This is a genomic window from Flavobacterium arabinosi, assembly GCF_048158725.1.
Taxonomy (GTDB): Bacteria; Bacteroidota; Bacteroidia; order Flavobacteriales; family Flavobacteriaceae; genus Flavobacterium; species Flavobacterium arabinosi.
Genome location: NZ_JBLNKX010000005.1, coordinates 173,015 through 230,685, shown reverse-complemented (window position 1 = coordinate 230,685; position 57,671 = coordinate 173,015). Strand labels below are relative to the sequence as shown.

53 protein-coding genes (2 of these 53 running past the window's edge) are annotated in these 57,671 nt (G+C 33.1%); 34 read left to right on the top strand and 19 right to left on the bottom strand.

The genetic code is table 11. The features are described 5' to 3' along the window. From ACM55K_RS12135 to ACM55K_RS12105, 7 genes are all read left to right on the top strand, one after another. Window positions 1-1,533, top strand: partial view of an AMP-dependent synthetase/ligase gene (locus ACM55K_RS12135; protein WP_416850514.1) — the 3' portion only. The gene continues 243 nt to the left of window position 1, outside the view; the window shows 1,533 of its 1,776 coding nt (coding positions 244-1,776); its start codon lies beyond the left edge, outside the window; the stop codon is at window positions 1,531-1,533. A gap of 24 nt (window positions 1,534-1,557) precedes the next feature. Beyond that, on the top strand, window positions 1,558-2,610 hold the full coding sequence (locus ACM55K_RS12130; protein WP_416850513.1) for a proline iminopeptidase-family hydrolase: 1,053 nt from the start codon (window positions 1,558-1,560) through the stop codon (window positions 2,608-2,610). A gap of 400 nt (window positions 2,611-3,010) precedes the next feature. Further along, window positions 3,011-3,403: a hypothetical protein gene (locus ACM55K_RS12125; protein ID WP_416850512.1), complete on the top strand. Its 393-nt coding sequence runs from the start codon at window positions 3,011-3,013 to the stop codon at window positions 3,401-3,403. A gap of 135 nt (window positions 3,404-3,538) precedes the next feature. Continuing rightward, a complete protein-coding gene (locus ACM55K_RS12120) occupies window positions 3,539-4,051 on the top strand; it encodes a MarR family winged helix-turn-helix transcriptional regulator (RefSeq protein ID WP_416850511.1) in 513 nt (170 codons plus the stop codon). A gap of 49 nt (window positions 4,052-4,100) precedes the next feature. Then, the gene (locus tag ACM55K_RS12115) at window positions 4,101-6,491 is read left to right on the top strand and encodes a 3-hydroxyacyl-CoA dehydrogenase/enoyl-CoA hydratase family protein (protein ID WP_416850510.1); all 2,391 of its coding nucleotides are present in this window, start codon (window positions 4,101-4,103) and stop codon (window positions 6,489-6,491) included. An 80-nt stretch (window positions 6,492-6,571) separates the two neighbouring features. Beyond that, window positions 6,572-7,756: an acetyl-CoA C-acyltransferase gene (locus tag ACM55K_RS12110; protein ID WP_416850509.1), complete on the top strand. Its 1,185-nt coding sequence runs from the start codon at window positions 6,572-6,574 to the stop codon at window positions 7,754-7,756. A gap of 53 nt (window positions 7,757-7,809) precedes the next feature. Further along, on the top strand, window positions 7,810-9,615 hold the full coding sequence (locus tag ACM55K_RS12105; RefSeq protein ID WP_416850508.1) for an acyl-CoA dehydrogenase family protein: 1,806 nt from the start codon (window positions 7,810-7,812) through the stop codon (window positions 9,613-9,615). Between the two features lie 92 nt (window positions 9,616-9,707). Here ACM55K_RS12105 and ACM55K_RS12100 read toward each other — a convergent pair whose 3' ends face one another. The 3 genes from ACM55K_RS12100 to ACM55K_RS12090 all read right to left on the bottom strand — a co-directional run bounded on the left by ACM55K_RS12100 (window position 9,708) and on the right by ACM55K_RS12090 (window position 11,774). Continuing rightward, entirely contained in the window at window positions 9,708-10,232 is a 525-nt protein-coding gene (locus tag ACM55K_RS12100; protein ID WP_416850506.1) for a DUF4251 domain-containing protein, read from the bottom strand. A gap of 55 nt (window positions 10,233-10,287) precedes the next feature. Next, window positions 10,288-10,716 (bottom strand): META domain-containing protein, encoded by a 429-nt coding sequence (locus tag ACM55K_RS12095; protein ID WP_416850505.1) that lies wholly within the window; start codon window positions 10,714-10,716, stop codon window positions 10,288-10,290. A 143-nt stretch (window positions 10,717-10,859) separates the two neighbouring features. After that, window positions 10,860-11,774, bottom strand: coding sequence for a YihY/virulence factor BrkB family protein (locus ACM55K_RS12090; protein WP_416850504.1), 915 nt, complete (start codon window positions 11,772-11,774; stop codon window positions 10,860-10,862). Between the two features lie 235 nt (window positions 11,775-12,009). On the opposite strand from ACM55K_RS12090, the gene ACM55K_RS12085 reads away from it, so the two are divergent. The 3 genes from ACM55K_RS12085 (at window position 12,010) to ACM55K_RS12075 (ending at window position 14,415) form a co-directional block, all read left to right on the top strand. Continuing rightward, window positions 12,010-12,537: a superoxide dismutase family protein gene (locus ACM55K_RS12085; protein WP_416850503.1), complete on the top strand. Its 528-nt coding sequence runs from the start codon at window positions 12,010-12,012 to the stop codon at window positions 12,535-12,537. 19 nt (window positions 12,538-12,556) lie between these two features. Beyond that, on the top strand, window positions 12,557-13,126 hold the full coding sequence (locus ACM55K_RS12080) for a YdeI/OmpD-associated family protein (RefSeq protein WP_416850502.1): 570 nt from the start codon (window positions 12,557-12,559) through the stop codon (window positions 13,124-13,126). Window positions 13,127-13,212: 86 nt separating this feature from the next. After that, entirely contained in the window at window positions 13,213-14,415 is a 1,203-nt protein-coding gene (locus ACM55K_RS12075; RefSeq protein WP_416850501.1) for an LETM1-related biofilm-associated protein, read from the top strand. 27 nt (window positions 14,416-14,442) lie between these two features. On the opposite strand, the gene can is transcribed toward ACM55K_RS12075, so the two are convergent. Together can and ACM55K_RS12065 are read right to left on the bottom strand one after the other, a co-directional pair. Next, a complete protein-coding gene (gene can, locus ACM55K_RS12070; RefSeq protein WP_416850500.1) occupies window positions 14,443-15,078 on the bottom strand; it encodes a carbonate dehydratase in 636 nt (211 codons plus the stop codon). Window positions 15,079-15,189: 111 nt separating this feature from the next. Then, window positions 15,190-15,669: a Dps family protein gene (locus ACM55K_RS12065; RefSeq protein ID WP_416850615.1), complete on the bottom strand. Its 480-nt coding sequence runs from the start codon at window positions 15,667-15,669 to the stop codon at window positions 15,190-15,192. A gap of 97 nt (window positions 15,670-15,766) precedes the next feature. On the opposite strand from ACM55K_RS12065, the gene ACM55K_RS12060 reads away from it, so the two are divergent. After that, window positions 15,767-16,708, top strand: a complete 942-nt coding sequence (locus tag ACM55K_RS12060; protein ID WP_416850499.1) for a LysR substrate-binding domain-containing protein — start codon at window positions 15,767-15,769, stop codon at window positions 16,706-16,708. Between the two features lie 32 nt (window positions 16,709-16,740). Here the strand turns inward: ACM55K_RS12060 and ACM55K_RS12055 are convergent, their stop codons facing one another. Both ACM55K_RS12055 and mnmC2 read right to left on the bottom strand, forming a co-directional pair. Next, window positions 16,741-16,938 carry a hypothetical protein gene (locus tag ACM55K_RS12055; protein WP_143388061.1) on the bottom strand — a complete coding sequence of 66 codons (198 nt, stop codon included), beginning with the start codon at window positions 16,936-16,938 and terminating at the stop codon, window positions 16,741-16,743. A 149-nt stretch (window positions 16,939-17,087) separates the two neighbouring features. Beyond that, window positions 17,088-17,750, bottom strand: a complete 663-nt coding sequence (gene mnmC2, locus ACM55K_RS12050; protein WP_416850498.1) for a tRNA (5-methylaminomethyl-2-thiouridine)(34)-methyltransferase MnmC2 — start codon at window positions 17,748-17,750, stop codon at window positions 17,088-17,090. A 306-nt stretch (window positions 17,751-18,056) separates the two neighbouring features. Here mnmC2 and ACM55K_RS12045 point away from each other — a divergent pair, with 306 nt between their 5' ends. Beyond that, window positions 18,057-19,124, top strand: coding sequence for a branched-chain amino acid aminotransferase (locus ACM55K_RS12045; RefSeq protein WP_416850497.1), 1,068 nt, complete (start codon window positions 18,057-18,059; stop codon window positions 19,122-19,124). 90 nt (window positions 19,125-19,214) lie between these two features. Here ACM55K_RS12045 and ACM55K_RS12040 read toward each other — a convergent pair whose 3' ends face one another. After that, window positions 19,215-19,604: a pyrophosphohydrolase domain-containing protein gene (locus tag ACM55K_RS12040; RefSeq protein WP_416850496.1), complete on the bottom strand. Its 390-nt coding sequence runs from the start codon at window positions 19,602-19,604 to the stop codon at window positions 19,215-19,217. 341 nt (window positions 19,605-19,945) lie between these two features. Further along, window positions 19,946-21,982 carry a dipeptidyl-peptidase 3 family protein gene (locus ACM55K_RS12035; protein ID WP_416850495.1) on the bottom strand — a complete coding sequence of 679 codons (2,037 nt, stop codon included), beginning with the start codon at window positions 21,980-21,982 and terminating at the stop codon, window positions 19,946-19,948. Window positions 21,983-22,273: 291 nt separating this feature from the next. On the opposite strand from ACM55K_RS12035, the gene ACM55K_RS12030 reads away from it, so the two are divergent. From ACM55K_RS12030 to ACM55K_RS12015, 4 genes are all read left to right on the top strand, one after another. After that, window positions 22,274-23,518, top strand: a complete 1,245-nt coding sequence (locus tag ACM55K_RS12030; RefSeq protein WP_416850493.1) for an SRPBCC family protein — start codon at window positions 22,274-22,276, stop codon at window positions 23,516-23,518. 63 nt (window positions 23,519-23,581) lie between these two features. Then, window positions 23,582-24,124 carry an RNA polymerase sigma factor gene (locus ACM55K_RS12025; protein WP_416850492.1) on the top strand — a complete coding sequence of 181 codons (543 nt, stop codon included), beginning with the start codon at window positions 23,582-23,584 and terminating at the stop codon, window positions 24,122-24,124. Between the two features lie 33 nt (window positions 24,125-24,157). Next, complete coding sequence (locus tag ACM55K_RS12020) at window positions 24,158-24,571, top strand: hypothetical protein (RefSeq protein WP_416850491.1); 414 nt, start codon at window positions 24,158-24,160, stop codon at window positions 24,569-24,571. A gap of 44 nt (window positions 24,572-24,615) precedes the next feature. Then, window positions 24,616-25,074: a sensor of ECF-type sigma factor gene (locus tag ACM55K_RS12015; protein WP_416850490.1), complete on the top strand. Its 459-nt coding sequence runs from the start codon at window positions 24,616-24,618 to the stop codon at window positions 25,072-25,074. Between the two features lie 63 nt (window positions 25,075-25,137). On the opposite strand, the gene ACM55K_RS12010 is transcribed toward ACM55K_RS12015, so the two are convergent. Further along, a complete protein-coding gene (locus ACM55K_RS12010) occupies window positions 25,138-26,202 on the bottom strand; it encodes a WD40/YVTN/BNR-like repeat-containing protein (protein WP_416850489.1) in 1,065 nt (354 codons plus the stop codon). A gap of 115 nt (window positions 26,203-26,317) precedes the next feature. Here ACM55K_RS12010 and ACM55K_RS12005 point away from each other — a divergent pair, with 115 nt between their 5' ends. The 3 genes from ACM55K_RS12005 (at window position 26,318) to ACM55K_RS11995 (ending at window position 31,422) form a co-directional block, all read left to right on the top strand. Next, window positions 26,318-27,937, top strand: a complete 1,620-nt coding sequence (locus ACM55K_RS12005; RefSeq protein WP_416850488.1) for a hypothetical protein — start codon at window positions 26,318-26,320, stop codon at window positions 27,935-27,937. Window positions 27,938-28,060: 123 nt separating this feature from the next. Further along, window positions 28,061-30,022, top strand: a complete 1,962-nt coding sequence (locus ACM55K_RS12000; protein ID WP_416850487.1) for a KUP/HAK/KT family potassium transporter — start codon at window positions 28,061-28,063, stop codon at window positions 30,020-30,022. A 143-nt stretch (window positions 30,023-30,165) separates the two neighbouring features. Then, complete coding sequence (locus ACM55K_RS11995) at window positions 30,166-31,422, top strand: RsmB/NOP family class I SAM-dependent RNA methyltransferase (protein ID WP_416850486.1); 1,257 nt, start codon at window positions 30,166-30,168, stop codon at window positions 31,420-31,422. 100 nt (window positions 31,423-31,522) lie between these two features. On the opposite strand, the gene rho is transcribed toward ACM55K_RS11995, so the two are convergent. Further along, window positions 31,523-33,319, bottom strand: a complete 1,797-nt coding sequence (gene rho, locus ACM55K_RS11990; RefSeq protein ID WP_416850485.1) for a transcription termination factor Rho — start codon at window positions 33,317-33,319, stop codon at window positions 31,523-31,525. Between the two features lie 181 nt (window positions 33,320-33,500). Between rho and ACM55K_RS11985 the strand changes: the two genes are divergently transcribed. From ACM55K_RS11985 to ACM55K_RS11975, 3 genes are all read left to right on the top strand, one after another. Continuing rightward, complete coding sequence (locus tag ACM55K_RS11985) at window positions 33,501-33,914, top strand: DUF4293 family protein (RefSeq protein WP_416850483.1); 414 nt, start codon at window positions 33,501-33,503, stop codon at window positions 33,912-33,914. A 134-nt stretch (window positions 33,915-34,048) separates the two neighbouring features. Then, window positions 34,049-34,711 (top strand): response regulator, encoded by a 663-nt coding sequence (locus ACM55K_RS11980; protein ID WP_416850482.1) that lies wholly within the window; start codon window positions 34,049-34,051, stop codon window positions 34,709-34,711. 23 nt (window positions 34,712-34,734) lie between these two features. Further along, on the top strand, window positions 34,735-36,429 hold the full coding sequence (locus ACM55K_RS11975) for a tetratricopeptide repeat-containing sensor histidine kinase (protein ID WP_416850481.1): 1,695 nt from the start codon (window positions 34,735-34,737) through the stop codon (window positions 36,427-36,429). Window positions 36,430-36,432: 3 nt separating this feature from the next. Here ACM55K_RS11975 and ACM55K_RS11970 read toward each other — a convergent pair whose 3' ends face one another. Continuing rightward, complete coding sequence (locus ACM55K_RS11970) at window positions 36,433-36,930, bottom strand: metallophosphoesterase family protein (RefSeq protein WP_416850480.1); 498 nt, start codon at window positions 36,928-36,930, stop codon at window positions 36,433-36,435. Between the two features lie 415 nt (window positions 36,931-37,345). Between ACM55K_RS11970 and truA the strand changes: the two genes are divergently transcribed. The 11 genes from truA (at window position 37,346) to ACM55K_RS11915 (ending at window position 50,681) form a co-directional block, all read left to right on the top strand. Continuing rightward, complete coding sequence (gene truA, locus ACM55K_RS11965; RefSeq protein ID WP_416850479.1) at window positions 37,346-38,086, top strand: tRNA pseudouridine(38-40) synthase TruA; 741 nt, start codon at window positions 37,346-37,348, stop codon at window positions 38,084-38,086. A gap of 111 nt (window positions 38,087-38,197) precedes the next feature. Next, window positions 38,198-39,952, top strand: coding sequence for an ABC transporter ATP-binding protein (locus ACM55K_RS11960; RefSeq protein WP_416850478.1), 1,755 nt, complete (start codon window positions 38,198-38,200; stop codon window positions 39,950-39,952). Between the two features lie 359 nt (window positions 39,953-40,311). Further along, window positions 40,312-41,700 carry a dihydrolipoyl dehydrogenase gene (lpdA, locus tag ACM55K_RS11955; protein WP_416850477.1) on the top strand — a complete coding sequence of 463 codons (1,389 nt, stop codon included), beginning with the start codon at window positions 40,312-40,314 and terminating at the stop codon, window positions 41,698-41,700. A gap of 398 nt (window positions 41,701-42,098) precedes the next feature. Next, window positions 42,099-42,884, top strand: a complete 786-nt coding sequence (locus tag ACM55K_RS11950) for a hypothetical protein (RefSeq protein ID WP_416850476.1) — start codon at window positions 42,099-42,101, stop codon at window positions 42,882-42,884. 260 nt (window positions 42,885-43,144) lie between these two features. Then, the gene (locus ACM55K_RS11945) at window positions 43,145-43,633 is read left to right on the top strand and encodes a hypothetical protein (protein WP_416850475.1); all 489 of its coding nucleotides are present in this window, start codon (window positions 43,145-43,147) and stop codon (window positions 43,631-43,633) included. 676 nt (window positions 43,634-44,309) lie between these two features. Then, on the top strand, window positions 44,310-44,705 hold the full coding sequence (locus tag ACM55K_RS11940; protein WP_416850474.1) for a cupin domain-containing protein: 396 nt from the start codon (window positions 44,310-44,312) through the stop codon (window positions 44,703-44,705). Between the two features lie 611 nt (window positions 44,706-45,316). Then, complete coding sequence (locus tag ACM55K_RS11935; protein ID WP_416850473.1) at window positions 45,317-47,323, top strand: S9 family peptidase; 2,007 nt, start codon at window positions 45,317-45,319, stop codon at window positions 47,321-47,323. A gap of 562 nt (window positions 47,324-47,885) precedes the next feature. Then, entirely contained in the window at window positions 47,886-48,479 is a 594-nt protein-coding gene (locus tag ACM55K_RS11930) for a dihydrofolate reductase family protein (RefSeq protein WP_416850472.1), read from the top strand. Window positions 48,480-48,769: 290 nt separating this feature from the next. Further along, the gene (locus ACM55K_RS11925) at window positions 48,770-49,204 is read left to right on the top strand and encodes a DUF1801 domain-containing protein (RefSeq protein WP_416850471.1); all 435 of its coding nucleotides are present in this window, start codon (window positions 48,770-48,772) and stop codon (window positions 49,202-49,204) included. A 108-nt stretch (window positions 49,205-49,312) separates the two neighbouring features. After that, the gene (locus ACM55K_RS11920) at window positions 49,313-50,383 is read left to right on the top strand and encodes a serine hydrolase domain-containing protein (RefSeq protein ID WP_416850470.1); all 1,071 of its coding nucleotides are present in this window, start codon (window positions 49,313-49,315) and stop codon (window positions 50,381-50,383) included. A gap of 13 nt (window positions 50,384-50,396) precedes the next feature. Beyond that, window positions 50,397-50,681, top strand: coding sequence for a hypothetical protein (locus ACM55K_RS11915; RefSeq protein WP_416850469.1), 285 nt, complete (start codon window positions 50,397-50,399; stop codon window positions 50,679-50,681). A gap of 108 nt (window positions 50,682-50,789) precedes the next feature. Here ACM55K_RS11915 and ACM55K_RS11910 read toward each other — a convergent pair whose 3' ends face one another. After that, complete coding sequence (locus ACM55K_RS11910) at window positions 50,790-51,401, bottom strand: hypothetical protein (protein WP_416850468.1); 612 nt, start codon at window positions 51,399-51,401, stop codon at window positions 50,790-50,792. A 472-nt stretch (window positions 51,402-51,873) separates the two neighbouring features. Here ACM55K_RS11910 and ACM55K_RS11905 point away from each other — a divergent pair, with 472 nt between their 5' ends. Then, entirely contained in the window at window positions 51,874-52,320 is a 447-nt protein-coding gene (locus tag ACM55K_RS11905) for an endo-arabinase (protein ID WP_416850466.1), read from the top strand. A 104-nt stretch (window positions 52,321-52,424) separates the two neighbouring features. Here the strand turns inward: ACM55K_RS11905 and ACM55K_RS11900 are convergent, their stop codons facing one another. The 6 genes from ACM55K_RS11900 to ACM55K_RS11875 form a co-directional block, all read right to left on the bottom strand. Continuing rightward, on the bottom strand, window positions 52,425-52,784 hold the full coding sequence (locus tag ACM55K_RS11900) for a response regulator transcription factor (protein WP_416850465.1): 360 nt from the start codon (window positions 52,782-52,784) through the stop codon (window positions 52,425-52,427). A gap of 233 nt (window positions 52,785-53,017) precedes the next feature. Next, window positions 53,018-55,372, bottom strand: a complete 2,355-nt coding sequence (locus tag ACM55K_RS11895; RefSeq protein ID WP_416850464.1) for a response regulator — start codon at window positions 55,370-55,372, stop codon at window positions 53,018-53,020. 6 nt (window positions 55,373-55,378) lie between these two features. Next, complete coding sequence (locus tag ACM55K_RS11890; RefSeq protein WP_416850463.1) at window positions 55,379-55,804, bottom strand: response regulator; 426 nt, start codon at window positions 55,802-55,804, stop codon at window positions 55,379-55,381. A gap of 22 nt (window positions 55,805-55,826) precedes the next feature. After that, window positions 55,827-56,237 carry a response regulator gene (locus tag ACM55K_RS11885; protein WP_416850462.1) on the bottom strand — a complete coding sequence of 137 codons (411 nt, stop codon included), beginning with the start codon at window positions 56,235-56,237 and terminating at the stop codon, window positions 55,827-55,829. 18 nt (window positions 56,238-56,255) lie between these two features. Then, a complete protein-coding gene (locus ACM55K_RS11880) occupies window positions 56,256-56,969 on the bottom strand; it encodes a sensor histidine kinase (protein ID WP_416850461.1) in 714 nt (237 codons plus the stop codon). Window positions 56,970-56,975: 6 nt separating this feature from the next. Continuing rightward, window positions 56,976-57,671, bottom strand: the 3' portion of a protein-coding gene (locus tag ACM55K_RS11875) for a PAS domain S-box protein (RefSeq protein WP_416850460.1). It continues 2,055 nt past the right edge of the window; the window shows 696 of its 2,751 coding nt (coding positions 2,056-2,751); its start codon lies off the right edge, out of view — the gene reads right to left on this strand; the stop codon is at window positions 56,976-56,978.

Sequence of the window (57,671 nt, the reverse complement as noted above, 5' to 3'; positions counted from 1 at the left end):
CTGCAAACTGGAGCGCAAACAGTTCCTATTTACCCAACCATTTCTGAAGATGATTATGAATATATCTTAAATCATTCTGGTGCCATGTATTGTTTTGTATCGGATGCAGAGGTGCTTCGAAAAGTAAATTTGATTAAAGAAAAAGTACCAACGCTTAAAGAAGTCTATTCATTCAACGAAATTGAAGGATGTAAAAACTGGAATGAATTATTGATTCTTGGCAATGACCCAAGCAACCAAAATGAAGTTGAAGCTAGAAAAAACAACGTAAAAACGGAAGATTTAGCAACTATTATTTATACTTCCGGGACAACAGGAAAACCAAAAGGTGTTATGCTTTCGCACAAAAATATTGTCTCAAATGTTTTAGACAGTGCTTCCAGAATTCCTTTTGAAGCTGGAAAAAGCCGTGCGTTAAGCTTCCTTCCTATTTGTCATATTTTTGAAAGAATGATTTTGTATTTATACCAATATTATGGTGTTTCCATCTATTTTGGAGAATCAATAGATAAAATCAGTGACAATCTCAAAGAAGTAAAACCTACAGTTATTACGGCCGTTCCCAGACTTCTTGAGAAAGTATATGATAAAATCTATGCTAAAGGTACCGAGCTGACTGGCATTAAAAAGAAACTATTCTTTTGGGCAATTGATTTGGGATTAATCTACGAACCATATGGAAAAAATGGTTTATGGTACGAATTACAACTCAAAATTGCACGTAAATTAATTTTTAGTAAATGGAAAGAAGGTTTGGGTGGAAATCTGGATTTAATGGTTTCCGGAAGCGCCGCATTGCAACCCAGATTAGCCAGAGTTTTTGCTGCTGCAGAAATCCCGGTAATGGAAGGTTACGGTCTAACTGAAACTTCTCCTGTTATTTCCGTTAACGACATGAGAAATCGTGGTTTCAAAGTGGGAACTGTAGGTAAAATAATCGATAATGTAGAAGTCATAATTGCCGAAGATGGCGAAATCCTTTGTAAAGGTCCTAACGTAATGATGGGCTATTACAAAGATGAAAAACTAACCAGCGAAGTCATTACAAACGGTTATTTCCACACGGGAGACATTGGAATATTTGATGAAGATGGATTTTTGAAAATTACCGATCGTAAAAAAGAAATGTTCAAAACATCCGGAGGAAAATATATTGCCCCTCAATTAATTGAAAACACGATGAAACAATCCCGTTTCATTGAACAAATAATGGTGATTGGTGACGGACAAAAAATGCCGGCAGCAATTATCCAACCAAGTTTTGATTTCATTAAAGAATGGGCTGTGATTCATGGAATAGATGTTGGAAAAAGCAATGAAGCAATTATCTCGAACGAAAAAGTAATCGAACGAATTCAGACCGAGATTGATACCCTAAATGAAAAATTTGGGAATTGGGAGAAAATCAAACGATTTGAATTGACTCCGGACGTTTGGTCCATTGAAGGCGGACAATTGACCCCTACGCTAAAACTGAAACGAAAAATCGTAATGGATAAATACATTGATTTATTTCATAAAATCTACGGTTAACATTTGATAAAACCCATACAAAACATGAAACTAAAAGCTCTAATTTGTTCCGTTATAAGTCTGTTCTTTTTTTCTAATTGCCAAGAAAAACAAAAAGAAGATACCATAAAAGCAAATTATTTAGATTTCTCAAAAAGGGACGACCAAGGTACTGGCGGTATCAAAATGATTCCGATAAAAACGCCTAAAGGGACTTTTAAAGTCTGGACAAAAACCGTTGGTAATAATCCTAAAATAAAAGTATTGCTCCTTCACGGCGGCCCTGGATTGACACACGAACTGTATGAATGTTTTGACGGGTATTTTCCTAACGAAAGCATCGAATATATTTATTACGATCAATTGGGTTCCTATTACAGCGACCAACCCAAAGACAATAGTTTATGGACCAATGAACGCTTTGTAGAGGAAGTCGAGCAAGTGCGCATTGCATTAGGCTTAGACAATTCCAATTTTTACCTGATGGGACAATCTTGGGGCGGAATACTGGCGATGGAATATGCGTTGAAATACCAAAAGAACTTAAAAGGCTTGATTATCTCCAACATGATGGCGAGTGCTAAGGAATATAACGCTTACGCAAAAGACGTTCTGGCGCCTCAAATGGATCCTAAAATCCTAAAGCAATTACAGGATATCGAGAAGAACAATGATTTTGATAATCCAAAATACAGCGAATTACTTTTCAAATACTACTATACGGAACACATTTTAAGAAAACCACTGGACCAATGGCCGGAATCCATCAACAGGTGTTTCAAACACATCAATCCTGATGTGTATGTGTTTATGCAAGGTCACAGTGAATTTGGTATCACCGGAAATGCTTCCTTGAAAAATTGGGATGTCAAAGCCAGACTAAAAACCCTTAAGGTTCCTACACTGACAATTGGTTCTAAATACGACACTATGGATCCCGAACACATGAAATGGATTGCCCACGAAGTACAAAACGGACGCTTCTTGTTTTGTCCTAACGGAAGCCACCTTTCGCAATACGATGATCCTAAAAATTATTTTACTGGCGTGATCAAGTTCTTGAAAGATGTGGATAATGGGGAGTTTAAGAAAGGGTAAAACAAAAATTTTCAACAAATCATCGTTTCTTTTACTAGTAAATTTGATATCAGTATAGAAATTCATTATTCAATCCAAAGGATTTATTTCCCGATATAACTTCAAAGAGGAATAAACCACTTACAATTACGAAAACCCGTAATTCCACCAATTAAACCAAAAACTCAATTATTCTCCAGCACCTTCTTTCGCGTGAGGGATAGAAGTGGCATCCTTTTATGGAACGACAGCGCAATAAAAGATACAACGTACAGCCCGACACCCAGGGGCACGCCCAAAAAACAGCATTCAACTCGTTTAGCCTCACAACTATTTCATATTTAATTGTTATTTAACAGTTTAGCTATTATTTTGTTATTTTTCAATACCTTTATTGTGTTAACCCATAAAACCAAACATTATGAATGTGAAAAACTTTTTAGTTTCAGGTATTGTAGGCGGTATAATCTACTTCCTTTATGGATGGTTGTTTTACGGGATTCTATTTAAAGAAGCATTTCCGTCCAATGGGAATGAAAATTATGTAATGATATTTTTAGGGTGTCTTACATTTGGATTATTTACAGCCTATATTTTTACAAAATGGGCAGGGATTTCAAATTGGATAACAGGTTTTGGTGCTGGTGCTATACTTGGATTATTTATGGCTTTTTATATGAATTTCTTTGCCAATTCAATGAAATTAACACCAGACATTGACTTTCAGATTATGGCATTGGATATTGCAATCACTGTTGTAATGTCAGCATTGACCGGTGCCGTTATCGCACTTGTTAATGGAAAACTAAAATAAATGAAAATTCTTACTAAAAAACTCTTCATTTTATGGGGAGTTTTTTAGTTTTGACAAAAAATTAAAAAAATAATTAAACTTATTATGCGTGCATAGTATTTTTTTATTATATTTGAAAACGATATAGTTAGAGATATGAAAGATAAAACAATAGATTATATTTTAAGAGCGACTTGGCAGGCAGTCTCCAGAATGTACAATGAAGAAGCCTCTAAATACGGTGCAACTATGGCTACAGGTTTTGCCCTGCTGAGTATGGATAAAGAAAAAGGAACGCCCTCTACCGCTTTAGGCCCAAAAATGGGTATGGAAGCAACGAGTCTTACCAGAACCTTGAAATCAATGGAAGATAAAGGCTTAATCTTAAGAAAGAAAAATCCTTATGATGGTCGTGGCGTTTTGATTTACCTGACAGAATTTGGTAAAGAGAAGAGAGAATTGTCAAAAAACACCGTTTTAAAATTCAATGAAACCGTGCGAAAACATATATCAGAGGAAAAATTGCAACATTTTATTGAAGTGGCAGAAACCATCAATGAATTAATTCATGATAAAAATATATTTAACCCCACGAGCGTCGGCGAACTGGCGGAGCAAACTGAAAAACCAGAAAATGACATTGCCACGATTCAAAAAAACAATCAATAATTAGAAATGGCGCTAACATATTCCTATAAAAAACAAATAATAACTACGTATGAAACGCACAATTAAAAAAGTCGCAGTAATTGGATCCGGAATTATGGGTTCCGGAATTGCTTGCCATTTTGCCAACATTGGAGTTGAAGTTTTACTTTTGGACATTGTTCCACAAGAACTCACCGAAGCTGAAGCTAAAAAAGGGCTTACTTTAGATAGCAAAATTGTCAGAAACCGATTAGTGAATGAGCATTTGGCTAATTCCCTAAAATCGAAACCCTCCCCTATTTATAATCCGAAATTTGCCAGTAGAATTACTACGGGAAACACAATGGATGACATGGCGAAAATCACTGCTGTTGATTGGATTATTGAAGTGGTGGTGGAACGTTTAGACATCAAAAAGTTAGTTTTTGAACAAATTGAAAAATTCAGAAAACCGGGAACTTTAGTTACTTCAAATACATCGGGAATTCCAATTCACTTTATGAGTGAAGGAAGAAGTGACGATTTTCAAAAACATTTTTGTGGTACACACTTTTTCAACCCTGCGCGTTATTTAAAATTATTCGAAATCATACCTGGTCCACAAACAGCAACGGAAGTTTTGGATTTCCTTACTGGTTATGGTTCAAAATTCTTAGGAAAAACTTCGGTCGTTGCCAAAGATACTCCGGCATTCATTGGAAACCGAATTGGAATTTACGGGATTCAGAGTTTGTTTCATTTGGTAAAAGAAATGGGATTAACGATTGAAGAAGTGGATAAATTGACTGGTCCCGTTATCGGAAGACCTAAATCAGCCACTTTCAGAACGGTTGACGTCGTTGGATTGGATACTTTGGTACATGTTGCCAACGGGATCTACGAAAACTGCCCGAATGATGAACAACACGATTTGTTCAAATTGCCAGATTTCGTCAACAAAATGATGGAAAAAAAATGGTTTGGAAGCAAAACAGGTCAAGGTTTCTATAAAAAAGTCGATAAAGATATTTTGTCTTTGGATTTAGACACTTTAGAATACCGTCCGGCCAAAAGAGCTTCTTTTCCAACTTTAGAATTGACAAAAACGATTGATAAACCAATTGATCGTTTTAAAGTTCTGGTAAAAGGAACAGATAAAGCCGGAGAATTCTACCGAAAAAGTTTTGCTGGAATGTTTGCTTACGTTTCGAACAGAATTCCTGAAATCTCAGATGAATTATACAAGATTGATGATGCGATGAAAGCCGGTTTTGGATGGGAAAATGGTCCTTTCGAAATTTGGGATGCCATTGGTGTCGAAAAAGGAATCGAAATCATGAAAGCCGAAGGTTTAGCACCAGCTGCTTGGGTAAACGAGATGTTGGCTTCCGGAAGTTCCAGTTTTTATACTGTAAAAGAAGGCGCTAGTTTTTTCTACAATATTCCAACAAAATCTCAAACTAAAGTTCCGGGTCAGGATGCATTCATCATCTTGAACAACATTCGCGAAAGCAAAAAAGTGTGGAGCAATAGTGGAGCAATTATACAAGATTTAGGAGACGGAATTTTGAATTTAGAATTCCAGTCAAAAATGAATACGATTGGCGGAGATGTTTTGGCAGCCATCAATAAAGCAATCGACTTATCTGAAAAGGAATATCAAGGACTAGTTATTGGAAATCAAGCGGCAAATTTCTCTGTTGGTGCCAATATCGGAATGATATTTATGATGGCAGTCGAGCAAGAATACGACGAGTTGAACATGGCGATCAAAATGTTTCAAGACACGATGATGCGCGTACGTTACTCCGGAATCCCTATTGTGGTTGCACCACACGGAATGACTTTTGGTGGTGGTTGCGAAATGAGTTTGCATGCAGACAAAGTAGTTGCTGCAGCCGAAACTTATATGGGATTAGTAGAATTTGGTGTTGGCGTAATTCCTGGCGGTGGCGGATCGAAAGAAATGACCTTGCGTGCGGCTGATTTATTCCATAAAAATGATGTGGAATTAAACGTACTACAAGAATATTTCTTGACTATTGCTATGGCAAAAGTATCCACTTCTGGTTACGAGGCTTTTGATACCGGACTTTTACAACATGGAAAAGACATCATTGTGGTGAACAAAGACCGTCAAATAGCTGAAGCGAAGAAACACGCTTTACTAATGGCAGAAGCGGGTTACACACAACCGATTCGTAGAAATGATGTGAAAGTATTAGGAAAGCAAGCCTTAGGAATGTTCCTTGTTGGAACTGACCAAATGGTTGCCGGAAAATACATATCGGAACACGACAAAAAAATTGCAAATAAACTGGCGTATGTTATGGCCGGTGGTGATTTATCAGAACCAACATTCGTAACGGAACAATATTTATTGGATTTAGAACGTGAAGCTTTCTTGAGTTTGTGTACGGAAAGAAAAACATTGGAAAGAATTCAGTTTATGCTAACCAAAGGGAAACCGTTGAGAAATTAATTTTTAATTATAAATTATGAATTATAAATTATGAATGAGCTTCATTTAAAATTTAAAATTCAAAATTCAAAATAATAGTCATGAAAACAGCCTATATAGTAAAAGCATACAGAACAGCCGTTGGTAAAGCACCAAAAGGAGTTTTTAGATTTAAAAGACCCGATGAATTGGCAGCAGAAACAATTGAATTTATGATGAATGAGTTGCCTGATTTTGACAAAAAACGTATTGACGACGTTATGGTAGGAAATGCCATGCCAGAAGCAGAACAAGGATTGAACGTGGGACGATTAATCTCTTTGATGGGATTAAAAATCGAAGATGTTCCCGGTGTAACCATAAATAGATATTGTGCCTCCGGATTAGAAACAATCGGGATGGCAACAGCCAAAATCCAGTCAGGAATGGCTGATTGTATTATTGCCGGTGGTGCCGAAAGCATGAGTTTTATTCCAATGGGTGGGTACAAACCGACTCCGGATTATGCTGTTGCAAAAGCAGGAAACGAAGACTATTATTGGGGAATGGGACTAACTGCAGAAGCGGTTGCTAAACAATTCAATGTATCGCGTGCGGACCAAGATGAATTTGCGTACCAATCGCATATCAAAGCCTTGAAAGCACAAGCTGAAGGTAGATTCGATAAACAAATTGTTCCTATTACTATTGAGCAAACGTTCATCAACGAAAACGGTAAAAAAGAAACCAAATCGTATATCGTAAATAAAGACGAAGGTCCAAGAGCAGGAACTTCTGTAGAAGCTTTGGCTGGTTTAAGACCTGTATTTGAAGCGAACGGAAGCGTAACTGCGGGAAATTCATCCCAAATGAGTGATGGAGCCGCTTTTGTTCTAATCATGAGTGAAGAAATGGTAAAAGAATTGAACCTTACTCCTATCGCCCGTTTGGTCAACTTTGCTTCGGCAGGAGTCGAACCAAGAATCATGGGAATTGGACCTGTAAAAGCAATTCCAAAAGCATTGAAACAAGCGGGTCTAACCTTGAATGATATTGATTTAATTGAGTTAAACGAAGCTTTTGCATCACAAGCATTAGCAGTAACGAGAGAACTAAACCTAAATCCTGATATCATCAATGTCAATGGTGGAGCGATTGCATTAGGCCACCCACTGGGTTGTACAGGTGCTAAACTTTCTGTTCAATTATTCGACGAAATGAAACGCAGAGGAAGCAAATACGGAATTGTTTCTATGTGTGTAGGAACTGGACAAGGTTCAGCAGGAATTTACGAACTTTTACAGTAATGACAATATCGAGGATTTAGATTATCAAGAAAAACATATTAAAAAATATAAACATGGCAGATACAATTGAAAAAAACGTAACCCGTGGCGGTCAGTTTTTGGTTAAAGAAACAAAGTGCGAAGATGTCTTCACCCCTGAAGATTTTAATGAAGAACAATTAATGATGCGTGACTCTGTAAAAGAGTTTGTAGACAAAGAAATCTGGCCCAACAAAGATCGCTTTGAAAAAAGAGATTTTGCCTTAACGGTAGAAAGTATGCAAAAGGCGGCTGAAATGGGATTTTTAAGTATTGCAGTTCCTGAAGCTTATGGTGGAATGGGAATGGGATTTGTAAATACTGTTTTGGTTTGCGACTATATTTCGGGAGCAACAGGTTCATTTTCTTCTGCTTTTGGGGCACATACCGGAATTGGAACACTGCCAATTACTTTGTATGGAACTGAAGAACAAAAGCAAAAATACGTAACAAAATTAGCTTCTGGCGAATGGTTTGGAGCGTATTGTTTAACGGAACCAGGCGCTGGTAGTGATGCTAATTCCGGAAAAACAAAAGCAGTATTATCTGAGGATGGAACACACTACAAAATCACAGGTCAAAAAATGTGGATTACAAATGCAGGGTTTTGTAATGTTTTTATTGTTTTTGCCCGTATCGGAGATGATAAAAATATAACTGGCTTTATCGTAGAAAATGATCCAAATAATGGAATTTCTATGAATGAAGAAGAGCATAAATTAGGAATTCGCTCCTCTTCTACGCGTCAGGTTTTCTTTGCAGATACAAAAGTTCCTGTCGAAAACATGTTATCCGAAAGAGGAAATGGTTTCAAAATAGCCATGAATGCCTTGAATGTAGGCCGAATTAAATTGGCTGCAGCCTGTTTGGATGCACAACGCAGAGTTATTTCAAACTCAACAAAATACGCTAACGAAAGAATACAATTCAATACCGCTATTTCTCAGTTTGGAGCCATCCGAGCAAAATTAGCTGAAATGGCAACATCCTGTTATGCCGGAGAAAGCGCTACTTATCGTGCAGCAAAGGATATTGAAGATCGCATTGCGTCACGTGAAACCGAAGGAGCATCACATCAAGAAGCAGAATTAAAAGGGATTGAAGAGTATGCCATTGAATGTTCAATTTTGAAAGTGGCCGTTTCTGAAGATATTCAAAATTGTGCAGATGAAGGAATCCAAATCTTTGGAGGAATGGGATTTTCTGAAGATACTCCAATGGAAAGTGCATGGAGAGATGCCCGAATTGCTCGTATTTACGAAGGAACCAACGAAATCAACAGAATGCTATCGGTAGGAATGTTAATCAAAAAAGCGATGAAGGGTCACGTTGACTTACTCGGACCAGCATCAAAAGTACAAGAAGAATTAATGGGAATTCCTTCTTTTGATACTCCTGATTATTCTGAATTATTTGCTGAAGAAAAAGAAATGATTGGTAAATTGAAAAAAGCATTTTTAATGGTTGCAGGCGGAGCGGTACAAAAATACGGTCCGGATTTAGATGCACACCAACAGTTATTAATGGCAGCTTCAGATATTTTAATCGAAATCTACATGGCTGAAAGTACTATTCTTAGAACTGAAAAATTAGCCAAAAAAGAAGGTGAAGCCAAGGTACAGGAGCAAATTGCCATGGCAAAATTATACTTGTATAAAGCAGTAGATACCGTTACTCAAAAAGGAAAAGAAAGTGTAATCTCTTTTGCTGAAGGGGATGAACAACGTATGATGCTTATGGGCTTACGTCGTTTTACAAAATATACTAACATGCCCAATATTGTAGGATTAAGAGAAACTATCACTACAAAATTAGTAGCTAAAAACGAATATTGTTTCTAGAATACAAACAATATTCGTTTTTAGTTTATTTATTTGTCAAAAAAAACCGTCTTGTTCCTGAAAAACAAGACGGTTTTTATATAATTGAAAAATTACTTAGCTTCTTTTTTTTCTATTGGTTTAATTTCTCCATCATAAGAAATCGGACTTCGATTATTAGAATTAATGGTAAGTGTAGCGTTACCTTCAAAAAAAACAGAAAGAAATAGTATGTACACATCCGTATCTCCCTTAACAGTCACTTTTATTTGATAGGCTTTTCTCCCTTTTTCAATAGTAAATTCTTTTGGACTTCCTTCAAATTTTAAGCCATCATCCCTGCTGCCATAGGCAATGCCACTGTACCCTCTGCCAAAAAAAGGCATTTCACTATTAATTTTATCTGGCTTAAATTCCACATAATTAGAATTAGTGGTCAAATCTATACTTCGAAAACCTTGACCTAATGCTGTTCTTCCAATAAAAACAAACTCTTTTGAATCAATCAAAGATGCTATTTGTTTCTCTTTTTCGATTTTACGTTCTGCTCTTAATTGTTTCTTACTTTTTTCCTGAGCATAACTTACCGTTACTATCAGCGAAAGAAACAGTACTAAAATTGCTGTTTTTGTTTTCATGGTATCCATTTTATAATTTGTAATACTATTAAATACACCTTCAAAAATTTTGAATTTATTTTTTCTCAAAACGCATCATAGCGATATCGCCCATGATAAAATTTAATGTCTTTCCATCTTCTGAAATGGAATAAGAATCTATTTTTTGAAGCATTGACATGTAAATATTCTCCCCTTCTCCGGGACAAAACATTTTAGTTACTGCCATAGGTTCTTTGAAACTGATTTTATTTCCAACCACATTTAATTTTCCGGAATAACGATTACAACTGTTGCTTCCTGAAATACTGTTCTCTTTCAAGTCGAAAGTGATAGTCGGCTTTTTATTTGGATATAATCCATCAAAGGCTATTCTTGGTCCTGTAACATAATTTAACTCCCAAGTTCCTTCAAGTGAAGCTGTTTTATTCGTAGTTGTTTTAAAAGAATTGCAGGAAATAAATGCCAAAGAGAAAATAGTTAGCACCAAAATTATTTTTTTCATGTGATATTTTTTGTTTTATACTATCAGAAATAAAGCAAAAATACTGCCACTTTTAAGGTTTTTTAAAAAAATATTACAAAAATAAAACGTTTAAAAATTCGCATCCTAAGCTCCTAAAATCTTAAGAAACCGAAATCAATTTATTACTTTTTAAGCTCTATAACTTCCACCTTAATACTAACAGCATACCCATTTGGAATGATTTTTTTTCCATGTGCATTGGCATACACTTTAGTGAATTCAGCTCCGAAATATAAGATTATAGCAGAATAATATACCCATATTAAAATTATTATTATCGAGCCCGCAGCGCCATAAACAGTTGCTACCGTTGAACTTCCTAAATAAAAACCGATAGCAAATTTACCAAACATAAAGAAAAAGGAAGTGAAACTGGATCCTATCAAGGCATCTTTCCACGCAATATTTCCATCAGGGAGTGTTTTGAAAATAATGGAAAACAACAATGTTGTAGTCGCAAATAAGACTAAGGTGTTAAAAAAATAAAATATATAAACCATCGTGTCAGGAAAATAAACAATTAATCGCGTATTTATAATGTCCATTACTGTATTTACCATCAAACTGACCATTAATAAAAAACCAACTGAAGCAATCATAGAAAATGACATCAGTCTGTTTTTAATAAATTTCATAATTCCTTTATTGGGTTTTGCTTTTAGACCCCAAATAAAATTTATGGAGCTTTGTATTTCGGCAAAAACACCCGAAGCACCAATCAACAACATAATTCCTCCAAATATCGTTGCAAATGTTACACTATCAGACAATTCAATATTCTTAATGGTTTCCTGAATTTGGTGTGCAGCTTCATTACCAACCATTCCGTTAATTTGGCCAAAAAATCTTCCGGTAACTGCATCTCTTCCAAAGAAAAAACTAAAAATAGATAAAATAATAATTAATAACGGAGGCAGTGAAAATATGGTATAATAGGACAATGAAGCACTTAATTTTATGGCGTTATCATCATCAAATTCACGATACGTTCGCTTTAATAAATCCCAACTTATAATAGCGATCTCTTTATGCTTCATGTTTATTGTTATTTTATATTCTTTAGTAAGAAAAACGATATATTGGTTACCTTATTTGGCATAAAAGCACACACAGATTAAAGTTGTGTGTCAATTGCTGCTGTTTTCAAAACTACAAATAAATTGATTAGGTATTTATAATGATTATTGCAAAATTCCCATAAAATTGAATTATTAAAACACAATCCTATTATCCGTAATACAAAATTTTCTTACCTTTGAAATAAAACATATCATGAAAAAATTAGCTTTATTGTTCAGCATAGTGTTAGCCCTTTTTATTGGTTGTAAAACCAATTCTCTTTCTAATCCTGATAAAAAACTGGATATTGCTTTCGAACCAAAAAGTGGAAGTCAGGTTTCTGGAACTGCAACTTTTGTAGAAAAAGATGGAAAAGTGACTTTCGTTGCAAAATTAGCCGGATTAAAACCGGGTGTACATGCCATACATATTCATGAGAAGTCCGATTGTACGGCTGCTGATGGAAGTTCCGCAGGAGGACATTGGAACCCAACATTCAAAAAACATGGTAAATGGGGAGTTGGCGAATATCACAAAGGTGATATTGGGAATTTTATCGCTGATGAAAAAGGAAACGGAACCATAACTTTAACCACTGACGAATGGTGTATTGATTGTGGTGATACAAATAAAGATATTTTAGGAAAAGGACTAATCGTTCACCAAGGAACTGATGATTTTGTTTCTCAACCAGCTGGTAACGCAGGTGCAAGAGTCGCTTGTTCAGCTATAATTAAGTAGTTTTTTTTTAAAATTTAAATTGGAAGATAAAGAACACCTCTATTTTAAAAACACAGAAGAATGGCGTGATTGGTTGCACCAAAATCATCATTCTTCAAAAGGGGTGTATCTAATTTTTTATAAAGTGAGCAGTGAATTTGAAAGTATGCGATGGGAAGAAGCAGTTCAGGTTGCCATTTGTTTTGGTTGGATTGATTCAACAGTGAGAAAAATGGACGAAGACCGCAGAAAACAAGTGTTTTCTCCAAGAAAAGATAAAAGTGTTTGGAGCAAACTCAATAAAACGTATATCGAAAAACTACTCAAAGAAAATCTAATGCATGAAAGTGGATTAGCCAAAATTGAAATTGCTAAAAAAAACGGCACCTGGACTTCATTAGACGCTGTAGAGGATTTGATTATGCCCTTAGATCTGGAAATGGCTTTTGACAAAAACAGTGCTGCATTCGAAAACTACAAAAATTTTAGTCCTTCGTATAGGAAAAGTTATCTTTATTGGCTCAATCAGGCTAAAAGAAAAGAAACAAGAAACAATAGGATAGCCGAAATCATAAATCTTTGTTCTCAAAATAAAAAATCCAGAGATTAATATTTTGCAATAAATAATTAAAACTTAATCTAAACTTTTCTACGTAACCATAAAAAAACATAGCTTTGTAGCTTCAAATTAAAGCAATGATTAACCCCTCGGCATCAGGTTGGATAGATAAATTTTTTATTGAACAAAAATTTTCAAAAGAAACTGTTTCTAAAACTACTGATTCATTTTATCAAAAAGTTAGAAGTACAGGTTTTATATACGGCCATATAATTGCATTTGAAACCGTTAATAAAATTGAAACCAAAGGCTGGTTTAAAGAAGAGATTTCTAAAGTTGCTTTATTAAATACCTTATACGATGTTTTTTGTTTGACTAAGGAAGAAATCAGTTCTGAAAATTTCATAAAAGAAGCGGTTGATTTTTATAACCAAATGAATCCCCAAGGATTTAATTTATTCAAAAAAATCCTGCCTAAACATTCCCTTTCCTTAACACTGGAAAAAATAATTGACGAACGCGTCCAAACTAATGATACAATCATCAGTAAGAATTTCTCACATCTTGTAACCAATGCACTTTTGTTTATTGATGTTGTTGCTTTTCGCCAATATTTAATTCACGGAGCAATTCCTGAGAAATACTTAAAAAAAATTGAAGAGACAATCGTTAATCTTGTCACGCTGGCGCTAAAAATTAAATCAAACAAATCTCAATATGATGATTTGTTAATTAAACTTTTTGAAGCTTCAATACGCTATAGCAAATTTTCAAGAGTCTCTGTTCAAAGTTTGGAAACCCTTCAACTGGATTATTTTACACATGAATTGGAAAAATATTATTTAATCGACATTGCCGGTATGGCGCTTTGGAGTGATGGAATAATTGAAAATAATGAAGCCTATTTTTTACATTCATTAGCTGAAATGGTATCGATTTCAGATGATTTTGTTAATGAGAGCATTAACAGCACTAATGAATTCATTACCAAACATAAAAAAGAAATTCCTTACTTCAATTATTCGAATCCAGTCAAACACTTTTATGACCAAACTACTCAAAGTGTTGTTACTTTAGTAAGCCGTAATAAAAGTAGATTGATAAAGGAAATTGTGCAAAGCAAAGAATTAATGCTTCTGTTAGCCTATTCTACCCGAAGAGATTTGGATGAAAAGGAAAAGAAAAAAGTAAAAAAACAACTATTGGATATTTGCAAAACAATTCCTTCCTTGACTATCTTTTTACTACCGGGCGGAAGTTTATTATTACCTATTTTGATAAAATTCATCCCTACCCTTTTACCGTCAGCTTTTAATGAAAATCTAGAAGAAATCGAATAAAAAAATCGCCCGAAAGCGATTTTTTTATTAAAATTTTAATTGATATACATCATCCAAATCTTTATTTGAACTGATATTGACATTCAAATCCGTTACAAAACCTGAATTCAACCCGTAAGCCCAACCGTGTAATGTTAATTCTTGTCCGTTTTTCCAGGCAGATTGTACAATTGATGTTTTAGCCAAGTCAAATACTTGCTCCTTTACATTGATTTCTACGAAAGCGTTAAAGCGATCGTTTTCATCAACTATCGAATCTAAATATTCATGATGCAGGCGGTAAACATCTTTAATATGACGAATCCAGTTGTCAATGATACCTATTGATTCATTTCCCATAGCTGCTTTGACACCTCCACAACCATAATGCCCACATACCAGTACATGCTTTACTTTCAAAACATTTACTGCATAATCCAAAACACTCAGCATATTCATATCAGAATGTACCACCATATTGGCAATATTTCTATGAACAAATACCTCTCCTGGTTTTGCACCAACAATTTCATTAGCTGGAACTCTACTATCCGAACAACCAATCCATAATAAGGGTGGCGTTTGTCCTTTGGCTAAATCTGCAAAATAATTAGGATCACTAGCTAGAGATGTTTCTACCCATTTTTTATTATTTTCTAATATTTTTTTATAAAAATCGCTCATAAAGAATTACGGTCTAAGTTTATTCAAATTTAAAATAAAATTAATAGTTTTATTTGCTAAAAAAAAATCATTGCCGACTTTAGCGGTTATTTCACATATACTCTAGTATTGTTACAATTCTTCTTCCAACCAGGCATGCATCATCCAGATTGTTTTTTCTTGTTCAGCAATAAAATCACTCATCATTGAATTTGTCCCTTCATCATTGATTTCTGAAGATTTAGTAAGAATTTCTCTTTCAATTTTTAACAAATGAGATAATGAATTTACTATCAAATGAATGGCTTTTTCATCTATCGAAATATTTTTCCCTACGGCTAATTGGTTATTTTTAATATAATCCTCAAAAGTATGAAGCGGTGTTCCACCAAGAGTAAGAACACGCTCAGCAATCATATCAATTTTTAATTGCGAGTCATTATATAATTCTTCAAATTTCACATGTAAATCAAAGAAACGTTTTCCGCGAATATTCCAGTGAATACCTCTTAAATTTTGATAATACACTTGAAAATTGGCTAACAGAATATTTAATTCAGTTACAATTAATTCAGTTTCTTTCACCGGTAATCCTAAAATATTTGTTTTCATCATAGTTATTTTTTACAAATCTAGACAAGAAAACAACACTTTATACTATAAGTTAAATTGATTGTTTTTATATTTGCATCAGATATTACTATAAAAAATGACAATCACTCAATTAAAATATGTTTTGGCTGTAGCCGAACATAAAAACTTTACTCTTGCTGCCGAAAAATGTTTTGTAACTCAACCTACTTTGAGCATGCAAATTCAAAAAATTGAAGAAGAGTTAAGTATTCAAATATTTGACAGAACAAAAAAACCAATTCAGCTTACGGATATTGGACAAAAAATTGTCAATCAGGCTAAGAATATTGTTAACGAAGCCGATAGAATTCAAGATATTGTAGAGCAACAAAAAGGTTTTATTGGAGGTGAATTCAGATTAGGAATAATTCCTACTATTATGCCAACCTTATTACCGATGTTTTTAAATAATTTTATCAAAAAATATCCAAAGGTAAAACTCATAATCGAAGAATTAAACACGGCTGAGATTATTACAAAGCTCAATAATGGTCATCTTGATGCAGCCATTGCGGCAACACCTTTGATGGAAGAAAAAATCAAAGAAATTGTTTTATACTTTGAACCTTTTGTCGCCTACATTCCGGAGAATCATCATAATTTTCAGAAGGAAGAAATAGAAGTTTCTGATTTAAACTTAGATGAAATCCTGTTATTGCAAGACGGACATTGTTTTAGAGAAGGGATTTTAAACTTATGTAAAAGTGCCGGTAAGAATGAAATGAATCACTTTCAAATACAAAGCGGAAGTTTTGAAACTTTAATAAAATTGGCCGATGAAGGTTTGGGAACCACATTGCTTCCTTTTTTACATACCTTAGATTTAAAAGAATCCGACAAAATGAAATTACGTCATTTTAAAGAGCCAAAACCTGCACGGGAAGTCAGCTTAATTTTTCCTAAAAGCGAACTTAAAATTCAGATAATTGATGCACTTAGAAGCACAATTGCAGGTGTAGTAAAAGGAGCAATTGTTTTTCAAAATGTTCAAATTATTAGTCCAATTCAGAAAAAATAAAAAAAGGAACCGATTTAAGGTTCCTTTTTTATTTATGAATTTACGATTAGTAAACATTGTTTTAATTCTGGTTTTCCAATCGTGAAATTTAATAACCATTCTCTTAATTGCTCCATCTCGTATGGTAATAACGTTTTAATTGCTTTTTCTAATTCTTTGCAAAAAAGCATCGGATCGAAACTTACTCTTTCAAGCACTGATTTTGTGTAATCGAACATGATTTTCGACATAATAAATTAAGATTTTTGGGTTATCAAATAGTATTAATTTCTGTAAAAGTACATTTTTAAAAGAGACAACATAACAAATTAACTTTCTTTTTAGTATTTTATTTCATTCCAAAAAAAGTATGGTTTTTAAACTCAAAATTTTTCTTTTTCTATTTCTTAGTTGCACGAAACATTTCTCTTTTCCCAGGAGGCCCCGCTAATTTCTCAACTGCAAAACCTACTTCTATCATACTCCTTTTCACCACTCCTCTCGCAGCATAAGTAACCAGTACACCATTGGATTTAAGAGCATTATACATTTTTTTAAAAATGGCTGTACTCCACAATTCAGGTTGTACTCGATACCCAAAAGCATCAAAATAGATTAAATCAAATTTTTCAAAATCATCAATTTCTTCAAAAAATTGTTTCCTTTTGGTTAAAGTGAAATCATCCCTTAAAACAATATTTTCTTCCCAATTACTTTCATGCATTTTTTTAAATACAGCACTTTCATTACTGGCATTCAGTTCATCCACATAATTCATCGATACAACTTCCTCAGCTGATATCGGATAAGCCTCCACCCCCACATAATCGATAAATTGATTCATTTTGGATGCTTCCAAAAAAGTAATAAATGCATTCAAACCTGTTCCAAAACCAATTTCTAAAATTGAAACCTGCTTGTTTTGAAATAAAGACAAACCGTTTTTGATAAAAACATGCTGCGCTTCCTGTATTGCCCCGTGTTTAGAATGATAACATTCGTCCCATTCCTGTAAATGAATGGTTGTGGAACCGTCTAGCGTTTGGATTATTTCTCTTTTCAAAATTATAATTTGAGGTTGTTCTTAGTTTAATAGCTTTATCAGACCGCCAAATTTAATCAAAACTAAAATGTAATAGTCTCAAAAAATCTATATTTTTTATAAATTTCATATAAATTGACTCTATTTATTTCCATTTTTTAAAAGATAAATAAATCACAGTTAAATGCTATAATTAATGGAATAATCATAAGTATTTCAGTGATTTTTATTTAATTTTGCAAACATTAAAGTTGCTTTTTGTAAAAAAGCAACTTTAATACTCAAGCATATCACTTATAAAAAAATAAAAATAAACAATACCTTATTATGAGTACAACTCAAACTAGCAAAATTGAAATAATTAAAGCTCCTACTTCAAAAATAAATGAAGTAGATTTTGAAAACTTAAGCTTTGGTTCTGTTTTTACAGATCATTTATTCGAATGTGATTTTAAAAATGGGGAATGGCAAAAACCGGTCATTAAGCCTTACGCTCCTTTTTTATTAGATCCGTCTACAAGAGTTTTTCATTATGGCCAAGCTATTTTTGAAGGTATGAAAGCATACAAAGATGACAATAATGACATTTGGCTTTTTAGACCTGATGAAAATTACAACCGTTTCAATAAATCTGCTGTAAGAATGGCTATGCCAGAAGTTCCAGAAGATGTATTTATGAATGGTTTAAATCAATTGTTACAATTAGATGAAGCTTGGATAAAAAAAGGAAAAGGAAATTCCATGTACATTAGACCTTTTATGATTGCTACAGGCACTGGAGTAATTGCAAATCCATCAGATGATTATAAATTCATGATTATTTTGTCTCCGGTATCTGCATATTATTCTGGTGATGTAAAAGTACTTATTGCGGAGCATTTCAGTAGAGCTGCAAATGGTGGAATAGGAGCTGCAAAAGCTGCCGGAAATTATGCAGCACAATTTTACCCTACTGACTTAGCTAATAAAGAAGGATTCCAACAAGTAATTTGGACTGATGACGCAACACATACCAGACTTGAAGAAGCGGGTACAATGAATGTATTTTTCAGAATCAATGATACGTTACTAACTGCTCCTGTAAGCGAGAGAATTCTTGATGGAGTAACCAGAAAAACGCTGATTGATTTAGCAAAAAGTGAAGGTATAAATGTAGACATTCGTCCAGTTTTAGTTTCTGAGCTTGTTGAGGCTTCTAAAAACGGGACGTTAAAAGAAATCTTTGGAGCTGGAACTGCTGCAGTGGTAAGTCCTATCTCTGGATTCTCTTATAAGGATGTTTATCACGAATTACCAAAAATTGAAAAATCTATGGCATCTCAATTAAAAGATAAATTGACCAATATTCAAAATAAATTGGAGGAAGATACTTTTGGTTGGACTGTTAAAGTATAGATTTCAGATTTATTAAAAAAAGCGATTTTCATACTGAAAATCGCTTTTTTTATTTTTATTTTTTTACTGCAAACTGAAATCTGAAACCTGTTATTTTTCCTCAAGTATTTTAGAAAAATTAGGTTTGAAATAATTAGGACCTTTCATTACTTTTCCGTCTTCACGATAAATAGGTTTCCCTTCTGCGTCTAACTTACTCATATTACTACGTTGAATTTCGTCAAAAACTGCTTCTATTTTATGTTGTAGACCATGCTCAATAATAGTTCCACATAGAATATACATCATATCACCAAGTGCATCTGCAATTTCTATCAAGTCATTATTTTGAACTGCTTCCAGATATTCTTCATTTTCCTCTTTCATCAGATTGTACCGAAGCGTGTGTTTACTTTCTCCTAAATTAGCTGTAGGAATTTCATTATGTCCTATTTTAAATGCGGTATGAAATTCTTTCACGGAGTCTATCTGTTTTTGCATGTTTTTATTTTATTAAATGAAAAGGCAAATTAGCAACTATTTCTAAACAATTAACTAAATTTGCTCGAAATAATTTAAACTATGTTTAGTCAAGGACAATTAGTGTTTGCAGGCTGTTTTTTTGTTGCTTTTGTTATTGCAGCAATATATGCCTACCGAAAAGATTTGGGAGTACATAAAGAGTTTTATAAGGGAAACTACAAGATATTAATCGGTTTCCTAATTTTTATTGGAATCTTGTTTATGATAAAGATATTTTTTAAACGCTAACCTCTTTATTTTTCAGAATAAAAAAATGCCCACTAAATGTGAGCATTTTTTTTGAAACTTAATTTATACTTCTAATTTTCCAAAGGTAAAAATCCAAAGTTTTTAGAGTATTTCAACATTTGTTCTGCAAATGTTTTTGGCTGTTGTACTTCTATCGAAATAATTTTACCTGTTTTGTCTAATTTTGGAACCAATACCGGATTTACAAAACCACTATAAGCAGCCGAAGCAAATTGTTTATTTCGCTCTAAAACTTCAACGTGCAGTTTTTGATCTACTTTCACACCATAATTTTCAACTAATGCTTTTCCTGCATTGAAATCTCCTTCTGATTTGATTCGTTGTACTTCTCTCAACAATTGTCCGAATAAATCGTGTAACTTTTCATAATCCGTAATATTGAAATACGTTTTACCGTTACGCGTGATTTTCTCAATAACATTGTCTTTTTTTCCTTTTTCAAAAACCCATGAACTTACCCACTGACGGTTTCTCATGTGTGCTTCTTCAATATTCGCACCCAATTCTAAACGCACTAACTGAGTCATTAACCCATTTCTGATGTAACTGTCATAAGACTCCATTCCAAGTTTTTTCCAATCATCAACTAACCCTAATTCTTGTAATTTTGGGTTGTACAAATAGTATAAACCAACTAGATCCGCCCTTCCTTCTTCAAGTGTCGAAGCATAACTTTTCAATGATTCTTTAGGAGTTCCCACACCCGGATTAATTTGTCCTGAAGCATGACCCACCACTTCGTGTAAAGCAGTATGCATCTTATCCCCTATCTCACCATATTTTTTTGCCAAAGCAATTTCTTGCTCGTCATTAGCAAATTCTTCTAATTTTCCTTTACCGGCTGCTTTAGCATACGAATCGATAATATTTCCTAAAGAAACTGATTTCGAACCATGTTCCGCACGAATCCAATCTGCATTTGGAAGATTTACTCCAATAGGCGTACTTGGCGATGCATCACCAGATTCTCCTGCTACAATAACCGTTTTATATGAAACACCAACAACATTTTTCTTTTTATGTTCTGGCATTAATGGCGAATTATCTTCAAACCATTGTGCATTTTTGGAAACTACTTCCATTTTTGCCGACATATCAAAATCTTTTATCTGAACAATTCCTTCATAAGAACCTCTGTACCCTAATGGATCATTGTATACTTCAATAAAACCATTAATATAATCAATGTTACCATCGGTTGCATCTAACCAAGCGATGTTATAATCATCCCAAGTTTTTAAACTACCCGTTTTGTAATAACTGATCAGTAATCCTAAAGCATCTGCTTGCTTTTTATTTTCGGCAACAGCCTTTGCTTTTTCTAACCAATAAGTAATTTTATCAATTGCAGCGCCATACATGCCACCACTTTTCCAAACTTTCTCAGTTAATTGTCCTTTTGAATTGCGAACTAATTTAGAATTTAAACCATAAGAATACGGTTTCTTAGGGTCCGGACTTGTTTTTTTAGCGTAAAAATCTTCTGCTTCTTTTAATGAAATTCCCTTGTCATAGAAATTAATGGCTGACCCTTCCAATAAACCTTTTGATTCATCAAGATTAACTCTTTTAGCATCAACATCATTAAATATAACAGCTGTAATAGCAGGTGATAAAGTTGTTTTAGTCGCTTTCAACAAACCGTTAAAATAGGCAATCGAAAATCCTGACTTAATTTTATCGCTGGAATAATGATGGTGAATTCCATTGGAGAACCAAACTCTTTTAAGGTATATTTCAAAATTTTTCCAGTCTCCAGATGTTTTATCTCCTTTATAATTTTTGTAAATATTTTCTAATGCTTTCCTAATTTTTAGATTGTATTTATAATGTTGATCCCACATTATATCGCGACCTGAAGTTCCTGCCTGAGTCAAATAATAAACTAATTTCTGTTCTTTTAGTGTTAGATTTTTCCAATCAGGAATTTGATAACGCAGTACTTTAATGTCCGCAAATTGTTCTACAACATAATCGAAAGGAGCTTTCTCTGTGGTTTTTACGGCCGTAGTTTTTGTTACTTGTCCATTACAAATAACAGAAACCACGAGAGTAGTAAAAAATCCAGCAATTTTAAGTAATTTCATTATTAATATTATTTAGATGTTTGACGTATTATTATTCAACAAATATACACATTCTTTAAATAAATAATAAAAATCACTTCTTATATTGTTATGCTTTTGAAATAAATAAAATAATAATTTCAATTTCCAGCCAATATTTTTTTAGGTTCTGAGTTAAATAAATAAAAAATGAGTTTCAAAAAAATCATTCCTACTGTCGAGAATTCAAACAACAAATTTTATAATTTTTTAATAGTTACCTTACAGTATTAATAAAATTTCTAACTTTACAAGTTAAAACAGCCTATTATCATGAGGATTTTAAAATATATATTTCTTTTATTATTACTTAGTTTAGTTGCATTATCAATTTTTATTGCAACACAAAAGGGAGATTTTACTGTAGAAAGAAGCAAAGTCATTAATTCCCCAAAACCGGCGGTATTTAATTATGTAAATGACTATAAAAATTGGCAAGATTTTGGATCTTGGGCTACAGAAGATCCTGAAATGAAAATAACTTATCCTCAAAATACAATTGGAAAAGGCGGTTCTTATTCTTGGGAAGGCAAAGATGGTAATGGTGATATGAAAACTATTTTCGTGAAGGAAAACGACAGTATTTCTCAAAAAATGAATTCTAACGGAACTTCTTCAGATGTTTTCTGGAGTTTCAAAGACACTGTAGGGGGAACTAAAGTAACTTGGAAAACAAAAGGAAAAATGAGTTTCCTTTTCAAAATATATTCTGCTTTTAATGGAGGTGTTGAGAAAATTATAGGCGGCATGTATGAAAAGAGCTTAGCCAACTTAGATAAAACCTTAGATTATGAAATAAATACCTATTCCGTAAAAGTAGACGGTTTGGTAAAAAAACCGGAGACTTTTTATTTACATCAAACGTTCACCAGTAAAATTTCAAATGTCATTAAAAATTTCAGAATCGTCACTCCAAAAATTATTACTTTCTGCGAAAAAAATAACATTATAATTACTGGAAAACCTTTCATACTCTATCATACCTATGATTTAGTAAACGGGCTTACCAAAATCTCTATTTGTGTGCCAATTAAAAATCAAATTTACACAAGTGAAGGAAGTGATCTTTATTCTGGAAAATTAGAAGCATTCGAAGCAGTAAAAACTACCTTAACCGGTGATTATTCCCATAAAGATAAAGCTTTGAATAAAACAACGCAATATCTTAATGCCAATCGTTTAACATCTGATGCGGCATTTTCACATCTTGAAATTTCTTTGATGGGTAAAACCGAAATAAAAAATCCATCAAAATGGGTTACTGAAATTTATTACCCGATAAAATCAAAAGTGGAAGCCATTAAAATCTACAAACCGGCAGTCATAAAAGCTGATGAAGTCATAACAACGGAACCTGTTATAAAAACAACTGAAGCTGTAAAAACAGAACCCATTGCGAAACCCAAACCAGTTGCAAAACCTAAGCAAACTATAAAAACGGAACCAGTTATAAAAACGGAACCGGTTATAAAAAAAACAACTGCTCCAAAAAAGGAAGAAGAACAATCTGAATTTTAAGTATTTTTTCATCACAGATTAAACCTATTTGATAAATTCCATTCTAACTGATAAATAATAGCTTTGCAAGAGGAAAAGGAATTCATCCAAAAACTATTGAACCCTAAAACGCAAAATCAAGCGTTTCAACAACTCTTACAAGATTATCAAAAACCGTTGTACAATCATATCCGCAATATTGTATTGAGTCATGATGATGCTGATGATGTGCTGCAAAATACTTTTATAAAGGTATTTCAACATTTAAAAAATTTTAAAGGAGACAGTAAACTTTTTTCTTGGATGTATCGCATTGCAACTAATGAAGCACTAACCTTTTTGAATCAAAAAGCAAAAATTAACGGAATTTCATCTGAGACATTACAAAACAAAACTATTGATAATCTAAAAGCCGATGTTTATTTTGACGGAAATGAAATTCAAATAAAATTACAAAAAGCCATTGCCGTTTTACCCGAAAAACAACAATTAGTTTTCAAAATGAAGTATTTTGAAGAATTAAAATATGAACAAATATCAGAAATATTAGGAACATCAGTCGGTGCTTTGAAAGCATCTTATCACCATGCAGTAAAAAAAATAGAAGCCTTTGTAATGGCAAATTAAACCTTTTGTATTTAATTAAGTCTAATGAATATTATGAAAAAATTTAAATTAGAAAACGAGCCAAAAATTGAATCCGGATTTAAAACTCCAGATCATTACTTTGAAAATTTTTCGACAAAAGTTTTACAACAATTGCCAAAAGAAGAACCAAAAGTAATTTCTCTTTTTCAAAAAAGAAAGATAGTAATAATGATGGTAGCAGCAATTTTAGTAATTGCATTGATGATACCTATTATTAATACCTACACTACAAAAACGAAGGAATTAGATTCGACTACTTTAGAAAATTATCTAACGTATCAATCTAACATGAATCAATACGATTTGATAAGTGAACTAGACTCTGAAGATATCAACAAAATAAAGACTTCCGTAGTACTTGAAGACAAGACAGTTGAAGATTTATTATCTGTAAATTCTGATGCTGAAAATCTGATGATAGAATAAAAACAAAACCTTTTAATACTGAAATTGAACTTAAAAATACAACAATGAACATTAAAAAAATTTTACCGATACTGTTACTACTTTTCTCTTTTAATTTTTACGCTCAAGGCGAAAAAATGAAAGAAAAAAAAGAACAAATCAAAGCTTTGAAAGTAGCGTTCTTGACCACCGAATTAGATTTAACGACTAGTGAAGCTGAAAAATTTTGGCCACTCTACAACACCTTTGATGACAAACAATTTGAATTGAGACATCAAAAAATGAAAACTTTGATGAAAAGAATGAATGATGGGGGCTTAGATAAATTGACCGAAAAAGAAGCCGGTGCTTTTCTTGCTCAAATGGAAAGTAATGAAGAAGAATTATTTTTATTACGAAAAAAATTTACCGCAAATCTCAAAACAGTCATTCCAGCCATTAAAATCATAAAACTGAGAAAATCTGAAGAGGATTTCAACAGAAAATTATTGCAGCAATACCGAGATAAAGGTCCTAGAAAATAGTATTTAGATTGTGTTAATTCAACTAAACACCTTACTTAATGTTTATTCATTAGTTAAGGTGTTTTATTTTTTAAAATTTAAGCGAACCATTTTATTTTTACCAGCTGCGATAGCGGTGTGCCTATCTAAAAATCGGATTGTAAAAAGACTGGAATCTGTGGATAATTGCTTCCATGAATTGCCACTATCCGATGAATAATACAATCCGGATGCACCCACCGAAACTAATTCTCTTCCCTTACTATTTGGAACATATTGCACGCAGGAAGCATAACCAAAACCTTGATTTTCGGCTTGTAGTTCCCACGTTTTACCTCCGTTAATTGTTAATGCTTTGTTTGAGAAATTTTGATTCGGTAATTCATAATTCCCTCCTGTTATAAATCCTTTTTTGGAATCATAAAAATCAGCTGTAAAAATCCCCGTCATCGTTTTTCCTTGAACTATTGGTGTTTCTTGTACTTCCCAAGTTTTTCCTTTATCTGATGAGTAAAAAACTCTGGCTTTTTTTCCGCCTGTAACAATCCAAGTTTTATTTTCTTTGATAACAATATTAGTATTGCTTGCAGCAAAAGCTGCTTCACCATTAATTATTTTTGGTAATTTATCACACGGAATTTTATTCCATGAATTACCACCGTCACTTGTTGTTATTATTGAAAGACAATTGGTTATTGGATCCCCTATCGCTATTCCTTCTTTATCGTTCCAAAATTGCATACTATCATAAAAGACTTTTTCGTGGTTTTCCTGATAGACCAATTTTGTTTCTGAGTCGTCTTTAGAAATTTTATATAATAAAGCTGGATTTGAAACGTTAAGTATAAAAATTGCTGAAGATGTTTGTGCAATGCTTCTAAATTCGAACTTCAAACTATCGTTCCCAATATGGCTTTCTATTTTTTTATTTTTTTCCAAATCATAAAAACCAAATCTGGAATTATCCGCAGCATACCAAATTTTATTTGCATCAATTAGAATGGCTCTAATACTCACTTTATCTTGAAACAACGTATCAATTTGAACAGACTGAAAACCCCTATCATTAGGATTAACACCAACATAACTACTTGTTTTACAAGATATAAAAATATTAAAAACCAATACAATCAAAATAATTTTTCTCATTTTCTATAATTTTTCAAAGCTAATTTACAATTAAAAATGTTAATACTAATGACCTCTAAATTTATTGGCACAGTAATTGGATAATGAAAAAATATTAAACTTAATAATATTAATTATGAAAACTAAAATACTTCTGTTAAGTCTTTTGACTTCTGTTTTCGCCACACAAATACATGCGCAAGATAGAACTACAGTAAACGCGCTAAATAACGAAATTAGTGATAATTTAGATTTACGTGCTGTTGCATCAATTTTTGGAGATTCAAGAGATCTTCAGGATTTTGAAAGACGGCTAAATGACCCACAACTTCAAATATCAAATTTAGATTTGAATAATGATAACGAAGTTGATTATTTACGAGTAATTGAATCCGTAGAAAATAGAACCCATGTAATTATCATCCAATCTGTTATTGATCAAGATGTATATCAAGATGTCGCTACAATCGATGTTGAGAAGGACAGATACAATAACATCCATGTTCAAGTTGTGGGAGATGTGTACATGTATGGTCAAAATTACATTTACGAGCCTGTGTATTACAATACACCACTTATTTATGCTTCTTTTTGGGCTTCTAATTACCGTCCGTATTATTCAACTTGGAATTGGGGTTATTATCCTTCTTACTATTATGCTTGGAATCCTTTCCCTATTTTTAGATATAGAAACAACATCAATATTAGCTTGAATATAAACAACAATTACAATTATGTAACTTCAAGAAGAAGTAGTATTGCCATTGGATTATACAGTACAAGACGTTCCAATGGATATGAAAGACAACATCCGAATTATGCTTTTTCAAGAAGAAATTCTCAAGTAACAAATCGTTATGAATTAGACCAAAGAAGAGGATCGAGAAATGTTGGTTCTAGAAATGAAAATGGTTATCAAAACAGAACCAATTCACAAAGAACAGGAAATCAAAGAGATTATTCTCAAAACAGAACCAATCCTTCTAGAAATACATCTCCACAAAGAACAGGGAATCAAAGAGATTATTCTCAAAATAGAGGGAATTCAGCTGGACAAGCTGCTCCACAAAGAGCACAGCAACAAAGAGATTACTCTCAAAACAGAGGAAATTCAGCTGGACAAAGAGCGCAACAACAAAGAGATTATTCTCAAAACAGAGGTAATTCAGCTGGAGAAGCTGCTCCACAAAGAGCGCAACAACAAAGAGATTATTCTCAAAACAGAGGAAATTCAGCTGGAGAAGCTGCTCCACAAAGAGCGCAACAACAAAGAGATTATTCTCAAAACAGAGGAAATTCAACTGGGGAAGCTGCTCCACAAAGAGCGCAACAACAAAGAGATTATTCTCAAAACAGAGGAAATTCAGCTGGGGAAGCTGCTCCACAAAGAGCACAACAACAAAGAGATTACTCTCAAAACAGAGGTAATTCAGCTGGGGAAGCTGCTCCACAAAGAGCACAACAGCAAAGAGATTATTCTCAAAACAGAGGTAATTCAGCTGGAGAAGCTGCTCCACAAAGAGCACAACAGCAAAGAGATTATTCTCAAAACAGAGGTAATTCAGCTGGACAAGCTGCGCCACAAAGAGCAGAACAACAAAGAGATTACTCTCAAAACAGAGGGAATTCAGCGGGACAAGCAGCTCCACAAAGAGCAGAACAACATAGAGGAAATTCAGCTGGACAAGCTGCTCCACAAAGAGCGGAACAACAAAGAGGAAATTCTTCATCAAGAAACGACAACAGAAGGTCTTAAAACACACTCTACTAAATAAAAAGCACGGTTATAACAACCGTGCTTTTTTTTGTCATTTTATTAAATAAACAGCGCTAATATATTTAAAAAGAGTAAATTTGACGAGTTTTTTAAAAATATTACATGAGCGCATCGCACAAAGACTTGCATACTAAATTAACATTAGGCGGGTTATTAGTTTCATTAGGAATAATTTACGGTGATATTGGAACTTCACCTTTATATGTAATGAAAGCCATACTTGGTGATCATATTATTAATGCAGATGTCGTTTTAGGAGGGATTTCAGCTGTATTTTGGACACTTACCCTACAAACCACTATAAAATATGTCCTAATTACTTTGAGTGCTGACAATCATGGTGAAGGTGGAATTTTTGCTTTATATGCCTTAGTCAAAAAAACAAAAATTCAATGGTTAATAGTCCCCGCAATTATTGGCGGAAGTGCCTTACTCGCCGATGGAATAATAACCCCACCCATATCTGTATCTTCTGCTGTTGAAGGAATTAGAACCTACTATCCGCATATAAATACTATCCCAATAGTAATAGGAATTCTATTTGTGTTGTTTGCAATTCAACAATTTGGAACCAAATTAGTTGGTAAATTTTTCGCTCCAATGATGCTCATTTGGTTTGGAATGCTTGCCGTTTTGGGCTCAATACAAATCGCACAACATACTGAGGTTTTCAAGGCTCTAAACCCATACTATGCTTATCATTTGTTATCCATTCATCCTGAAGGTTTTTTTGTTCTGGGTTTTGTATTTCTTTGTACAACTGGTGCTGAAGCATTATATTCAGACATGGGGCATTGTGGTCGGAAAAACATTAGAATTAGCTGGATCTTTGTGAAAACTGCTTTAGTGCTTAATTATTTTGGACAAGCAGCTTATTTAATACATCACGAAGGGGAAACATTACAAAGTTTAGGTGGAAAAAATGGAAACCCATTCTATCTTATCATGCCAGATTGGTTTCAACCTATAGGAATTATTATTGCAACACTTGCAGCAGTAATTGCTTCCCAAGCATTAATCAGTGGCTCATTTACATTAATAAATGAAGCCATGAGATTGAACTTTTGGCCTAAGGTAAAAATAAAATATCCTACTGAATTAAAGGGACAATTATATATTCCATCTATAAACTGGTTGCTGTTTTTTGGCTGTGTGGGAATTGTATTGCACTTCGAAGAATCAAGTAATATGGAGCATGCCTATGGATTAGCTATTATTTTATGCATGATAATGACAACTGTTTTACTTAATTTTTATTTGATAATGAAAAGAGTAAAATTGTATTTTATAATGCCGTTAATTACCATTTATCTAATTATTGAATTTAGCTTTTTAGCAGCCAATATTACAAAATTTGCAGAAGGTGGTTATGTAACCCTTTTTATAGCAATACTTTTAATATCTGTAATGACTATTTGGTATTTAGCTAAGAAAATCAACAAGAGCTATACCAAAATTGTTAAGATTGAAGATTACAAAAAAGTACTCGTTGAATTAAGTGCCGATTTATCGATCCCAAAATATGCTACGCATTTAGTTTATATGACTAACGCAGGCAGAATTGATGAAATAGAAGAAAAAGTAATGTATTCTATTTTACAAAAAAGACCTAAAAGAGCTGATATTTATTGGTTTGTACACGTAAACATACTAACAGAACCTTATAAAACAGAATATAAAGTAACTGAAATTGTTAAAGATGATTTGTATCGTGTTGACTTTAATCTTGGTTTTAGAGAACCTACAAAAATAAACTTGATGTTTAAAGAAGTAATTAAAGACATGGTACAAAAAGGAGAAGTAGATATTACCAGTAGATATGAATCTTTGAATAAAAATAATATTATAGGTGATTTCAAATTTGTATTATCTGAAAAGTTCCTTTCTAATGACAGTGATTTAATTTGGCATGAAAAAATAATCATGAATTCCTATTTCTTTATTAAAAAACTAAGTTTATCCGAAGAAAGAGCTTTTGGTCTGGACAGTAGCTCCGTTAAAATAGAAAAATTCCCAATGGTGCTTCATGCTCCTGAAAATATTGGTTTAACAAGAGTTAAATAAGGATTTTAAAACCCTAATAATTTATAAAAGACACTGTAACTAAACAGTGTTTTTTTTATGTCAAAAAATTAAAAAATAACATTCATTATTTAAAATATAACATTCGGTCAATTAATAGTACCTTTGCACCTCAATTATTTAAAATGAGATTACACAGAAATTTAGTTTATACTACCATTGATGCTTTGAACGCCATATTTAATGAAGGCGAATATGCTGATAAAGTGGTAGCAAGATCCTTAAAAAAAGACAAACGTTGGGGAAGCTCTGACAGAAAATTTGTTGCCGAAACCATCTACGAAATCGTACGTTGGAAAAGATTATACGCAGAAATAGCCGAAGTAAAAGAACCTTTTGACCGAGACAATCTTTGGAGAATGTTTTCTGTATGGGCAGTTTTAAGAGGCTACCCTATTCCGGATTGGCGTCAACTGGAAGGAACGCCAGAAAGAAAAATAAAAGGTCGTTTTGATGAACTTTCAAAAGTAAGAGCCTTAAAAGAATCTATTCCAGACTGGATGGATGAATTAGGAGTTAAAGAATTAGGCGAAAAAGTTTGGGCAACTGAAATTACAGCTCAAAACCAACCTGCTAAAGTAATTCTAAGAGTAAACACACTTAAGACAACCAGAGAAGCGCTACGTGCTATTTTGATGGATTTAAACATTGAGACAGAAACGTTGAAAAATCAACCTGATGCTTTAGTGCTAAAAGAAAGAGCTAATGTTTTCTTGACTGACGCTTTCAAACAAGGTTTCTTTGAAGTTCAGGATGCCAACTCCCAATTAGTGGCAGCTTTCCTTGATGTAAAACCAGGAATGCGTGTTGTTGATACTTGTGCTGGCGCTGGTGGAAAAACATTGCACATTGCTTCTTTGATGGAAAACAAAGGACAGTTAATCGCTATGGATTTGTATGAAAGCAAATTAAAGCAATTAAAAATCAGAGCAAAAAGAGACGGTGCTTTCAATATTGAATACCGCATTATTGACTCGACAAAAATCATTAAAAAATTACACGAAAAAGCAGACCGTGTTTTAATTGACGCACCTTGTAGTGGTTTAGGAGTTCTGAAAAGAAATCCGGACGCTAAATGGAAATTAAAACCGGAATTTATTGATAACATCCGTAAAGTACAATCGGAAGTTTTAGAAAGTTATTCTAAAATTGTAAAACCGGGTGGAAAACTGGTATACGCTACTTGTTCTATATTACCATCAGAAAATCAAGAACAAATCGCTCGTTTCTTGACTACTGACATTGGAAAACAATTCGATTTTATAAAAGACCAGAAAATCTTGGCTTCAGAGTCTGGTTTTGACGGATTCTACATGGCTTTGTTAGAAAGAAAAGAAAACTCAGAACAGAAAGAAAAAAGAGTACAGAAAGAAGTAGAATAGAATATAAATTTTAGACTCCAAAATTCACAAAAAAAAATCCTCGAATCGAGGATTTTTTTTATGCGTTTTATGTACTTTATTCTATTCTCTTTTAATCTTCCTAATCATTCATTGAGATTAAAAACTCCTCATTATTTTTAGTTTTCTTGAAACGATCATTAATGAAATCCATAGCTTCCACTGGATTCATATCCGAAAGGTATTTTCTCATAATCCACATGCGTTGCAATGTTTTTTGATCCAATAACATATCATCACGTCTTGTACTTGAAGAAGTCAAATCGATAGCCGGAAAAATACGTTTGTTTGCAATTTTTCTGTCCAATTGCAATTCCATATTACCAGTTCCTTTAAATTCTTCAAAAATAACTTCATCCATTTTTGAACCAGTTTCTGTCAGAGCAGTAGCTATTATACTTAATGAACCACCATTTTCTACATTACGGGCAGCTCCAAAGAAACGTTTTGGTTTTTGCAATGCATTCGCATCCACACCACCACTTAATACTTTACCAGAAGCAGGCTGAACCGTATTATACGCTCTGGCCAAACGCGTAATGGAATCCAATAGAATCACAACATCGTGACCACATTCTACCAATCGTTTTGCTTTTTCAAGAACGATATTTGCAATTTTTACATGCTCTTGCGGCTCTCTGTCAAATGTAGAAGCAATTACTTCGCCACGCACACTACGTTGCATATCTGTAACCTCTTCGGGACGTTCATCAATTAGTAAAACAATCAAATATACTTCAGGATGATTCGCCGCAATTGCATTGGCAATTTCCTTAAGTAACATGGTTTTACCCGTTTTAGGCTGTGCCACAATCATTCCACGTTGTCCTTTTCCTATTGGTGAAAACAAATCGATAATTCGTGTTGAAATGGTACTTTGCTTCTCCGCCAATTTAAATTTTTCTGAAGGAAAAACAGGCGTTAAATGTTCGAATGAAACTCTATCACGAACTACTTGAGGATCGTGTCCGTTTATTTTTAAAACGCGTACTAATGGGAAAAATTTCTCTCCTTCTTTTGGTGGACGAACCACCCCTTTTACAGTATCTCCGGTTTTAAGACCGAATAATCTAATTTGGGAAGTTGATAAATAAATATCATCTGGCGAAGCCAAATAATTATAATCTGAAGAACGCAAAAAACCATATCCGTCCGGCATCATTTCTAGAACACCTTCACTTTCTATAATTCCATCAAATTCAAAATCAGAAGCAGCGAAATTACTTTTCTTATTTTTAAAATTTGGGTTTGGATTACCGTTTCCATTACCGTTTTGATTTGGGTTCTGGTTGGGATTCTGATTTGGATTCTGCTTATGTAACTGATTTGGATTTATCTTTTTTACCGGTGTGGCAGGAACTTCGGTTTCCTCTTCAGTTGGTGCATCTGCAACCTCGATATTCTCTTTGGTCGCTTCTTTTACTTCTTCCTTATCCTTTTTTAAGGCAATTTTCTTTTCGTAGGCTGATTTATTAAATTTAATAATTTTACCCACTTTTTTCTCCGCATCTACTTGTTCTTCTGCAATTGGAATAATCTCCTCTTCTTTTGGCATTGGTTCAACCAGAAGAATTTCTTCAACTGGAGTACTTATTTCTGTTGCGGTTTCTTCTTTTTCAAACAGCGTATTTTTTACCGCTTTTTGAATAGCTACTTTTTTAACAGGGACAATTCGCGCTCTTTTGGGTTTATCGTCGTCAACGTTACCATCCTCTTTTGTATCTAATACTGAATCAACGTTAGAAGCCACTTGATGCTCTAAAATCTGACTTATTAAAGTATCTTTTTTTACACCATTAAACTTTATGGTTTTAGCTGATTTAGCTATTTCTTGAAGCTCAGATAGCTTCATTTCTTTTAATGCAGAAATATCAAACATGAATGTTCTATGAGTTTAATTATTTTGGAAAATTGTAAAGATAGGTAGTAAACTTTTTTATTTTGAATCAACCGCAGTATGAAGTGCTTACGGTATTATCATGCAATAATACGAATAAAATTTTATCATACAATAGCATTTTTAAAAAAGAAAATATATTTTTGTAGAACAAATCAAAACCATGATACAAAGAATTCAAACCATTTATTTATTTCTTGCTTTTGTAGTGACAGGAATTTTACCATTTTTCATTCCTTTATGGACAATGAGCAATGAAACTGATTTTTTATTCATGCAAGACCAAGTCTATGTAATCTTATTAGGTTTAAGCACAACGCTTACTTTATTGAGTATTGTATCTTATAAAAAAAGACAAAATCAATTTGTTATTGGCAGATTGAACATAATATTAAATTTAATTTTATTAGGATTGTTTGTATATCGTTCACTAAACTTATCTGGAGAAACACTGGCTGTTTCGGAGAAAGGTATTGGGATGTTTCTACCTATTGTTGCTATCGTATTATTAGTTTTGGCTAATAAAGCCATCAAAAAGGATGAAGATCTTGTAAAATCTGTGGATAGATTGAGGTAAACCTATAAACTTAATTTATTAGTGCGAAGAAAACCCGGATGTAACAGTTCGGGTTTTTTTGTGCTTATAAATAATAAAAATCTTACTAAATAATTCATTATATTTTTATAAATTTGAAACGTAGTAATTTCATTATGAAAACAAAAATTAGAATTCATTTAGCGGACGATCATCAAATACTTATTGATGGAATCAGTACTTTACTGCAAACCATACCTAATTATGAAGTAGTGGGATTTTCTCTAAATGGAACCACCATTTATGATGACGTTACAAAAAACAAATCTGATATTCTTGTTTTAGACATTAATATGCCGGAAAAAGACGGAATTGAGGTCATCAAAGAATTTGCTGAAAAAGGTTTTCCTTGTAAGGTCATTATTCTTTCCAGTTATGATGATCTGAAATTGATAAAAGAAATCATGAAACTTGGTGTGAGTGGCTATTTAACAAAACAATGTGCCGGTGAAAATATCGTCGAAGCTATTGAAGCAATTTCAAGAGGAGAAGAATATTTCAGCAAACCTATTCGAGAAAAAATCTTTAATTCTTTAACAAAGAGCAATCCAAAACTAAACAAAAACGGGCTGGATACAAATTCAATTTTGACAGGACGCGAATTGGAAATTATCACTTTGATTTCATTAGAATACAGTGGAAAGCAAATTAGCGAACAACTCTTTATCAGCATGAATACTGTTGAAACGCATCGTAAAAACATAATGAAAAAACTGGATGCAAAAAACACGATCAGTTTAGTCAAATATGCGATTAAAAATAATTTGATAAAGTCCTAAATTAAGCAATAAAGTACTTTTTTATGTCTCTATTTCGAATTACTATAGTACTTCTTTTACTGCTATTTTTTTTTAGCGCTCCTTCTTTTGCTCAAAAAAAAATACGTTCCAAAAAAGAAATTACTTTATTAGCAAAAGAGGCTAATAAATGTATGAAAGAAGGCAATTTTGAAAAATCTCTGGTAAAAGCTCGAATCGCTTTACATTATGCCATCGCGATAAAAGATGACAATCTTATAGCCGCTACTTACAATACGATTGCTGCCAATTTTGATGAATTAGCAGAATTTGACAAAGCCTTTTTCTACTACAACAAAGGCTTATTTTATGCTAATAGAACCAATAACAATGAATTGAAAAATTGGCTCTATAACAATCTAGGAAATATCTATTGCTTTGATAAAAAAAAATATGAGAAAGGAATCGTCTACTATAAAAAATCATTAGAATACAGTAAAAAAATAAATGATTTCAGCCAAATAGTTTTCACAAAACTCAATATAACCTGGGCTTATTTTGACATTGGTCATTTTGAAGAGGGCTACCCTTATTTAGAATATATAAATAAACACCACCAAAAATATGGTGATGAATCCACAATAGTTGCGCTAAACATGCTAAACGGCATGTATTATGGTTATAAAAATGACAGTAATAAAGCCAACTTCTTTTTTCAAAATGCCATAAAATTTGGAAATGCGGGAGATGAAAAGTCAGATTTATCATTTTCACATCAAGAATATTCTAAATTTTTATTAAAAAATGGTGAATTTCAAAAAGCGTACGAAAACCTGGCACTTTACAATACCATCACGGCTCAACTCAATACAGAAGAGAAACTTAAAAAAATCAATATTGCAGGCATTAACCTTGAAATAGATGAATATAAGAGAGAGATTGACAAAATAGAAACTAATTACAAAACGAAGCAGGAATTACTACTGGAAACACAATCTAAGAACAAAAAAATCAGTATTATTGTGATTTCACTATTGCTTTTAATCATCATTCTTTTTTATATTTTATTCCAGAATACAAAACTAAAACAGAACAACAAACTGAAAGATTTACAAAGTAAAATCCAGGAAAACATAATCAACGCATCCATAAACGGACAAGAATTAGAAAGAAAAAAAATCGCTTCTTTTTTACATGATAACATTAGCGCTTTGTTATCATCGGCAGGATTGCATTTAAATGTTTTTACTTCGCAAAATCAATCTCCACCTCAAGAAATACTAAAGACTAAAGCTATCTTAGTGGAAGCGCATGATAAAGTTCGTGATTTGTCACATGAATTGATGCCCACACTTTTAGCCCGTTTTGGTTTATTTTATGCACTGGAGGATTTATGTGAAAAAAACTCAAACTCAGTAATTGAATTTAAATATTCAAGTCTGGTACCCACAAAAACGCGTTATAATGAGGACTTTGAAATGAAAATTTATTTTATAATCAGCGAATTATTGAATAATATAAACAAACACAGCAAGGCAAAAACTGCAAAAGTTACTATTCAGGAAACCAATAAATCACTCCAAATCCATGTGTATGACGATGGAAAAGGGTTCAATACAGCTCATTTACATAGCTTAGCAGGTTTTGGACTCAATCAGATTCAGGCGAGAATAAACAATTTAAAAGGGAGCATTTCTATCGATTCCAAACAAAATCATGGAACATCAATTTATATTGTTGTTCCAGTTGTAGAAAAATAATTATTATCCCTTTTTCTCTATTTCAATAATTTCCAAATCCTTGATTTTATCGCCATCAATCACAAAACGCAACATCGTGCGCACCTGATGAAAACCACTTTTTCCAGCTGCTCCAGGATTCATGTGTAAGAGATTATGCTTTTTATCAAATATTACTTTTAGAATGTGTGAATGCCCACAAATAAATAATTTTGGAGGATTGGCAGCCATCTCCGCTTTAATATTAGGATTGTATTTCCCAGGATAACCGCCAATATGCGTAATCCAAACATCGACTCCCTCACACATAAAACGGTTGTGCAACGGGAATTCCAATCTAGCTTTAGCATCATCAATATTACCATAAACACAACGCAAGGGTTTTATTTTTTTTATAGTATCTGTTACAGCTAAATCCCCAATATCACCCGCATGCCAGACTTCATCCGCCTGAGCAGCGTATTTTAAAACAGTATCGTCAATGTGGCTGTGCGTATCAGAAAGGAGTAATATTTTTTTCAAAACAGGTTTATTAGGAGCTATTTCCAGCTATTCGCTTGTATCTTTATATCCACCGAAAAGGCGAATAAAAAGGATACCGCTGCTATCTGGGCTAGGATTTTGTGGTAAAATTAAACAATCAAATTCCAAATAAAAAATCCATTTTAAATTGAACAATTTTTGCGCCACAGGAAAACGATTTTAAAATAAGTGCCTCTTTATTTTAATAAAAATCATACTTTTTATTTAGAATCTTCTTAAATCTAATGAATCTGCGTGCTAATATTGGCACGCAGATTCAGCAGATTTACGCAGATTTTTTAAAATTGGATTTTTTTAAATAAATTGTTTTTTTTAAGTGTTTCCCCTATTTGCTGCATCGCGACTTCGTGACACAAAAATTAATAAGTATCTTTGTCACTTCAAAAAAAATCACTTGAGGTATTTCATAAAATTAGCATACAACGGAACCCATTATCACGGCTGGCAATACCAACCCAATGCTGCATCAGTTCAGGAAACGATGAACAAAGCGTTTTCGGTACTATTGAATACTGAAATTAATCTTATGGGAGCAGGACGCACGGATACTGGTGTTCACGCCAAGGAAATGTACGCTCATTTTGATTTTGAAAAACCATTTGACATTCCAAATTTAATTCACAAGCTCAACTCCTACTTGCCCAAAGACATTGTTGTTTATGGCATTATTCCCGTTCACGACGAAGCGCACACGCGTTTTGACGCGACTAAAAGAACATATGAATACCATATCAACACTTTTAAAGATGTTTTTTCGCAAGAACAAAGTTGGTATTTCCATCAAAAATTAGATGTGGATTCAATGAACGAAGCGGCCAAATTATTGTTTAATTTTACTGATTTTCAATGTTTCTCTAAAGTGAATACGGATGTGAATACATTTGACTGTACGATTTTTGAAGCATATTGGAAACAAGAAAACGGCAGCCTTATTTTCACGATTTCGGCTAATCGTTTTTTACGAAACATGGTGCGTGCCATTGTAGGAACATTAGTAAATATAGGATTACACAAAATTACACTGGCTGATTTTATTGTCATTATAGAAAATAAAAATCGAGACAAAGCTGGTTTTTCGGTTCCAGCGCATGGTTTATATTTAACCAAAATAGAGTACGATTACATTACACAATAGCCCTGATAGCAGTGAAAATCCTTTTATGTTCCGCCTTTTCGGCGGACATAAAAGATTGCAACGAATAGCAGGAAATAGCTCCTGAAAAAAATCAGGATAAATCCAAAAAACATGAAAGCAAAAGCATTTGATACCCGATTATTCAAACGAATATTACAATACACGAAACCGTACCAATGGCGTTTTAATGGCGTGATTGTTTTTGCCATTTCGTTATCCATATTTGCTGCATTACGCCCATATTTGTTGAAGCAAACGGTTGATGGTTATCTAAAAACCCATGATCAACAAGGATTATTGATGTATGTAATCTTGATGGGAGTTGTGCTTTTAATGGAGGTATTTTCGCAATTTTACTTTGTATATTGGGCAAACTGGCTGGGTCAGGATATTGTGAAAGACATTCGAACAAAACTATTCAAACACTTGTTGAGTTTTAGAATGAAGTATTTTGATCTTGTTCCCGTGGGGCAACTCGTAACGCGTTCCGTATCGGATATTGAGGCAATTGCCCGAATTTTTAGTCAGGGATTGTTTATGATTATCAGTGACTTGATGAAAATGGTTGTTGTACTTCTTTTTATGTTCTACATGAACTGGAAGCTCACCTGGATTGTAATTGTGGCTATGCCTATTCTGGTTTTCTTCACCCGAATTTTCCAAAAGAAAATGCAAGTGGCTTTTGAAGAAGTGCGTACGCAAATTGCCAATATGAACTCTTTTGTTCAAGAACGTGTGACGGGAATGAAAATTGTTCAACTTTTCAACAGAGAAGACATTGAATTTGAAAAATTTAAAAGCATCAATGACAAGCACAATAAAGCCTGGATAAAAACCATTCTTTATAACTCCATCTTCTTCCCTATTGCCGATATTATTTCATCATTAACATTAGGATTTATAGTGTTGTACGGTGGAATTAAAATATTAAATGGCGATCATTTTACCACTTTTGGAGATTTGTTTTCGTACACCATGTTCATCGGAATGTTGTTTAATCCATTGCGCCAAATCGCGGATAAATTCAACGAGATGCAACTGGGAATGATTGCGGCGAATCGTGTTTTTGATATTTTGGATACCCAAGATCAAATACAAGATACCGGAACGATTGAAGCGCCAATTTTCAAGGGGGATATAAAATTCGAAAACGTTCGTTTTGGTTATATTCCTGAAGAAGATGTAATTAAAGGAATTGACCTTGAAGTAAATGCCGGACAAACGATTGCTATTGTAGGCTCTACGGGAGCGGGTAAATCAACAATTATCAACTTGTTAAACCGTTTTTACGAAATCAACAGTGGTTCCATTTATATTGACAATCACAACATTGAACATTATACTTTAAGTTCATTGCGTACGCAAATTGCGGTGGTATTGCAGGATGTTTTCCTTTTTGCCGATACTATTTTCAATAACATCACCTTGAATAATCCAGCGATAAGCAGGGAACAGGTTTTGGCTGCAGCCAAAAAAATTGGCGTTCACGATTTTATTATGAGTTTACCTGATGATTATGATTTTGACGTCAAAGAACGTGGGGTAATGCTTTCGTCAGGACAGCGCCAGTTAATTGCTTTTTTGAGAGCGTATGTGAGTAATCCGAGTATTTTAATTTTGGATGAGGCCACTTCATCGATTGACACCTATTCCGAAGAATTGATTCAACGCGCCACAGAAACGATTACCAAAGGCCGTACTTCCATCGTGATTGCACACCGACTTGCAACCATCGTCAATGCTGATAAGATTGTGGTAATGGATAAAGGATTAATTGTCGAGCAAGGCACGCATCAAGAGTTAATCAACCGTGAAAGTGGGTATTACAAGAACTTGTATGATTCGCAATTTTCGGTGGCTAATTAAGTTTATCACTCGGTTATTTGTGAATTTGGTTAATTGTTTAACCGTAAAAACTAGATTTTTATAGCATTTTAAATTAGAATGAGTTCAACTAATTTTATTTAAAAAAACGGTGGTTTTTTGAAAATTTGTTAGTTTATTACTTTATTTCATTGAAATTTTCTCAAAACAGAATAAATCCTTAAATTCGCCAAATCAATTAATTTAGTAAAAACGTACCTAAAATGAAATGGGCTTTTGCAACCCGAGTTTACGAACAGGCGAAGCAATTCCATTTTTATAACTAAAAAAATAAATACTTAAAAAACGAAATGAGTTTTTACGAATTCATTTTTACAAAAATTTAAATAAAAAGAAAAAAAATGAAATACGATATTATAGTTTTAGGAAGTGGCCCAGGCGGTTATGTTACAGCCATTAGAGCATCACAATTAGGCTTTAAAGTAGCCGTGATTGAAAAAGAAAACTTAGGCGGAGTATGTTTGAACTGGGGTTGTATCCCAACAAAAGCGTTACTGAAATCAGCTCAGGTTTTCGATTATCTAAAACACGCTTCTGATTATGGATTGACTGTTTCATCATTTGACAAAGACTTCCCTGCTGTTGTACAACGCAGTCGTAGTGTTGCTGACGGAATGAGCAAAGGTGTTCAATTCTTGATGAAAAAAAATAAAATCGACGTGATTGATGGTTTTGGAAAACTAAAACCAGGAAAAAAAGTTGATGTTACTGACAAAGACAATAAAGTTACTGAATATGCTGCTGACCATATCATTGTTGCAACTGGAGCACGTTCTCGTGAATTACCAAACTTGCCACAAGACGGTGTAAAAGTAATTGGATATAGACAAGCAATGACTTTGCCAACACAACCTAAGTCTATGATTATTGTAGGTTCTGGAGCGATTGGAGTAGAATTTGCACATTTCTACAACTCTATGGGAACCGATGTTACCATTGTAGAATTCATGCCAAATGTAGTTCCAGTTGAAGACGAAGATATTTCGAAACAAATGGAGCGTTCTTTGAAAAAAGCAGGAATCAAAATCATGACCAGTTCTTCAGTTGAACGAATTGATACTACTGGAGCAGGTGTTAAAGCATTTGTAAAAACAGCAAAAGGAGAAGAAGTTCTGGAAGCAGAAATCTTGCTTTCAGCTGTTGGAATCAAAACCAATATTGAAAACATAGGATTAGAAGAAGTTGGTATTGCTACTGACAGAGATAAAATCTTAGTAAACGCATACAATCAAACCAACATTCCTGGATATTATGCTATTGGTGATGTTACACCGGGGCAAGCATTAGCTCACGTAGCTTCTGCTGAAGGAATCAATTGTGTAGAAAAAATCGCAGGACTTCACGTAGAACCTATCGATTATGGAAACGTACCGGGTTGTACGTATGCAACTCCTGAAATTGCTTCAGTAGGTTTGACTGAAAAACAAGCTAAAGAAAAAGGATACGAATTGAAAATTGGTAAATTCCCTTTCTCAGCTTCAGGAAAAGCGAAAGCAGCCGGAACTCCGGATGGTTTTGTAAAAGTTATTTTTGATGCCAAGTATGGCGAATGGTTGGGTTGTCACATGATTGGAGCTGGTGTTACGGATATGATTGCTGAGGCAGTTGTAGCACGTAAACTGGAAACTACAGGACACGAGATCCTAAAATCAATTCACCCACACCCAACAATGAGTGAAGCTGTTATGGAAGCCGTTGCTGATGCATACGGTGAAGTAATACATTTATAGATTTTAGATCGTAGCTTAACGATTTTTGATATCCCATTTATGAATCCGATTTGTGAAAGCAAATCGGATTTTTTTATGGGCTATCCTATTGGTAAAACTTTACTTTAAATATATAACGCAACAATGTTAACATTAGATTTTTACTTCCACTTACTTGCCAAAGTAAAATAAATAAACAGCTGTATGTGCGTAATACTGTAAGCTGTCTTAAAAAATCAGATTTTTATTTCCGCTATAGCCCTAACTATAAAGCACCTATTATCAATTAATTATGAAACCTTTTTTAATAATTATACAACAAAAAATTTACACTTAATCCCGTACTTTGAATAGATCAAAAAATAGTTAAAATAAACGGAAACAATTTTCTTTTTATAATTATTTAAAAAGTGCGTCTTATGAAAAATATTTATCTTACAACTGGCACAATAAATCAAGTTTTTGATGAACTTGAAATCTCCTTTAAAGGAGCTTTAAATTCAAACAATAACGAATTTAATTTAACCTTAAATTCAGATTTAATCAAGGGAAATATTGATGCAATACCATTTATAAATGGCATTACTTCCATTCAAGCTAACATTACATTTTCTGATGATATAATGCTGAGTATTGAATCATTAAGTAAATCGTCTATTTTGTTTGCCTATTGTACTGAGGGATATATTAAACATAGCTTTGGTGTATCTGGACACAAATCAACCCTTAAAAAACACTTTTCAGGAGTAGTAACTGGCAGTCAAAATGTAAATACCCTATTACATTTCAAAAAGAACATCCCTGTTGCATTTTCTCTTATAAAAGTTGAGACTGAAAACTCCGTGAATACCATAAATGATTCTATAATTTCAAAATTGAAACAAACTTTTTTAAATAAAAAGCCCAATTATAGCTATCAAGGTATTCAAAATTTAAAAATTGCAGAAAAATTTATTGAATTAAACGCAATTACGGAACAAGGAATGATTGGACATATAATGAAAAAAGAAATTATACATTCAATAGTCGCCATGGAGATTGATGATAATACTGATAATCTGATTAAAATGTCACGCGCAATTAAACGTTCGGCTTTAAATCAAATTAATGAATTAAAAAAGATACCCAGTTTTATCAAACACTATGCTGTTGAGGCAATTTATAGTAAAGTTATTGCTTCAAAAAACAGGATTATAATCAAGTAACCTATAGAAAGACTTGATTTAATTTTAACACTGGCTTACCCTTTCAATAATCGAAATAATCTATTTTTTTCAGGTTTAAAATCAGATCTGCTTTACAAATCGTGTTTTTTCATGCTTTTAAAGCAACAAAAAAACATTTGCATCATTGAAATTATTTTTAATATTTTAACAAATAAACTAATATAAATTCGTAAATTTGATTGTATTGTATATTATTTATGTAGTAAAATGTTAAAATTTAATCATTTAATTTATTTGCTATGAAAACACTAAGACAATTCAGTTTAAAGCCGGTATTGATAATTATTAAAATTAATTCTACTTGCAATCCAAGCATGAATGATTTGAATACTGGCAATCGTTTAAAGGGTGTAACTCCAATAGATAACCAAAGTGGTGTTACTATTATTGTTACTGATGGAACTTTAAAAATAAATTTTTATTGGGACACTGACGGCAATGAAATAATTAATTTCAATGGATTCAATTTTAGCTTTGGAACAAATAATCTATTAACTGCCACTGACGGAACAAATACTTACACCGGAACTTGGTCAATTACAGACACGAATGGTTATATCGATAATTTATCCGATTTAAAATTCGATATTACTTTTACACCTCCGATAAATTTTGTTGAAATAATTGATGATTGGGAAATTATTGATAATTCCTCCAGTTATATTAAATTAAAAGACGTTGTCGGTAGCAATGGTGGAACCGACTTTTTAGCATTCAGCAAAAATTAGAAACTTGGTGAACTACAAAAATAAATACTACGGTAAATAAATGTTTTCAAAAATGATTTTTTTAACTTTTAAACAACATTTGAATGTTCAACAAATACATTTTCAGCTTTAATTCTCGACTTTAATTCTGATAAATAACAACATCACTCTGACACTTTTTCAGTGCAGTTAATTATTCCGGATTGAAATACTAAATCCGTTTTACCTTATTCTTTGGAACAAGGTAAAACGGGTTTTTTAATGTATTAAATTTTCTAAAAACAATTAAACAGTAATAAATTAAAATACTTAAAACCAGTATATTACTATTTAAAATCCTTCTTTATTTAACTTTAAATTCATTTTTTTTTGTAAATTAGTAGCCTCACAAAAATGATGCATACATTGTGCCTCACTATTCAAAAAAAACGAATGAATTAGTACGCCAAAGCTTATAGTAAATCTAAACCGATCATAAGTTGATTTAAAAAGCTAAAAGCATTTACGGACAAACAAGGATACTGATAATTCAGTTATATACTTCTTGTCAATGCCGACTCACAACAACGATGAAATACGGAAACCATCGACTACTTAAAAAACCGGCGAAACCAAAAAGCCAAACAAGTAGAAAAATTAAATTAAAATAATTAAAAATTTAAATTTAAAAAAGATGAAAACAATCAAAATGATTTTAATGACGCTACTCTTTGGACTATTCCTACTACAAGGAGCGAGCTTGTATGCGCAAGACCCCATGAAAGCATCACCAAATGTCTATAAAAAAATACTGCTTGAAAACGACAAGACAAGAGTAATGGAAGTTGAGTTCAAGCCGGGAATGGCAGTTGCATGGCACAGTCATCCTAACCATGTCATCTATGCCTTGACCAGCGGAAAAATAGAAATCACTGAAAAAGGCAAAACAGCAACTACTATGGAAATCAAAGCAGGTACTGCAATGTATATGCCTGCAGTAACTCATATGGGTAAAAACGTTGGAACCACCACAATCAAATTAATTGTGACCGAAATGAAACCAATGATGCACAAAAAGATGAATCCCATGATGCCTGCGGCTAATAAAAAATAATGGACCATCCTTTTTTGGCAAAATGATTCATTAGATTCCATTTTTTGAATACTGATTTGAAAACACCAAAATCCGTCTCGTTTCAACAAGGCGGTTTTTTTTATGGGCATGTCCCTGTTGCTGAACTACTCTATTAATGACATTCAATATTTTATGCGACACGGTCAGGCTATACGTTACAAACGAAGTTCACAGAACTCTTATAAAAAATAACAACTAGGTGAAGTAATCTCCCGAAGAAAAATCGGAAGGATTTCCACTACCATCCTTCATGCAAAATAGAATCCAATTCAATAACAAATTCAAGCATTAATGACAATAAATAGTAACTTGAATTTGAAATACATACAAGAATTATTAGGCCATAACAGTAACAAAAACCACCGAAATTTATACCCGCGTAAGCACAAAAAATTTACAACAAATTAAAAGCCCTTTTGATAGTTTGTAATAAAAATATTATTTTTATATATTTGATTACTATTCGCTATTGAACAGCGAAAATCTACCCAATTAAGGGTTTATAGTCGCTACTTTGTAGCGATTATAAACAAGTTATGCACAATTCCAAAAGGCAAAGGAGATAAATTAAAAACTTAACAATTAAGAATATGAGAATAGCTTTTACTTTATTAACGACATTATTGCTTGCATTTGGACAATGCAATGTTTACGGCCAAAAGAAATTTGAATTAACAGACTATGCAAAGTTGGTCAATATCTCCGACCCACAAATTTCGCCTGATGGAAAAAGTGTAGTAATTGTTGTTGCAAGACCCGACTATGTTCAAAATCGTTTCAATGCCGAATTGGTTTTGATAGATGTGGCTTCGGGTAAAAAGAGTGTACTCACACAAGATAGATTTGCAGTATCAAGCCCACGATGGTCGCCTAATGGAGAACAATTGGCATTTATTTCTAAAGCTGGACAAGGCAAAGATGCCCTTAATCAAATTTTTTTGCTTTCTATGCAAGGTGGCGAAGCAAAGCAAATAACTAAAGCTATCAAAGGCGTGCAACATTTTGCGTGGAGCCCAAACTCCACAGACATTGCCTATGCAGCACTTAATGAACCCAAAAACAAAGTCGAAATTGGAAAAGGTTTTACTGGTTTTGAAATAACCAACAACGATATGTTTGTGGGCAGCCAGCCAATGCCTGCCCATATTTGGTTGGTAAATACAACCACAGCCGAAAATAAAAGAGTGACAGATGGTGATTGGAGTTTACCGATTGTAATTCCACCAAGCGCACCATCTTCTCCTTTTTCTTGGTCGCCCGATGGAAAAACCATTTTGTTTGTAAAAGTAGCTACTGCTTATTCTGGCGATGGAATAAATAGAAGTATCCAATTGCTTAACATTACCGATGGAGCCTACAAGTCATTAACCACCAGAACAAAAATGGAGGCCTATCCTAATTTTTCTCCCGATGGAAGCAAAATTTCTTATTGGTCTAAAAATGATAATGCAATAACAAGTATAAATGAACTATGGCTGACCAATACAACTGGCGGAGAAGGCAAACCTATTTCTACACAATTAAACAGAGACCTATACTTATCTGCCTGGATGCCAGACAATAAAACTTTTTTAGTCGGCGGGCATAACGACAATAAAACATCTATGTGGAGTATGAATTTAGACGGTAAAACTACTGTAATCAACCTCGGCAATGTTTGCCCTTTTTGGAGTTTTTGGTTGGACGCTACTGTTAGCAAAACTGGTGCTATTGCTTTTACTGGTTCAGAACCTAACAAACCCGTTGAATTATATTTTATGCAATCAACCACTTCAAAATTGGTACGATTGACGGATTACAATACTGAAATAAGCCAGATGACAATGGGTAAAACAGAAACCATAAGATGGGAAAATGACGGATTAAAACATTGCGGTATTGTAACCTATCCTATAAACTATGAAAAAGGAAAAAAATATCCTTTAGTTTTAGTAATTCATGGTGGTCCAAATGCGGCATCGGTAGAGCAGTTTTCAAGATTTTCACAAATATTGGCTAACGAAGGGTATTTTGTGTTTGAACCTAATTATAGAGGAAGTGATAATTTAGGTGCCGATTATAAAGTAGCTATTGTGCAAGATGCAGGCGAAGGACCAGGCCGCGATGTAATGGCAGGATTAGAAAAATTAAAAGCCACGGGCATAATTAACAACGATAAAGTAGGTGTAAGTGGTTGGTCGTATGGTGGCTTTATGACGGTTTGGTTGGCTGGACATTATGGTGGTTGGAAAGCTGCAGTTGCTGGCGCAGCCGTAACAGATTGGGTTGACCAGTATAGTTTTAGCGATAATAATATTGGTCGTGCAGAAGCACTTGGCGGTTCGCCTTATGTAGGTGATAATATGAAAAAGTACATTGCTCAATCGCCCATTACTGAATCCAAAAACATTAAAGCACCTACACTCATTTTGGCAAACACTGGCGACCCAAGAGTACCTGTTTCGCAATCCTATAAATTATACCACACACTGATAGATAACGGTACCGTTACAAAATTTATGGGTTGGCCAATTCCTGCCCACAATGCTATTGATCCTGTAACACAAATGGAAACTCCTAAATTTTGGTTGAATTGGATGAATACGTATTTGAAGTAATTGATGTAGACAGAAAAAGACACTGTGCATAACAGCTAAGGTTTCGTTGCGTGCGCAACACTATCAGTAAAACCTGTGTTGAACGGAACCAATTAGACGTCCGTTAACACTATGCACTTATCTTAAAATAAATTTGTAGATTTTCAAGAGGATTTTACCCCGACCACCCTGATATGCCACAATCGTTAGCGCAGCTTTGCAAACTTTGCCCACAATAGTGAGCAAATAATACAAATAACACAAAAAGCTATGAGTAATTCATGGCTTTTGTTATTTTAAAACAAAAAACATCAACTAAGTAGAAAGCCACAACAACAACCGAAGAAGCTTATTTTATTACCATAACAACAATGTGTTGGGTAGCTTTTTTTACACGATTAAATCAAAAACAAATTATTATACAAGCATTACAATATTGTCAATATCTAAAGTGCTTAGAAATCTATGGACGAATTCGTCAAGACAATTTGATCTATATGACTAATTTCTAACTTATTAATAAACTCCCGGTAACTTTCTGCTCATATTTCAGTATATTTGATTAGCAAAAACGCCTAAGACTATGAGGAAAATAATCGTCTTATCCATGATTACATTAGATGGAGTAATGCAAGCACCTGGTGGACCTGAGGAAGATACATCAGGCGGTTTCAAATATGGTGGTTGGGTTGCACCTTATGGTGACGAAGTTTATGGTAAGGTCATGGAAAAACAGATGAAACCTGCAGATCTTCTTTTGGGCAGAAAAACATTTGAGATTTTTGCCTCCTACTGGCCTCAGCATGAAAAGGAATGGCCAGGTATCACTGATGTCACAAAATACGTCCTGTCCAAGACCATGAAAAAGTCAGATTGGAAAAACTCCGTATTCCTCGAAAGTTTGACAGATATCGAAAAGCTCAAAAATTCAGAAGGTTCTGATATTAAAGTTTGGGGTAGCGGTAAACTTATTCAGCTGTTACTTAAAAATGATTTAGTGGACGAACTCTGGCTCAAAATTCACCCGTTGACTCTTGGTAATGGAAAAAAGTTGTTTGACAATGGCACGATTCCGGCAGCATTTACATTAATAGAAAGTACTGTTACGCCAAGTGGAGTAATTATTGCCAATTACAATCGGGCTGGAAAAGTCAAGACGGGTACTATTGGAGCTTAAGGAGAAAGACTTCTGACTGCATCAGTGACAAAAATAATAAGGAAAAGAAAAGAAAAAGACTCCTAAGTAATTTTTTAACCTATCGGTGGACAGTTCCTCACTCCGAATTCCGCCACCGAAAGCAACAAGCAAACCGTAAGCCGATACCATCTCAACGAGACCAACCAGATTCTATCAAAAAGACCCCTATTATAAAGAATCCATTTAAAAGGAAAATCTTTAATATTGTTCTACTTTAATAAAAGCTTTGGAAATAGACTTATTTAAAAATTAACATAAACACTACAATTATGAACATGTTTGCAAAAAATGAGGCCAAATCTGTAGAAGAATATCTTTTGAACGTACCTGAAGATCGCAAGAAAGATTTTGATTTTCTCCACGATTTTATTCAAAAAGCAGTTCCGAACCTAAAACCTCATTTTGCTTCTAATATGATTGGGTACGGTTCGTTTTACTACCTCGATTCGAAAAAGCAAAAAAAAGATTGGCCCATAATTGCTCTGGCAAATCAGAAGAATTATATAAGTATTTATGTATGTGTGGTAATTGAGGATAAGTGTGCAGCGGAAAAATATAAACAGGAGCTTGGCAAGCTTAGTATGGGGATAGGTTGTATTAGATTGAAGAAAATTGAGGATATTAATCTTGAAACTCTTAAGATTGTATTAAAGCTCGCTGAGAAAAAACCTGGGGTTGTAGGTGCCAATTTAGTAGATAAATAGTTTTGGCTTTCTGATAAATTAATTAAAATAGAGCTTTTTATCCCGATGCTTTGGGAGAACCGACGTTACTGCAAGCTATAAAAACGAAAATCATCCTATTTATAACCTATGGATTTGATAGACACTATTTTAATTAAACAGGTCGAAGAGAATAAAACACCTTCTGTTCAATACGTCATTTTTGACAAAGACCGTGTCATTCATAGATTTCAGTCTGGCTATGCAGATATAAAAAAGCAAAAAAAGACAACAGAAAACACGACTTATAATGCTTTTTCCATAACAAAGACCTTCACGGCTTTGTCAATTTTGCAGTTAGCCGAAAAGAAAAAACTTGATATAGAGCAACCTATAAAAAAATATTTACCTGAATTCCCCTACTCGTCAGAAATTACGATTCGTCAATTAATGAGCCATTCCGCTGGTATCCCTAACCCTATTCCATTAAGCTGGATACATTTAGCAGAGGAACACAACTCGTTTGACAGGAATGCCTTTTTTAGCAAAATCTTCATAAAAAACAGTAAGACGAAATCAAAACCGAATGAAAAATATGCTTATTCGAACTTGGGGTATGTATTGCTTGGACAACTTATTGAAAAGACTTCCGGATTAAGTTATGAAGATTATGTCCGTGAAAATATTTTAAACCCATTAAATATTAAACAAACCGAACTGGATTTTACAATAACCAACCGTTATCAACACGCAAAAGGCTATCATAAAAAATATAGTTTATCAAATCTCATTTTGGGCTTACTTATAGACAAGTCAAAGTATATCAATACAACTGAAGGCAGATGGAATCCATTTAAAGACAATTATGTAAATGGGGTTTCATACGGTGGTTTAATTGGCACTTCAAATGCTTTGGTAAAATACATTCAGGAACTCTTAAAGCCAAATTGCAAACTAATAAAAGATGATTACAAAAAAATGCTTTTCATCGAAAATTATACAAACAATAATAAAGCGACGGGAATGTGTTTATCCTGGTTTAAAGGACAATTGAACGGCAAACAATATTATGCACACGCAGGCGGCGGCGGCGGTTATTATTGTGAGATCAGAATTTATCCTGATTTGGGAATTGGCAGTGTGATTATGTTCAATCGAACTGGTATGACTGACGAACGATTTCTAGACAAAATTGACAAATATATTATTAGTGAAAAATAGAAAATTTATGACTATGAAAAACAAAAGACTTATTGGTATTGTGCTTTCAATATCGATTCTATTGCTCATTCCAATAATTGCAATGCAGTTCACGGATGAAGTAAACTGGACTCTGGTCGATTTTATCGTCGCAGGTTTCCTATTGCTCGGCACTGGTCTCATGTGTGAACTTGTAATGAGGAAGGTAAGCAAAATCGAGCACCGCATTACAATCTGTGTAGTTCTTCTAACAATGTTCGTCCTCATTTGGCTTGAACTTGCAGTAGGAATCTTCGGAACACCATTCGCCGGATCGTAAAAACAGCAAACTATAAAAGGCAATGTCAAACCACATATAATCAATTAGCTATTTGGTATAGCTTTTTTATTATCTGGTAATAATACAATTATGACAATAGGATTAAAACTAGGTCCTAGCAATATTTACAATACTTCTGATAACTTCATCAAGTTGGTTTGAACTTTCTAATATCATATCACAAATATTACTTGTATTACTATCTAATAATGTTTTATCCAAAATGCTAGTAAGTCCAATTATATTGCTTAACGGAGCCCGAATAAGATGTGATTGCTGAAAAATAATTTTTTCCATAGTAACCGAGTTTTTCTCAATCTGTTGTTGTGCAATTTGTAGTTCTAATTCTTCGGCAACATATTTGGTTATATTATATCCCAAACAGAATATTCCCGTCGGATTTTTTTCATCATCAAACATTGCTTTATATTCCCACTGGGTATAAACATAACTTCCTTTCCCATCGTGTTTCCTTATTGTTGCTGGAAATAATTTATCTGGATTCTCGAAGCACTTCATAGAAACTTCTACACAAGTATTCATATCATCAGGATGCATTGTAATATGATATGGCTGCCCAACAAAATTATTATTGATATGTGAAAATTCCTTAGCATAATGTCCATTTATATAAGAATAATTACCATCCATTCCAGTAGTTATTAAATAAAATAAAACGGAGTTATCCAGTAATTTTTTAGTTTCTTCGAAATAATTCATGATTGTTTTTTAAGGTTAAGCTAATGTACCTTTAAATTATTCAATACAGCTATATTTTTAATTTTTAATACCGCTTAACTTACGCCAAATCAAAGTAATGTAATCTATGTAGTCAGACATTTCTCATTTAAAAAATCTTTCTTTTAGTCGAAAGGATTCTGCTATTTTTGCCAATAAGTGATTGGAGAGAAGAAGTATAAACTAATGTACGAAAATTAAAGAAGGGCTTAACTTTAAAATGCTTTTCTATCTTTGTTATGAAAACATTTTTCAACTGGCCGATTGGCAAAAGACTACCTTTGACCCGTACTTTTCTGTATATTTAAATCGGGAATTCCTCATGAAACTAACAGAAACCAACTGCCACTTTTTGCTTTCAAATTAAAATTTCAATACTAAAATTTTCATTAAATGAGAATTACATTATCTTTAGTGAGTAAATAAATCAATATAACTACAAAATACAATTTATATGAAATGGAAATTATCATTTTTCTTAATTTTAAGTATAAGCATATTAGGTTACAGTCAAAAAAATGATGAATCTGAATCAATAAAAAGACTACTGGAAAAAGAATCAGCCACATGGAGAGCTGCTGATAGTAACGGTCATACAGAATGCTGGTACATTCAGCCGTACAGCAGGATTTTAGTTTCGACCGCAGAAGGTATTACAATAGATGTACCTCCAACTGCGATGATCAATACAAATCCAAGTGCAATGGGTAATGGCGGATTTTCAGTGAACACTAACTACAAAATGAGTATCCATAAGAATAATGCCTGGGTAAGCCATAATGAAGAATCAACTGCAAAAGACGGCAAAAAAACATTCTCTTATGAAATCCGGTTATTAGAAAAAATAAAAGGGCAATGGAAATTAGTGGGACAATCCATACATATTTATAACCCAAAATAAAATGATGCTCATGGGCAATTGGACAAAGTAAGTTCTAAACCAACATGATACTATTTAAAAACTCCTCCTTGTTCTTAAAACCAAGAAGGAGTTTTTAAATAGTATCATGTTAATAAAAATCGTTTGATTCTAACGATTAACTCATTTGGGCTAAAGGGTTTTGTAATAAAATCATCAGCACCCAATTCAAAAGCCTTTAACACAGTTTTTTCTAAACCTACAGCTGATAGTATAATTATTGGGATATTTAGTTTTAACTCTATTTTTACTTTATTAACGATATCTAATCCAGAAGCAAAAGGCATTTCTATATCTGACAATATAAGGTCCGGATTCTCTGAAACTATTTTATCTAATGCAACATTACCGTCCGGACATGCAATAACTTCATACCCTTCACGAATAAGTTTAAATTCAATAGTTTTTAGCATCATCTGATCATCTTCGGCTATTAGTATTTTCATTTAATGTTTAATTAATCATTATGGAAATTAAATCTTCAAAAAAATTGCGTTTTGTTGTTCTTAAAAATACATTCGCTTTTTTCAAAAATAAACTTTTTAAATAATTAATAGTTTCAATATATTAGAAATTTGTTGTGAAATTACGAGGAAAAACAAACCATATTTTATAAAAAAACTATTCGTATTTATGATACTATTTACGTTTTTTATTCCCCTTTGGTTTTGCTGACTTCTTATATTTTAGAAAAACCATGAATTGTTTCCAATTCGTTGAAAACAAGCTGACAGATTTCATAAAAATTTCCAACTTCTTCTTTACGCTTTTCTCCCAAAGGATTTATTTCCATTTCGTTTTCAATAATTTCAATACATTTCGATGCTTTTGTTATACCTAACAAACTAATTGCAGATTTTATTTTATGTACTTCAGCTTTTAAAACTATTATATTATCAATCTCATTTGCTTCAATTATAGCTTCTAAAGCTAGTGGGGCATTGTGTAAAAACAAGGATACCATTTTTTCAATAAAGGAAGTATCTCCGTCAGCAAATTCGTTTAAATAATTAAAATTGATTAATTTTTCGGTCATTACTTCATCTTCTGATAAATCACAAGATTTGATTCTATCTACATTCATTAAATTGTGATGTAATTTTTCAAGCAATACATTAAAATCAAAAGGTTTAGACAGATAATCATTCATACCGCTTTCTATACTTCTCTTTTCTTCAACTAATGTAGCATGCGCAGTTAACGCTATTATTGGGATATTCGATTTAGACCCCATATTGGCTCGTATATATTTTGTAACCTCATTTCCATCCATTTCAGGCATTTGAATATCCATCAGAATAATATCATAGTCATTCTTTTCTATTTTATCGATGGCTATTTTTCCGTTGCCCGCTATATCAATTTCTTTTTCCCATTTTTCAAATACTTTAATTGCTAGAAGTTGATTTAGTTCATTGTCCTCTACCAAAAGTATTTTTATGTCTTTCAAGAAATTAGAGGAGAACGGCTCTTTTTTTACTTTTATTGGTTCAACAATTCCTTTTTGAGCCTTTTTATATTGTAATAAAAATGAAAATTCACTCCCTTTAGCAACTTCACTTTCTACAGTCAACATGCCGCCTTGCAATTCAATGAGTTTACGAGTAATCGTGAGACCTAAACCGGTTCCTCCAAATTTTCTCGTCGTTTCATTGGATGCCTGATTAAAACTTTCAAAAATGGAATCAATCTTATTTTCAGGAATACCAATGCCTGTATCTATAATAGTAAATCGGATAAAAGTATCAAATTCAGATTCGTTCTCCTGGGAAACAACTAACTCAACATATCCTTTCTCCGTGAATTTCAAAGCATTTCCAACCAGATTAATCAATATTTGTGATAACCGTGTTGGATCTCCTATTAAAAAATCATTTATTCCGGAATCAATTTCACACAATAACTTTATTTTTTTCTCTTTTGAAATCGGAGAAAGCAATTCAATTACTGAATTTATATTTTTTGACAAGGAGAAATTAACATCTTCAAATGTCATTTTATCGGCATCTATTTTAGAAAAATCTAAGATATCATTAATGATAACCAATAAATTTTTACTGGCTCTTTTTATTGCTTCTACACTTTGTTTCTGATCGCTGTCTAAATTTGTACCTTCTAGAATTCTTGCAAACCCTATAATTCCATTCATCGGAGTACGAATTTCATGGCTCATATTCGTCAGAAACTGTTCTTTTATCTTAACAGATTGTTCTGCGATATCTTTAGCTTTTATTAATTCTTTTTCAATGCGCTTTTGCTCACTAATATCCTGAATGGTGCCTAAAATTTTGAATGGCACATTATGTTCATCATTCAAACATTTTATAAACTCATTAATATACTTAATCGTTCCGTTTTCACACAATATACTATGGCTAAACTGTACTTCAGAATTACTATTTTTGACATATTTGAGATTACTTTCAAAAAGTTCAATATCGTCTGAATTAATTAAACATGATTTAATGAGCGCGATGGAAGGAATAGTATTTTTGTCAATTTCAAAAATATTGAAAATTTCTTCTGAGAAAAAAACTCCTCCATCATTTAGATTTATTTCCCAACTCCCAATCTTGGCCAATTTTTGAGCTTCGTAGAGTCTGTTTGCATTAATATTTAAAGCTAATTCTGTTTTTTTACGCAGTTCAAGGCTATCATGAAGTTTAATTGCATTTCTGATACTTTGCGAAATGCCATCAGGAGTCAGTAATGTTTTTGGAATATAATCAGAAGCTCCGCCTAAAATAGCCTGACTGGCAATTTTCTCATCCCCTTGCGAAGTCACAAAAATAACCGGCGTTTCTATGCCTATGTCTCTCAATTTTTTTAAAAAAGAAATACCATCACTATCCGGCATCAGGTAGTCTAAAAAAATCAGATCATAATGAAATGACTTTATCTTTTCAATTCCCTCTTTAGCTGAAAAAGCACTTTCAACATCCGCAATAATTCCAGAATGGGATATCGAACGAATTATGGTAATCGAATCAACTTTATCATCGTCGATTATCAGTATTTTTAAAGCAGTAGCCATATAATTTTATTTTTTTTCACTTGAAAATTCAATGATGTTCCAATAGTCATTAAGTATTGAAAAAAAATCGGTGGTATTTGTACTTTCAAATGGTTTATGCATGTAGCCAGCTATATTTAAATTTAAAGCTGCGGCTTTATTAACTTCATTATCAGTTCTTGTGATTACAAAAACTAAAATGGATTTTAAAGCAGGATGAATTCGTATCTTACTTAACAGCTTTATTCCGTTTACACTTTCCTCATTAATATCTATTAATATAATTTTTGGAATGGGCGATATTTTATTTTCTCCCTGCAACATTAACCAAGCTTCGGCATCGTTTTGAGCCAAATGCAACGTAGATTTAATACCAATTTCAGAAAATGCATTTTTTACATTTTCAACATCAGAACTACAATTGTCTACTAATAAGATATTTGAACTCGTCATAAAGTAAATTTAAGAAAAAAGCTTACAATTCACACAATTGCCAGAAATTATTAAGTGTAGAAACTGAAACAACAAATTTTTCAAAAGATAATGGTTTTAAAATATATCCGGCTACATTCAAATTATAGGCTTTAATTTTGTCACTGTCTTCATTTGAAGTAGTCATGACAAAGACAGAAATATTTTTAAGCCTTTCATTTTCCCTTAAAGCCTTCAAAAATTCTATTCCGTTCATCTTAGGCATGTTAATATCCAAAATAATAATTTTGGGTAAAGGAATAATCTTATCATTAAGCATTTCTAAAGCTTCAACCCCATTTCCTGCCACAAAAAGCGGATTTTTAATATTATTTTTAGAGAATGCTCTTTTAACATTCATCACATCAACCTCATCGTCCTCAACTAATAAAATGTTTACCAATCTTTGTGTCATAATTTTAATTTTTTATTCTTATTGTTTAGGCCAATTAAATTTAAAAACCGAACCGTTATTTACAGCTGGAGTATATTGGAAGACGCCTCCTGCTAATTTAATTATTTTATTGGTAATTGCCAATCCCGCACCGGTCGAATCTACGATATCTTTCGAATTTACCGTATAAAAAATTGAGAAAATTTTATCTCTTACTTCTTCCGGTATTCCTGGGCCATCATCGCTTACTTTTATTTCATAATCTGTTTCATTTTCGATTATTTCAATAAAAACATTCTTTTTCTCTTTATCATGAAATCGAACAGCATTATCGAGTAAATTGAACAGCACTTTTTGCAATTTCTTACCCAAAGTGACCGTATTTTCGTTTTTTAAATGATACGTAAAATGAAATTCGACATTTGATTTATCGGCTAACATTTTAATACAATCATTGACTAATTTAGGAATATTTACTTCATACAACTCCATTTCACTACTATTAATACGAGAAAGTTCAAGTAAAGCATTCATCATTTTTTCAAGACGCTCCACCCTATTTTTCAGTAATCTAAAGTTGTCTAAAATATCTTTGTCTGCATTAGTTCCTAAATCTTCTTCAATCCAAGTTGTCAAGTTTGAAATGGCTCGCATTGGCGTTTTTATATCGTGCGAGACAATATAAACAAACTCTTCAAATTCCTTTTTAAGGGCGACTAATTCCTCCTGACATTTTTTTTCTGATGCTGTCATATTCATTTATTTAGGAAGTGTAAAAATAAAACTTGTTCCGTTATCATTTTCAGATTCTATATAAATAGCGCCTCCTTTTTCTTCAATTATTTTTTTAACAATAGACAAACCAATACCCGTACTTTCTTTTTTATCACGCGCTTCAATAGTTTGAAAAACTTCAAATACTTTTTTATGATATTCTTCTGCAATACCAGGACCATTATCTTTTATGGTAAACTGATGAAAATCAGGCAATATTTCATATAAACATTCTATTTTACCAATGGGTTTATCATTATATTTGACTGAATTGCTAATCAAATTGCTAAAAACCTGTTGTAAGAGTATCCTTTCTGTTTCAATAACAGGGATAGTATCCACCATGGAAACTTCGAATCCTTCAATAGGGACAACAGAATCAATAATCTGATTCAACATCTTTTTTAAATCAGTTGTTTCTTTTTCGATTTCGGTTCGTCCAATACGGGAATATTCTAAAACGCCATTAATCAGGTTTTCCATCCGCTGTATACGACCCCGTAATAATTCAAAATTAGCGCTAACTTCATCGGGCATTTCAGGCATATCTTCAACAATCCACTCCGAAAGATTATTAATGGCTCTTAACGGTGCTTTAAGATCATGAGAGACAATATATGCATACTGATCAAGTTCTTTATTCTTTTTTCCGAGATCAACTAAGGCATTATTTAAATTCTC

What these genes read in the sequence shown, in the direction of transcription:
- ACM55K_RS11945 (WP_416850475.1), top strand. Translation starts at nt 43,145, where the DNA reads ATGAAAACACTAAGACAATTCAGTTTAAAGCCGGTATTGATAATTATT.
- ACM55K_RS12125 (WP_416850512.1), top strand. Translation starts at nt 3,011, where the DNA reads ATGAATGTGAAAAACTTTTTAGTTTCAGGTATTGTAGGCGGTATAATC.
- ACM55K_RS11890 (WP_416850463.1), bottom strand. Translation starts at nt 55,804, where the DNA reads ATGACGAGTTCAAATATCTTATTAGTAGACAATTGTAGTTCTGATGTT.
- ACM55K_RS12055 (WP_143388061.1), bottom strand. Translation starts at nt 16,938, where the DNA reads ATGTCGAAAATCATGTTCGATTACACAAAATCAGTGCTTGAAAGAGTA.
- ACM55K_RS11915 (WP_416850469.1), top strand. Translation starts at nt 50,397, where the DNA reads ATGAAAAACAAAAGACTTATTGGTATTGTGCTTTCAATATCGATTCTA.
- ACM55K_RS12065 (WP_416850615.1), bottom strand. Translation starts at nt 15,669, where the DNA reads ATGAAAACAAATATTTTAGGATTACCGGTGAAAGAAACTGAATTAATT.
- ACM55K_RS11910 (WP_416850468.1), bottom strand. Translation starts at nt 51,401, where the DNA reads ATGAATTATTTCGAAGAAACTAAAAAATTACTGGATAACTCCGTTTTA.
- ACM55K_RS12035 (WP_416850495.1), bottom strand. Translation starts at nt 21,982, where the DNA reads ATGAAATTACTTAAAATTGCTGGATTTTTTACTACTCTCGTGGTTTCT.
- ACM55K_RS12000 (WP_416850487.1), top strand. Translation starts at nt 28,061, where the DNA reads ATGAGCGCATCGCACAAAGACTTGCATACTAAATTAACATTAGGCGGG.
- ACM55K_RS12075 (WP_416850501.1), top strand. Translation starts at nt 13,213, where the DNA reads ATGATTAACCCCTCGGCATCAGGTTGGATAGATAAATTTTTTATTGAA.
- ACM55K_RS11950 (WP_416850476.1), top strand. Translation starts at nt 42,099, where the DNA reads ATGAAAAATATTTATCTTACAACTGGCACAATAAATCAAGTTTTTGAT.
- rho (WP_416850485.1), bottom strand. Translation starts at nt 33,319, where the DNA reads ATGTTTGATATTTCTGCATTAAAAGAAATGAAGCTATCTGAGCTTCAA.
- ACM55K_RS12085 (WP_416850503.1), top strand. Translation starts at nt 12,010, where the DNA reads ATGAAAAAATTAGCTTTATTGTTCAGCATAGTGTTAGCCCTTTTTATT.
- ACM55K_RS12005 (WP_416850488.1), top strand. Translation starts at nt 26,318, where the DNA reads ATGAAAACTAAAATACTTCTGTTAAGTCTTTTGACTTCTGTTTTCGCC.
- ACM55K_RS11885 (WP_416850462.1), bottom strand. Translation starts at nt 56,237, where the DNA reads ATGACACAAAGATTGGTAAACATTTTATTAGTTGAGGACGATGAGGTT.
- ACM55K_RS11920 (WP_416850470.1), top strand. Translation starts at nt 49,313, where the DNA reads ATGGATTTGATAGACACTATTTTAATTAAACAGGTCGAAGAGAATAAA.
- ACM55K_RS11880 (WP_416850461.1), bottom strand. Translation starts at nt 56,969, where the DNA reads ATGACAGCATCAGAAAAAAAATGTCAGGAGGAATTAGTCGCCCTTAAA.
- ACM55K_RS11960 (WP_416850478.1), top strand. Translation starts at nt 38,198, where the DNA reads ATGAAAGCAAAAGCATTTGATACCCGATTATTCAAACGAATATTACAA.
- ACM55K_RS11895 (WP_416850464.1), bottom strand. Translation starts at nt 55,372, where the DNA reads ATGGCTACTGCTTTAAAAATACTGATAATCGACGATGATAAAGTTGAT.
- ACM55K_RS12060 (WP_416850499.1), top strand. Translation starts at nt 15,767, where the DNA reads ATGACAATCACTCAATTAAAATATGTTTTGGCTGTAGCCGAACATAAA.
- ACM55K_RS12090 (WP_416850504.1), bottom strand. Translation starts at nt 11,774, where the DNA reads ATGAAGCATAAAGAGATCGCTATTATAAGTTGGGATTTATTAAAGCGA.
- ACM55K_RS12120 (WP_416850511.1), top strand. Translation starts at nt 3,539, where the DNA reads ATGAAAGATAAAACAATAGATTATATTTTAAGAGCGACTTGGCAGGCA.
- lpdA (WP_416850477.1), top strand. Translation starts at nt 40,312, where the DNA reads ATGAAATACGATATTATAGTTTTAGGAAGTGGCCCAGGCGGTTATGTT.
- ACM55K_RS12010 (WP_416850489.1), bottom strand. Translation starts at nt 26,202, where the DNA reads ATGAGAAAAATTATTTTGATTGTATTGGTTTTTAATATTTTTATATCT.
- ACM55K_RS12015 (WP_416850490.1), top strand. Translation starts at nt 24,616, where the DNA reads ATGAACATTAAAAAAATTTTACCGATACTGTTACTACTTTTCTCTTTT.
- ACM55K_RS12110 (WP_416850509.1), top strand. Translation starts at nt 6,572, where the DNA reads ATGAAAACAGCCTATATAGTAAAAGCATACAGAACAGCCGTTGGTAAA.
- ACM55K_RS11980 (WP_416850482.1), top strand. Translation starts at nt 34,049, where the DNA reads ATGAAAACAAAAATTAGAATTCATTTAGCGGACGATCATCAAATACTT.
- ACM55K_RS11935 (WP_416850473.1), top strand. Translation starts at nt 45,317, where the DNA reads ATGAGAATAGCTTTTACTTTATTAACGACATTATTGCTTGCATTTGGA.
- ACM55K_RS12020 (WP_416850491.1), top strand. Translation starts at nt 24,158, where the DNA reads ATGAAAAAATTTAAATTAGAAAACGAGCCAAAAATTGAATCCGGATTT.
- ACM55K_RS12095 (WP_416850505.1), bottom strand. Translation starts at nt 10,716, where the DNA reads ATGAAAAAAATAATTTTGGTGCTAACTATTTTCTCTTTGGCATTTATT.
- ACM55K_RS12040 (WP_416850496.1), bottom strand. Translation starts at nt 19,604, where the DNA reads ATGCAAAAACAGATAGACTCCGTGAAAGAATTTCATACCGCATTTAAA.
- ACM55K_RS12045 (WP_416850497.1), top strand. Translation starts at nt 18,057, where the DNA reads ATGAGTACAACTCAAACTAGCAAAATTGAAATAATTAAAGCTCCTACT.
- ACM55K_RS11905 (WP_416850466.1), top strand. Translation starts at nt 51,874, where the DNA reads ATGAAATGGAAATTATCATTTTTCTTAATTTTAAGTATAAGCATATTA.
- ACM55K_RS11985 (WP_416850483.1), top strand. Translation starts at nt 33,501, where the DNA reads ATGATACAAAGAATTCAAACCATTTATTTATTTCTTGCTTTTGTAGTG.
- ACM55K_RS11930 (WP_416850472.1), top strand. Translation starts at nt 47,886, where the DNA reads ATGAGGAAAATAATCGTCTTATCCATGATTACATTAGATGGAGTAATG.
- ACM55K_RS11900 (WP_416850465.1), bottom strand. Translation starts at nt 52,784, where the DNA reads ATGAAAATACTAATAGCCGAAGATGATCAGATGATGCTAAAAACTATT.
- ACM55K_RS12105 (WP_416850508.1), top strand. Translation starts at nt 7,810, where the DNA reads ATGGCAGATACAATTGAAAAAAACGTAACCCGTGGCGGTCAGTTTTTG.
- ACM55K_RS11995 (WP_416850486.1), top strand. Translation starts at nt 30,166, where the DNA reads ATGAGATTACACAGAAATTTAGTTTATACTACCATTGATGCTTTGAAC.
- ACM55K_RS11925 (WP_416850471.1), top strand. Translation starts at nt 48,770, where the DNA reads ATGAACATGTTTGCAAAAAATGAGGCCAAATCTGTAGAAGAATATCTT.
- ACM55K_RS11940 (WP_416850474.1), top strand. Translation starts at nt 44,310, where the DNA reads ATGACGCTACTCTTTGGACTATTCCTACTACAAGGAGCGAGCTTGTAT.
- ACM55K_RS12100 (WP_416850506.1), bottom strand. Translation starts at nt 10,232, where the DNA reads ATGAAAACAAAAACAGCAATTTTAGTACTGTTTCTTTCGCTGATAGTA.
- ACM55K_RS12115 (WP_416850510.1), top strand. Translation starts at nt 4,101, where the DNA reads ATGAAACGCACAATTAAAAAAGTCGCAGTAATTGGATCCGGAATTATG.
- ACM55K_RS12130 (WP_416850513.1), top strand. Translation starts at nt 1,558, where the DNA reads ATGAAACTAAAAGCTCTAATTTGTTCCGTTATAAGTCTGTTCTTTTTT.
- ACM55K_RS11975 (WP_416850481.1), top strand. Translation starts at nt 34,735, where the DNA reads ATGTCTCTATTTCGAATTACTATAGTACTTCTTTTACTGCTATTTTTT.
- ACM55K_RS12030 (WP_416850493.1), top strand. Translation starts at nt 22,274, where the DNA reads ATGAGGATTTTAAAATATATATTTCTTTTATTATTACTTAGTTTAGTT.
- can (WP_416850500.1), bottom strand. Translation starts at nt 15,078, where the DNA reads ATGAGCGATTTTTATAAAAAAATATTAGAAAATAATAAAAAATGGGTA.